52 protein-coding genes and 3 pseudogenes (1 of these 55 running past the window's edge) are annotated in these 56,939 nt (G+C 72.7%); 42 read left to right on the forward strand and 13 right to left on the reverse strand.

Translation table 11 applies throughout. From position 1 onward, the window contains the following. The first annotated feature begins 205 nt into the window (after nt 1-205). On the forward strand, nt 206-754 hold the full coding sequence (locus tag AB0H28_RS16845; protein ID WP_358040298.1) for a hypothetical protein: 549 nt from the start codon (nt 206-208) through the stop codon (nt 752-754). 73 nt (nt 755-827) lie between these two features. Here the strand turns inward: AB0H28_RS16845 and AB0H28_RS16850 are convergent, their stop codons facing one another. Together AB0H28_RS16850 and AB0H28_RS16855 are read right to left on the reverse strand one after the other, a co-directional pair. Further along, nucleotides 828-1,505: a DUF305 domain-containing protein gene (locus tag AB0H28_RS16850; protein WP_358040301.1), complete on the reverse strand. Its 678-nt coding sequence runs from the start codon at nt 1,503-1,505 to the stop codon at nt 828-830. Between the two features lie 10 nt (nt 1,506-1,515). After that, nucleotides 1,516-2,352, reverse strand: coding sequence for a DUF3105 domain-containing protein (locus tag AB0H28_RS16855; protein WP_358040303.1), 837 nt, complete (start codon nt 2,350-2,352; stop codon nt 1,516-1,518). A 98-nt stretch (nt 2,353-2,450) separates the two neighbouring features. Between AB0H28_RS16855 and argS the strand changes: the two genes are divergently transcribed. The 10 genes from argS (at nt 2,451) to prfA (ending at nt 18,081) form a co-directional block, all read left to right on the forward strand. After that, nucleotides 2,451-4,115: an arginine--tRNA ligase gene (gene argS, locus AB0H28_RS16860; protein WP_358040306.1), complete on the forward strand. Its 1,665-nt coding sequence runs from the start codon at nt 2,451-2,453 to the stop codon at nt 4,113-4,115. 6 nt (nt 4,116-4,121) lie between these two features. Further along, the gene (gene lysA, locus AB0H28_RS16865; RefSeq protein WP_358040309.1) at nt 4,122-5,507 is read left to right on the forward strand and encodes a diaminopimelate decarboxylase; all 1,386 of its coding nucleotides are present in this window, start codon (nt 4,122-4,124) and stop codon (nt 5,505-5,507) included. After that, nucleotides 5,504-6,808, forward strand: coding sequence for a homoserine dehydrogenase (locus AB0H28_RS16870; protein ID WP_358040312.1), 1,305 nt, complete (start codon nt 5,504-5,506; stop codon nt 6,806-6,808). The genes lysA and AB0H28_RS16870 overlap by 4 nt, the downstream gene beginning before the upstream one ends. Nucleotides 6,809-6,919: 111 nt before the next feature. Beyond that, entirely contained in the window at nt 6,920-7,969 is a 1,050-nt protein-coding gene (gene thrC, locus AB0H28_RS16875) for a threonine synthase (RefSeq protein WP_358040845.1), read from the forward strand. 229 nt (nt 7,970-8,198) lie between these two features. Continuing rightward, entirely contained in the window at nt 8,199-11,441 is a 3,243-nt protein-coding gene (locus AB0H28_RS16880; protein ID WP_358040314.1) for an efflux RND transporter permease subunit, read from the forward strand. A 38-nt stretch (nt 11,442-11,479) separates the two neighbouring features. After that, nucleotides 11,480-12,724, forward strand: coding sequence for an MFS transporter (locus tag AB0H28_RS16885; protein WP_358040317.1), 1,245 nt, complete (start codon nt 11,480-11,482; stop codon nt 12,722-12,724). Nucleotides 12,725-12,789: 65 nt separating this feature from the next. After that, entirely contained in the window at nt 12,790-13,692 is a 903-nt protein-coding gene (thrB, locus tag AB0H28_RS16890; protein WP_358040319.1) for a homoserine kinase, read from the forward strand. A gap of 339 nt (nt 13,693-14,031) precedes the next feature. Next, nucleotides 14,032-16,185: a transcription termination factor Rho gene (rho, locus tag AB0H28_RS16895; RefSeq protein WP_358040322.1), complete on the forward strand. Its 2,154-nt coding sequence runs from the start codon at nt 14,032-14,034 to the stop codon at nt 16,183-16,185. 494 nt (nt 16,186-16,679) lie between these two features. Beyond that, nucleotides 16,680-16,904 carry a 50S ribosomal protein L31 gene (gene rpmE, locus AB0H28_RS16900; RefSeq protein WP_013288272.1) on the forward strand — a complete coding sequence of 75 codons (225 nt, stop codon included), beginning with the start codon at nt 16,680-16,682 and terminating at the stop codon, nt 16,902-16,904. Nucleotides 16,905-16,992: 88 nt separating this feature from the next. Then, nucleotides 16,993-18,081: a peptide chain release factor 1 gene (prfA, locus tag AB0H28_RS16905; protein WP_358040325.1), complete on the forward strand. Its 1,089-nt coding sequence runs from the start codon at nt 16,993-16,995 to the stop codon at nt 18,079-18,081. 66 nt (nt 18,082-18,147) lie between these two features. Here prfA and AB0H28_RS16910 read toward each other — a convergent pair whose 3' ends face one another. Further along, nucleotides 18,148-19,701: a GGDEF domain-containing protein gene (locus AB0H28_RS16910; RefSeq protein WP_358040328.1), complete on the reverse strand. Its 1,554-nt coding sequence runs from the start codon at nt 19,699-19,701 to the stop codon at nt 18,148-18,150. Nucleotides 19,702-19,831: 130 nt separating this feature from the next. Between AB0H28_RS16910 and prmC the strand changes: the two genes are divergently transcribed. From prmC to AB0H28_RS16930, 4 genes and pseudogenes are all read left to right on the forward strand, one after another. Next, nucleotides 19,832-20,722: a peptide chain release factor N(5)-glutamine methyltransferase gene (prmC, locus tag AB0H28_RS16915; protein ID WP_358040847.1), complete on the forward strand. Its 891-nt coding sequence runs from the start codon at nt 19,832-19,834 to the stop codon at nt 20,720-20,722. Beyond that, a pseudogene (locus AB0H28_RS16920) lies at nt 20,713-21,366 on the forward strand (L-threonylcarbamoyladenylate synthase); the annotation flags it as partial. The gene prmC and the pseudogene AB0H28_RS16920, both read left to right, overlap by 10 nt. Further along, on the forward strand, nt 21,367-21,978 hold the full coding sequence (locus AB0H28_RS16925; protein WP_358040331.1) for a phosphotyrosine protein phosphatase: 612 nt from the start codon (nt 21,367-21,369) through the stop codon (nt 21,976-21,978). Between the two features lie 103 nt (nt 21,979-22,081). Further along, a complete protein-coding gene (locus AB0H28_RS16930) occupies nt 22,082-24,190 on the forward strand; it encodes a transglycosylase domain-containing protein (protein ID WP_358040334.1) in 2,109 nt (702 codons plus the stop codon). A 121-nt stretch (nt 24,191-24,311) separates the two neighbouring features. On the opposite strand, the gene AB0H28_RS16935 is transcribed toward AB0H28_RS16930, so the two are convergent. Beyond that, the gene (locus AB0H28_RS16935; RefSeq protein WP_358040337.1) at nt 24,312-25,778 is read right to left on the reverse strand and encodes an SDR family oxidoreductase; all 1,467 of its coding nucleotides are present in this window, start codon (nt 25,776-25,778) and stop codon (nt 24,312-24,314) included. 35 nt (nt 25,779-25,813) lie between these two features. Here AB0H28_RS16935 and AB0H28_RS16940 point away from each other — a divergent pair, with 35 nt between their 5' ends. From AB0H28_RS16940 to AB0H28_RS17000, 13 genes are all read left to right on the forward strand, one after another. After that, the gene (locus tag AB0H28_RS16940; RefSeq protein WP_358040339.1) at nt 25,814-25,948 is read left to right on the forward strand and encodes a hypothetical protein; all 135 of its coding nucleotides are present in this window, start codon (nt 25,814-25,816) and stop codon (nt 25,946-25,948) included. Continuing rightward, nucleotides 25,941-26,372, forward strand: coding sequence for a hypothetical protein (locus AB0H28_RS16945; protein ID WP_358040342.1), 432 nt, complete (start codon nt 25,941-25,943; stop codon nt 26,370-26,372). The genes AB0H28_RS16940 and AB0H28_RS16945 overlap by 8 nt, the downstream gene beginning before the upstream one ends. Nucleotides 26,373-26,546: 174 nt before the next feature. Further along, nucleotides 26,547-26,783, forward strand: coding sequence for an AtpZ/AtpI family protein (locus AB0H28_RS16950; RefSeq protein WP_181570036.1), 237 nt, complete (start codon nt 26,547-26,549; stop codon nt 26,781-26,783). A gap of 11 nt (nt 26,784-26,794) precedes the next feature. Further along, nucleotides 26,795-27,592, forward strand: coding sequence for a F0F1 ATP synthase subunit A (gene atpB, locus AB0H28_RS16955; protein ID WP_358040345.1), 798 nt, complete (start codon nt 26,795-26,797; stop codon nt 27,590-27,592). Between the two features lie 68 nt (nt 27,593-27,660). Further along, nucleotides 27,661-27,888 carry a F0F1 ATP synthase subunit C gene (locus tag AB0H28_RS16960; RefSeq protein ID WP_091318740.1) on the forward strand — a complete coding sequence of 76 codons (228 nt, stop codon included), beginning with the start codon at nt 27,661-27,663 and terminating at the stop codon, nt 27,886-27,888. Nucleotides 27,889-27,917: 29 nt separating this feature from the next. Further along, on the forward strand, nt 27,918-28,457 hold the full coding sequence (locus tag AB0H28_RS16965; RefSeq protein ID WP_358040348.1) for a F0F1 ATP synthase subunit B: 540 nt from the start codon (nt 27,918-27,920) through the stop codon (nt 28,455-28,457). Beyond that, the gene (locus AB0H28_RS16970; RefSeq protein ID WP_358040351.1) at nt 28,457-29,278 is read left to right on the forward strand and encodes a F0F1 ATP synthase subunit delta; all 822 of its coding nucleotides are present in this window, start codon (nt 28,457-28,459) and stop codon (nt 29,276-29,278) included. The genes AB0H28_RS16965 and AB0H28_RS16970 overlap by 1 nt, the downstream gene beginning before the upstream one ends. An 85-nt stretch (nt 29,279-29,363) precedes the next feature. Further along, nucleotides 29,364-31,016, forward strand: coding sequence for a F0F1 ATP synthase subunit alpha (atpA, locus tag AB0H28_RS16975; protein WP_358040354.1), 1,653 nt, complete (start codon nt 29,364-29,366; stop codon nt 31,014-31,016). A gap of 4 nt (nt 31,017-31,020) precedes the next feature. Beyond that, nucleotides 31,021-31,950, forward strand: coding sequence for a F0F1 ATP synthase subunit gamma (locus tag AB0H28_RS16980; RefSeq protein WP_358040357.1), 930 nt, complete (start codon nt 31,021-31,023; stop codon nt 31,948-31,950). Beyond that, nucleotides 31,950-33,395 (forward strand): F0F1 ATP synthase subunit beta, encoded by a 1,446-nt coding sequence (gene atpD / locus AB0H28_RS16985; protein ID WP_358040360.1) that lies wholly within the window; start codon nt 31,950-31,952, stop codon nt 33,393-33,395. Before AB0H28_RS16980 ends, atpD begins: the two co-directional genes overlap by 1 nt. 214 nt (nt 33,396-33,609) lie before the next feature. Then, a complete protein-coding gene (locus AB0H28_RS16990) occupies nt 33,610-34,752 on the forward strand; it encodes an LCP family protein (protein WP_358040363.1) in 1,143 nt (380 codons plus the stop codon). A gap of 107 nt (nt 34,753-34,859) precedes the next feature. Next, entirely contained in the window at nt 34,860-35,138 is a 279-nt protein-coding gene (locus AB0H28_RS16995; protein WP_358040366.1) for a F0F1 ATP synthase subunit epsilon, read from the forward strand. A gap of 12 nt (nt 35,139-35,150) precedes the next feature. After that, a complete protein-coding gene (locus AB0H28_RS17000; protein WP_358040369.1) occupies nt 35,151-35,606 on the forward strand; it encodes a DUF2550 domain-containing protein in 456 nt (151 codons plus the stop codon). 357 nt (nt 35,607-35,963) lie between these two features. On the opposite strand, the gene AB0H28_RS17005 is transcribed toward AB0H28_RS17000, so the two are convergent. Further along, a complete protein-coding gene (locus AB0H28_RS17005; RefSeq protein ID WP_358040850.1) occupies nt 35,964-36,362 on the reverse strand; it encodes a VOC family protein in 399 nt (132 codons plus the stop codon). After that, the gene (locus AB0H28_RS17010) at nt 36,359-36,931 is read right to left on the reverse strand and encodes a cob(I)yrinic acid a,c-diamide adenosyltransferase (protein WP_358040372.1); all 573 of its coding nucleotides are present in this window, start codon (nt 36,929-36,931) and stop codon (nt 36,359-36,361) included. Before AB0H28_RS17010 ends, AB0H28_RS17005 begins: the two co-directional genes overlap by 4 nt. On the opposite strand from AB0H28_RS17010, the gene murA reads away from it, so the two are divergent. Beyond that, entirely contained in the window at nt 36,930-38,360 is a 1,431-nt protein-coding gene (murA, locus tag AB0H28_RS17015; protein WP_358040375.1) for a UDP-N-acetylglucosamine 1-carboxyvinyltransferase, read from the forward strand. The genes AB0H28_RS17010 and murA overlap by 2 nt on opposite strands. A 65-nt stretch (nt 38,361-38,425) precedes the next feature. Further along, on the forward strand, nt 38,426-39,274 hold the full coding sequence (locus AB0H28_RS17020; protein WP_358040378.1) for a 3-hydroxyacyl-CoA dehydrogenase family protein: 849 nt from the start codon (nt 38,426-38,428) through the stop codon (nt 39,272-39,274). 23 nt (nt 39,275-39,297) lie between these two features. Here the strand turns inward: AB0H28_RS17020 and AB0H28_RS17025 are convergent, their stop codons facing one another. The 3 genes from AB0H28_RS17025 to AB0H28_RS17035 form a co-directional block, all read right to left on the reverse strand. Beyond that, entirely contained in the window at nt 39,298-40,107 is an 810-nt protein-coding gene (locus tag AB0H28_RS17025; RefSeq protein WP_358040382.1) for an alpha/beta hydrolase-fold protein, read from the reverse strand. Nucleotides 40,108-40,187: 80 nt separating this feature from the next. After that, nucleotides 40,188-41,036, reverse strand: coding sequence for an ABC transporter permease (locus tag AB0H28_RS17030; RefSeq protein WP_358040385.1), 849 nt, complete (start codon nt 41,034-41,036; stop codon nt 40,188-40,190). Continuing rightward, nucleotides 41,033-41,881 carry an ABC transporter ATP-binding protein gene (locus AB0H28_RS17035; protein WP_358040388.1) on the reverse strand — a complete coding sequence of 283 codons (849 nt, stop codon included), beginning with the start codon at nt 41,879-41,881 and terminating at the stop codon, nt 41,033-41,035. Before AB0H28_RS17035 ends, AB0H28_RS17030 begins: the two co-directional genes overlap by 4 nt. An 85-nt stretch (nt 41,882-41,966) precedes the next feature. Between AB0H28_RS17035 and AB0H28_RS17040 the strand changes: the two genes are divergently transcribed. From AB0H28_RS17040 to AB0H28_RS17060, 5 genes are all read left to right on the forward strand, one after another. Then, the gene (locus AB0H28_RS17040; protein WP_358040391.1) at nt 41,967-42,491 is read left to right on the forward strand and encodes a PadR family transcriptional regulator; all 525 of its coding nucleotides are present in this window, start codon (nt 41,967-41,969) and stop codon (nt 42,489-42,491) included. Continuing rightward, nucleotides 42,488-43,168: an ABC transporter ATP-binding protein gene (locus tag AB0H28_RS17045; protein ID WP_358040394.1), complete on the forward strand. Its 681-nt coding sequence runs from the start codon at nt 42,488-42,490 to the stop codon at nt 43,166-43,168. Before AB0H28_RS17040 ends, AB0H28_RS17045 begins: the two co-directional genes overlap by 4 nt. Then, nucleotides 43,165-45,318 (forward strand): FtsX-like permease family protein, encoded by a 2,154-nt coding sequence (locus AB0H28_RS17050; protein WP_358040396.1) that lies wholly within the window; start codon nt 43,165-43,167, stop codon nt 45,316-45,318. Before AB0H28_RS17045 ends, AB0H28_RS17050 begins: the two co-directional genes overlap by 4 nt. 115 nt (nt 45,319-45,433) lie before the next feature. Then, the gene (locus AB0H28_RS17055; RefSeq protein WP_358040399.1) at nt 45,434-47,428 is read left to right on the forward strand and encodes a protein meaA; all 1,995 of its coding nucleotides are present in this window, start codon (nt 45,434-45,436) and stop codon (nt 47,426-47,428) included. 70 nt (nt 47,429-47,498) lie between these two features. Then, a complete protein-coding gene (locus tag AB0H28_RS17060; RefSeq protein WP_358040402.1) occupies nt 47,499-47,795 on the forward strand; it encodes a DUF1540 domain-containing protein in 297 nt (98 codons plus the stop codon). Nucleotides 47,796-47,849: 54 nt separating this feature from the next. Here the strand turns inward: AB0H28_RS17060 and AB0H28_RS17065 are convergent, their stop codons facing one another. Continuing rightward, entirely contained in the window at nt 47,850-48,467 is a 618-nt protein-coding gene (locus AB0H28_RS17065) for a DUF4126 domain-containing protein (RefSeq protein WP_358040404.1), read from the reverse strand. 71 nt (nt 48,468-48,538) lie between these two features. Here AB0H28_RS17065 and nucS point away from each other — a divergent pair, with 71 nt between their 5' ends. Further along, nucleotides 48,539-49,198, forward strand: coding sequence for an endonuclease NucS (gene nucS, locus AB0H28_RS17070; protein ID WP_358040407.1), 660 nt, complete (start codon nt 48,539-48,541; stop codon nt 49,196-49,198). Here the strand turns inward: nucS and AB0H28_RS17075 are convergent. Continuing rightward, a complete protein-coding gene (locus AB0H28_RS17075) occupies nt 49,195-50,697 on the reverse strand; it encodes an aldehyde dehydrogenase family protein (RefSeq protein WP_358040410.1) in 1,503 nt (500 codons plus the stop codon). The two genes, nucS and AB0H28_RS17075, sit on opposite strands and share 4 nt — an antisense overlap. 240 nt (nt 50,698-50,937) lie before the next feature. Between AB0H28_RS17075 and AB0H28_RS17080 the strand changes: the two genes are divergently transcribed. The 6 genes and pseudogenes from AB0H28_RS17080 to AB0H28_RS17105 all read left to right on the forward strand — a co-directional run bounded on the left by AB0H28_RS17080 (nt 50,938) and on the right by AB0H28_RS17105 (nt 55,979). Next, nucleotides 50,938-51,384: an FHA domain-containing protein gene (locus tag AB0H28_RS17080; RefSeq protein WP_358040413.1), complete on the forward strand. Its 447-nt coding sequence runs from the start codon at nt 50,938-50,940 to the stop codon at nt 51,382-51,384. A gap of 171 nt (nt 51,385-51,555) precedes the next feature. Next, a complete protein-coding gene (locus tag AB0H28_RS17085; protein ID WP_358040416.1) occupies nt 51,556-52,620 on the forward strand; it encodes an alpha/beta hydrolase in 1,065 nt (354 codons plus the stop codon). Nucleotides 52,621-52,743: 123 nt separating this feature from the next. Next, nucleotides 52,744-54,588: a 3-hydroxybutyryl-CoA dehydrogenase gene (locus AB0H28_RS17090; protein WP_358040419.1), complete on the forward strand. Its 1,845-nt coding sequence runs from the start codon at nt 52,744-52,746 to the stop codon at nt 54,586-54,588. Nucleotides 54,589-54,628: 40 nt separating this feature from the next. Continuing rightward, nucleotides 54,629-54,727: pseudogene (locus AB0H28_RS17095) on the forward strand (SigE family RNA polymerase sigma factor); the annotation flags it as partial. A gap of 46 nt (nt 54,728-54,773) precedes the next feature. Beyond that, a complete protein-coding gene (locus AB0H28_RS17100; RefSeq protein ID WP_358040422.1) occupies nt 54,774-55,103 on the forward strand; it encodes a hypothetical protein in 330 nt (109 codons plus the stop codon). A 66-nt stretch (nt 55,104-55,169) separates the two neighbouring features. Further along, complete coding sequence (locus tag AB0H28_RS17105; protein ID WP_358040424.1) at nt 55,170-55,979, forward strand: alpha/beta hydrolase; 810 nt, start codon at nt 55,170-55,172, stop codon at nt 55,977-55,979. Here AB0H28_RS17105 and AB0H28_RS17110 read toward each other — a convergent pair. Together AB0H28_RS17110 and AB0H28_RS17115 are read right to left on the reverse strand one after the other, a co-directional pair. Then, a pseudogene (locus AB0H28_RS17110) lies at nt 55,900-56,247 on the reverse strand (AI-2E family transporter); the annotation flags it as partial. The gene AB0H28_RS17105 and the pseudogene AB0H28_RS17110 sit on opposite strands and share 80 nt — an antisense overlap. Before the next feature lie 621 nt (nt 56,248-56,868). Then, nucleotides 56,869-56,939: the final stretch of a hypothetical protein gene (locus tag AB0H28_RS17115; protein ID WP_358040427.1), read on the reverse strand. The gene runs 1,906 nt beyond the window's last position; only the last 71 of its 1,977 coding nucleotides appear in the window; the start codon falls outside the window, past its right edge; the stop codon is at nt 56,869-56,871.

Raw genomic sequence — 56,939 nt, forward strand, 5'->3', positions numbered from 1 at the left:
GAATGACGGTGGCCGCCCGGCCGTTACACCCGGTCCCGGCGCCGCGACGAGGCCCCTGCCCCGCGAGCGTCGGACACCCGGCACACCTCGCGTCGCGGACCCCCCGGGCCCTCCGCGACCACGCCGGGCCCCCCGAAGTCTTGTGCGCCTGACGGTGCCCGCGCCCGCCCCCGCGGGTGTGTCGACCCCCGAATGGAGCCCCCTGATGAACACGATCCTGCGTAAGAGCATCCTGGGTGTCGCTGGTCTGGCCTTCACCGGTGGCGTGTTCGCCGGTCCGATCGCCGCGCACGCCGAGCCCGTGCACGCCGCCGGTAAGCCGGTCACGGCCGCCGCGGTGCAGGGCGCGCAGTCGCGCATCGACCTGAACGACGAGCAGACCGCGAACGTCGAGGCGATCATCGCCGCGACGAAGAAGGCCGGCCTGCCCGAGCGGGCCGCGGTCATCTCGATCGCCACCAGCCTGCAGGAGTCGAAGCTGGAGAACCTGGGCCACCTCGGCGACCGCAACGACCACGACTCGCTGGGCCTGTTCCAGCAGCGCCCGTCGAGCGGCTGGGGCACCCCGGAGCAGATCACCGACCCCGAACACTCCACCCTCGCCTTCCTCAAGGGGCTGAAGCAGGTCGACGGCTGGCAGGACATGCCCCTGACCGACGCCGCGCAGACCGTGCAGGTCTCCGCCTACCCCGACGCCTACGCCCAGTGGGAGCAGCAGGCCACCGACCTCGTCCACCAGCACTGGAACAAGTAAGCAGACACACCGAAGGCCGGCACCCCAGCAAAGGGGTGCCGGCCTTCGACGTGTCGGTCGTCCGGCACCCCCGCTACAGGGTGCCGCCCAGGCGCGTCAACGCCGCATTCAGGTTGGTCAGGTCGTTCTGCTGGGTGTTCTTCATGACCTGGGCGACCGCCAGCACGTCGTCGTCGTGCCCTTCGGCCAGGATCCCGTCGATCATGTGCACCCCGCCGATGTGGTGACGGATCATCAACTGGAGGAACAGCACGTCGAAGTCCCGGCCGCTGGCGGCCCGGAGCTTCGCCATCTCGTCGGCGGTGGCCATGCCCGGCATCAGGCCGTCCTTCACCAACTCGGCGCCGCCCGGCATCCACGCCATCGGGGCCCGCTCGCCGGTCGGGTCCAGATTCCAGGAGCGCAGCCAGGTCTGCATGGTGCCGATCTCGCCCTGCTGCCCGGTGGCGATGTCCACGCCGACCTGGCGCACCTCCGCGTCCTGACCCTGGCGGAACGCCATCAGCCCCATGGCCACCGCCTGGTTGTGGTGGGCGGTCATGTCCCGGGCGAACCCGGCCTCGGCCGAGTTGTCGCCCGGACGGGTCAGCGCGGGGGTGAGCAGGCCGCCCGCGTACCCGAGGAGCAGCCCGACCACGACGGCGGCGGCCACGGCCAGCAGGCCGTAGCGGCGCACCGCCGGCCGGCCGCCCCCGTCGGCGGCCGGCGTCTCGTCGGCGGACGCGCTGTCGGTGGTCACCGGAGCGGTCATCGCGGCGTCCTCACTGGGTCGGCTGCTCGGGCATGTTGTTCGCCAGGTTGTCGCGCGGGGTGGTGCCGGTGGCGGTCACGCCCTGGTCGCAGAGCGCGTTCGGGCCCTCGATCGACGCGTTCACCCGCAGCGTCTTGATGAAGTCGTCGATCCGGCCGTCGTCGGCGTCGTCGACCTTGAGCTGGTAGCCCCACGCCTGCAGCGAGATCGGCTTGTCCAGCCCCTCGTACGGGCTGAGCATCAGCTTCTCCTTGCCCTGCACCTTGCTCTTGAGCTTCGCCACCTGGTCGGCGGGCAGGTCGGGTCGGTAGGTGATCCAGACGGTGCCGTGCTCCAGGCTGTGCACCGCGTGCTCGTTGGCGATCGGGGCGTTGTAGACGTCGCCCATGCAGTTCTGCCAGGCCTGGTTGTGCGGGCCGGCGACCGGCGGCAACACGTCGTACTTGATCGTGCCGGGCTGGTGGTTGCCGCCCTTGACCAGGTCCTTGTCCTTCTTGCGGAAGTCGACGATGCCGTTGATCGCGTCCGCCCGCTTCTGCCACGGCTGAGCGCCCTGGTAGACCGACCAGGCGCCAATGCCGATGATGGCGACGGCGAGCACGCCGACCGCGGCGAAGAGCGCGATCGGACCCCACGAGCGACCCTGGCTCACCTTCACCGGGGTCACCGGCTTGCGGCCCTTGCCCCCGGCGCCCGGCCGTGGCGCGCCCTTGCCGCCGGTGGGCTTGCCGGCACCGGCCTTGGCGGCGGGCTTGTCCGCAGCCGCGGGCCGGCCGGCGGCCGGCTTCTTGCCGGTGCTGACCACGGTGGGACGGCGTTCCGGGCCGCCCGGGGTGCTGATGCTCATCGTGCCTCGTCAGGTCGGTCGGTCAGGGGAGCGCGGGTCCCGTTCACATGCTGGGTCGCCGCCGCGGTGCCCGAGTCTACCCCCGATAACATGGTTCGGTGACTCCCGCAGAACTCGCCGAGGTCGTCCTCGCCGCAGCCCACGCCGTCCTCGACGAACGGGGTCTGGACCGCGCCGCGCTGCCCGCGCAGACCACCGTCGAGCGACCCCGCAACCCCGATCACGGCGACTACGCCTCCACGCTGGCGCTCCAGCTCAGCAAGAAGATCGGGGTGCCCCCGCGGGAGCTGGCCGGCGCGCTGGCCGAGCAACTCGGCAAGGCGCCGGGGGTCAAGTCGGTGGAGATCGCCGGCCCGGGCTTCCTGAACATCCGGCTCGACGCCGCCGCCGCCGGTCAGCTCGCCAAGGTCATCGTCGAGGCGGGCCCGGCGTACGGGCGCAGCGACACCCTGGCCGGGCAGCGGATCAACCTGGAGTTCGTCTCGGCGAACCCGACCGGCCCGGTGCACATCGGCGGCGTCCGCTGGGCGGCCGTCGGCGACGCGCTCAGCCGCCTGCTCCGCGCCACCGGGGCCGACGTGGGCACGGAATACTACTTCAACGACGCCGGTTCCCAGATCGACCGGTTCGCCCGCTCCCTGCTGGCCGCCGCGAAGGGCGAGCCCGCGCCGGAGGACGGCTACGGCGGCGCCTACGTCGCGGAGATCGCCACCGAGGTCGTCGCCCGCCGGCCCGAGGTGCGCGAGCTGGACGACGCCGCCGCGCAGGAGGTCTTCCGGGTCGAGGGCGTCCAGCTCATGTTCGCCGAGATCAAGTCATCGCTGCGCGACTTCGGCGTCGAGTTCGACACCTACTTCAACGAGAAGGACCTGCACGACCGGGGCGAGCTGGAGGCGGCGCTGACCCGGCTGCGCGAGCAGGGGCACGTCTTCGAGTCCGAGGACGCGACCTGGCTGCGCACCACCGACTTCGGCGACGACAAGGACCGGGTGCTGCGCAAGTCCAACGGCGAGTGGACCTACTTCGCCGCCGACTGCGCCTACTACCTGGACAAGCGGGAGCGCGGCTTCGAGCGCGTGGTGATCATGCTGGGCGCCGACCACCACGGCTACCTCGGCCGGATGAAGGCGATGGCCGCCTGCTTCGGCGACGACCCGGCGCGCACCCTGGAGATCCTCATCGGCCAGCTGGTCAACCTGGTCCGCGACGGCGCCCCGGTGCGGATGAGCAAGCGGGCCGGCACCGTGGTCACCCTGGAGGACCTGGTCGACGCGATCGGCGTGGACGCCGCCCGCTACGCGTTGGCCCGCTACTCCAGCGACTCGCCGATCGACATCGACGTGGAGCTGTGGACCCGGGCCACCCGCGACAACCCGGTCTACTACGTCCAGTACGTGGCCGCCCGCACCGCGAGCGTCAACCGCAACGCCGCCGAGGTGGGACTGACCCGGGGCGACGCCGCCGACTTCCGCGCCGAGCTGCTCGACCACGAGAAGGAGAACGAGCTGCTCAAGGCGCTGGCCGAGTTCCCCGACGTGGTCGCCTCGGCGGCCGAGCTGCGCGGGCCGCACCACGTCGCCCGCTATCTGGAACGGCTGTCCGCCGCCTACCACCGGTTCTACGACAACTGCCGGATCCTGCCGCGCGGCGACGAGGAGGTCACCGACCGGCACCGGGCCCGGCTCTGGCTCAACGACGCCACCCGGGTCGTCATCGCCAACGGCCTGCGCCTGGTCGGCGTCTCGGCCCCGGAGAGGATGTGACCCCCGATGCGCGCGCATGAGGCCGGCGCCCTGCACGGCGACATCGGCAACCGGGGGCCCGCCTGGCTGCGTACCCCGGTCGACGTCAACTCCCTGGTGCCGCGACTGTGGCCGCGCCACGTGGCACGCGGCCCGGCCGGCGCGCTGACCGTGGCCGGGCTGGACGTCCGCGACCTGGCCGCCGAGTTCGGCACCCCGGCCTACCTGCTGGACGAGGACGACCTGCGCGGCCGTTGCCGCGAGTTCCGGGCCGCCTTTGCAGACGCGGACGTCTACTACGCCGGCAAGGCGTTCCTCTGCCGGGCCGTGGTCCGCATGATCGCCGAGGAGGGCATGTTCCTCGACGTCTGCACCGGCGGTGAGCTGGCCACCGCGCTGTCCGCCGGAATGCCCCCGGAGCGGATCGGCTTCCACGGCAACAACAAGTCGATGGCCGAGCTGACCCGGGCGGTGGACGCCGGGGTGGGCCGGATCATCGTCGACTCGTCCACCGAGATCGACCAGCTCACCGCGCTGGCCCGGGAGCGGGGGGTACGCCCCCGGGTGCTGCTCCGGGTCACCGTCGGGGTGGAGGCGCACACCCACGAGTTCATCGCCACCGCCCACGAGGACCAGAAGTTCGGCTTCTCGCTGGCCGGCGGCACGGCCGCCGCGGCGGCGTTCCGGATCCTCGACGAGGACGTGCTGGAGCTGCGCGGGCTGCACTCGCACATCGGCTCGCAGATCTTCGACGCCAGCGGCTTCGAGGTCTCCGCCCGCCGGGTGCTCGCCCTGCAGGCGCAGATCCGTGACGCCCGCGGCGTGGAGCTGCCCGAGCTGGACCTGGGCGGCGGCTTCGGCATCGCGTACACCACCCAGGACGACCCGGCCTCGCCGCACGACCTGGCCAAGCGACTCCGCAGGATCGTCGACGGCGAGTGCGCGGCGGAGAACCTGGCCGTGCCGCACCTCTCCGTCGAGCCCGGCCGGGCGATCGTCGGCCCGGCCGTGTTCACGCTCTACCAGGTCGGCACCGTCAAGGACCTGGACGGCCTGCGGACCTACGTGAGCGTCGACGGCGGGATGAGTGACAACATCCGCACCGCGCTCTACGACGCCTCCTACTCGGCCACCGTGGCCAACCGCTCGTCCGCGGCCCCGCCGTTGCTCGCCCGGGTGGTGGGAAAGCACTGTGAGTCCGGGGACATCGTGGTGAAGGATGAATTCCTGCCCGCCGACGTGCAGCCCGGAGATCTTGTCGCGGTGCCCGGCACCGGGGCCTACTGCCGGAGCATGGCCAGCAACTACAACCATGTGCCGCGCCCCCCGGTCGTCGCCGTCCGTGACGGTTCGGCCCGGGTGATCGTTCGTCGGGAGACGGAAGACGACCTGCTCGCATTGGATGTCGGATGACCTCACCTGTTCGCTTGGCGTTGCTCGGCTGCGGCACGGTCGGCGGCGACGTGGTGCGCCTGCTGCACGAGCAGTCGGCCGACCTCGCCGCCCGGATCGGCGCGCCACTGGAGATCGCCGGCATCGCCGTTCGCCGGCTCGGCCGGGACCGCGGCGACCTGCCGGTCGACGAGAGCCTGTTCACCACCGACCCGCTGGGGCTGATCAAGCGGGACGACGTGGACGTGGTGGTGGAGGTGGTCGGCGGCATCGAGCCGGCCCGCGGCTGGCTGGTCGAGGCGCTGCGCGCCGGCAAGAGCGTGGTCACCGCCAACAAGGCGCTGCTCGCCGAGGACGGCGCCGCGCTGCACGACGCCGCCGCCGAGGGCGGCGCCGACCTCTACTACGAGGCGAGCGTCGCCGGGGCCATCCCGCTGCTGCGCCCGCTGCGCGAGTCGCTGCACGGCGACCGGATCACCCGGGTCACCGGCATCGTCAACGGCACCACCAACTTCATCCTCTCCGCCATGGACGCGACGGGCGCCGGCTTCGCCGAGGCGCTGGAGGAGGCCACCGAGCTGGGCTACGCGGAGGCCGACCCGACGGCCGACGTGGAGGGTTTCGACGCCGCCGCCAAGGCGGCCATCCTCGCCTCGCTGGCGTTCCACACCCGGGTCACCGCCGCCGACGTGCACCGCGAGGGCATCACCGAGGTGACCGCCGCCGACGTGGCCAGCGCCAAGGCGATGGGCTGCACGATCAAGCTGCTCTGCATCGCCGCCCGGGGCGTCGACGCGGCCGGGCACGAGACCGTCAACGTGCGGGTGCACCCCGCGATGATCCCGCTGACCCACCCGCTCGCCCGCGTCGGCGACGCGTTCAACGCGGTCTTCGTCGAGGCCGACGCCGCCGGGCAGCTCATGTTCTACGGCCGGGGCGCGGGCGGCGCGCCCACCGCCAGCGCCGTCCTCGGCGACGTGGTCGCGGTCGCCCGCAACCGCATCGCCGGGGTGCGTCAGGCCAGCGAGTCGGCGTACGCGGACCTGCCGGTGCGGCCGATGGGGGAGGCGCTCACCCGCTACCACATCAGCCTCGACGTGGCCGACCGGCCGGGCGTGCTGGCATCGGTGGCCGGGGTGTTCGCCCGGCACGAGGTCTCCATCGCCACCGTGCGACAGGGCCCCGCGGGCGGCGACGCCGAGCTGGTCATCGTCACCCACGTCGCGCCGGACGCCGCGCTCGCGGCCACCGTGCGGGAGCTGCGCGGGCTGGACACCGTCCGCTCGGTCACCAGCGTGTTGCGGGTCGAGGGCGGCGCGTAACCCCGCCGTCCCGCCTGATGGTTAGGGCAGGGTGTGGCGCAGGCCGTCGGGGCAGGCTGGGCCACGCTGGTGGCAGGACCCGTGACCGGGACGACGGAGGCGAGGCGCGACATGTGGCGAGGGCTGATCGAGGCGTACCGGGACCGGCTGCCGATCACCGCCGCCACTCCCGTCGTGACCCTGCACGAGGGGAACACGCCGCTGCTGCCGGCGCCGGTGCTCTCCGCCCGGGTCGGCGCCGACGTGTGGCTCAAGGTCGAGGGCGCGAACCCGACCGGCTCGTTCAAGGACCGGGGCATGACGGTCGCCGTCTCGAAGGCCGTCGAGGGCGGGGACAAGGCGATCATCTGTGCCTCCACCGGCAACACCAGCGCCTCGGCCGCCGCGTACGCGGCCCGCGCCGGGATCACCTGCGCGGTGCTCGTGCCGCAGGGCAAGATCGCGTTGGGCAAGTTGGCCCAGGCGCTCGTGCACGGCGCGAAGCTGCTCCAGGTGCAGGGCAACTTCGACGACTGTCTGGCACTGGCCGGCAAGCTCGCCCAGGACTTCCCGGTCGCGCTGGTCAACTCCGTCAACATCTACCGGCTGCACGGGCAGAAGACGGCGGCCTTCGAGATCGTCGAGGCGCTCGGCGACGCGCCCGACATCCACTGCCTGCCGGTCGGCAACGCCGGCAACATCTCCGCCTACTGGATGGGCTACTGCGAGGACCTGGGTGACGGCAACACCACGAAGACCCCCCGGATGTACGGCTTCCAGGCGGCCGGCGCGGCCCCGATCGTCACCGGCCAGATGGTGCCCGAGCCGTCCACCATCGCCACCGCCATCCGGATCGGCAACCCGGCGAGCTGGACCAAGGCCATCGACGCGCGGGACGCCTCCGAGGGGCTGATCTCCGCGGTCACCGACCGGGAGATCCTGTCCGCCTACCGGCTGCTGGCCCGCGAGGTCGGGGTCTTCGTCGAGCTGGGCAGCGCGGCCAGCGTGGCCGGCCTGCTCCAACAAGCCGACCAGGGTAGGGTGCCGGCCGGGTCGCGGGTGGTGTGCACCGTCACCGGGCACGGCCTGAAGGACCCGGAGTGGGCGATCTCGACGGCTCCCGCACCGCTCACCATCGCCAACGACGCGATCGCCGCGGCGCGCGCCCTCGACCTGGCCTGACCGGTCCCGGTCCCGGCCTGGCGCGGGCGGCCGGGCCGGCAGTGGCGGCCCGGGGCGCGCGGTGCGGGCCGGGACCGGCAGGGGCGGCCGGGGACAGCCGGGGCTCGGGTTCTTGTCGAGGTCCTGGCGACAGGGAGGGCGGGAAGCCCGGGGCGGCTGCGGGGCGCGTGGACAGGTGCGGCAGACTCAGGACACCCCGCAGACCCCTCGTCAGGAGTGACCAACGCCCATGTCGTTGCTCGCCAGATTCAGCCTTGCCAATCGGGGCCTGATCGCCCTGATCGCGTTGGTGACCGCGGCGTTCGGCGCGTTCGCCGTGCCGTCGCTCAAGCAGCAACTGCTGCCGTCGCTGGAGTTCCCCGCCGCGTTCATCGTGGCGCCCTATCCGGGCGCCGCACCGGAGATCGTCGAGTCGCAGGTCGCCGAGCCGATCGAAAACAGCCTCCAGGGCATCCCCGGGCTGGAGAAGGTCACCTCCACCTCCCGTGAGGGAGCGGTCACCGTCCAGGTGCAGTACGAGTTCGGCACCGACCTGGACGACGTGGTCAACAAGATGGAGACCGCGCTCAACCGCGCCCAGCTCCCCGAGGGCGTCGACCCGCAGGTGATTGCCGGCAGCACGGACGACCTGCCCGCCGTGGTGGTGGCCGCGACCGGCGACGGCGACGAGCGGGCGCTGGCCGAGAAGCTGCGCGCCACTGTGGTGCCGGAGCTGGAGGGGCTGGACGGGGTCCGCTCGGTGGACGTCACCGGTGCCCGCGACCAGGTGGTGGCGATCACGCCGGACCCGGCGAAGCTGGCCGCCGCCCGGGTGGCGCCGACCGCCATCGCGCAGGCGCTGAAGACGAACGGGGTGGCGGTGCCGGCGGGCGCGCTGGCCGACGGCGACCGGTCCCTGCCGGTGCAGGTCGGCACTGCGATCCGCACCGTGGACGACCTGCGCGGCATCGTGCTCACCACGGCGCCCGCCACGCCGGTGCGCCTCGGTGACGTGGCCCGGGTGGAGCAACAGCTCGCCCCCGCGACGTCGTTCACCCGCACCAACGGCAAGCCGAGCCTCGGCATCGCGGTCACCGCGAGCCCGGACGGCAACGCGGTCGGCATCTCGCACGACATCCGGGACCGGCTGGACGACCTGGAGGCCGCCTCCGGCGCGGAGCTGACCGTGGTCTTCGACCAGGCCCCGTTCGTCGAGCGGTCCATCGAGAGCCTCACCACCGAGGGCCTGCTCGGCCTGCTGATGGCGGTGGTGGTGATCCTGGTGTTCCTGCTCTCGGTCCGTTCGACGGTGGTCACCGCGGTCTCCATCCCGCTGTCGGTGCTGGTCGCGTTGATCGTGCTCTGGGCCGGCGACTACTCGCTGAACCTGCTCACGCTCGGCGCGCTGACCATCGCGGTCGGCCGGGTGGTCGACGACTCGATCGTGGTGCTGGAGAACATCAAACGGCACCTGGAGTACGGCGAGCCGAAGGGCGAGGCGATCCTGACCGCGGTCCGTGAGGTGGCCGGCGCGGTGACCGCCTCCACCCTCACCACGGTCGCCGTGTTCGCGCCGATCGCCCTGGTGGGCGGCTTCGTCGGGCAGCTCTTCGCGCCGTTCGCGATCACCGTGACGGTGGCCCTGCTGGCCTCGCTGCTGGTGTCGCTGACCGTCATCCCGGTGCTGGCCTACTGGTTCTTGCGGCCCCGGCGGCGCGCGGACGACGACGCCGCCCGCCACGCGGCCGAGAAGAAGGAACTGCGCAGCCCGTTGCAGCGGGCGTACCTGCCGGTGATCGGGTTCGCCACCCGGTCGCGCCGGAGCCGGTGGGCCACCGTGGCGCTCGGCCTGGTGGTGCTGCTGGGCACGTTCGGCCTGGCCCAGAAGCTGGAGACGAACTTCCTGGACGACTCCGGCCAGGACACGCTCGCCATCCGTCAGGAGATGCCGGCCGGCACCGGGCTCGCCGGCACCGACCGGGCCGCCGCCCGGGTCGAGGAGATCCTGCGGCGTACGCCGGGGGTCGAGACCTATCAGGTCAGCGCCGGTGGCGGGGACACCCCGTGGGACGGGGGCGGCGGCAGCAACAGCGCCTCCTGGTCGCTGGCGCTCTCCGACGACACCGACGCCGCCGCCGTGCGGCAGGAACTGCGCAAGGAGTTCGACGCGCTCGGCACGGAGGTCGGCGAGCTGACCTTCGGCGGCGGGCAGAACGCCTCCGCCAACCAGGTCGAGGTGGTGGTGCAGGCCGCCGACCAGGACACCCTGGCCCGGGCGGCGGAGGAGGTCCGGGCCGCGATGGCGGGCACGGCGGGCGTCGAGGACGTCACCTCCAGCCTGGCCACCCGGGTGCCCCGGGTGGAGGTGACGGTGGATCGGGTCGCCGCGGCTCGTGCCGGCCTCACCGAGGCGGCCGTCGGGCAACTCGTGGCGCAGACGTACCGTGGGGTGCCGCTCGGCCAGGTCACCCTGGACGGGACCGCGCAGGACGTGGTGCTGAGCACCGGGGCCCGGCCGCCGGCGACGGTGGCCGAGCTGCGGGCGCTGCGGGTGGGGCCGGTGACGCTGGACGCGATCGCCGACGTGGAACAGGTCGACGGCCCGCAGCAGGTGACCCGGATCGACGGTGCGCGCAGCGTCTCGGTGACCGGCACGGCGACCGGCTCGAACCTCGGCGCCACCACCCAGCAGCTCCAGCAGAAGCTCGACGCGTTGGACGTGCCGGGCGCCACGTACGTCATCGGCGGGGTGAGCGCCGACCAGGCGGACGCGTTCGCGGATCTCGGCCTGGCCGTGCTGGCCGCCATCGCGATCGTCTTCCTGATCATGGTGGCCACGTTCCGCAGCCTGACCCAGGCGCTGATCCTGCTGATCTCGGTGCCCTTCGCGGCGACCGGCGCGATCGCGCTGCTGCTGGCCACCGGGACGCCGTTGGGCGTACCGGCGCTGATCGGCGTGCTCATGCTGGTCGGCATCGTGGTGACAAACGCGATCGTGCTGCTCGATCTGATCAACCAGTACCGGGCGCGGGGCATGGGTGTCACCGAGGCGGTGGTCGAGGGCGGCCGGCGGCGGTTGCGGCCGATCCTGATGACCGCGGTCGCCACCGTGTTCGCGCTGCTGCCGATGGCGTTCGGCCTGACCGGTGAGGGTGGTTTCATCTCGAAGCCGCTGGCCGTCGTGGTGATCGGTGGTCTGCTCAGCTCGACGCTGCTGACGCTGGTCCTGGTGCCGACGCTCTACACGATGGTGGAGCACACCAAGGGGTCGCTGCGGGCCCGCCGGGACCGCCGCCGCGGCGCCCCGGCGCCCGTCGAGGCGACCGAGCCGGTCGAGCCGGTCGAGGCTTCGACGCCGGTGCCGGTCGGCGGCGGGGACGGCCCGGCCACGCCGCCGGCCCGCCCCTCCGGGGCGTTGATCGACGGCACGGACCAGTTCGAGGTGCTCCGCCTGCCGAAGAGCCGCCGTTCCCCCCTGCCCCCGACGGAGTGAAAGGAGTGGCCCCCGCAGCGGGCCGGTAGGGTGCCGGCGTGTCACCCACCTTCTCGGTCCTCGTCCGCAACCGCGACTTCCGGCACCTGTTCCTCGCCGAGCTGGTCGTCTTCGGCGCCGACTGGTTCGTCATGGTGCCGCTGCTGGTGCTCCTGCCGGACCTGACCGGCAGCGGGGTCTGGGGTGCGCTGGTGCTCGCCGTGGACACCGGCACCACCGCGCTGCTGTTGCCGTACGCCGGCACCATCGCCGACCGGTTCGACCGCCGCCGGGTCATGATGACGGCCAACGTGGCCGCGCTCGCCGGCGTCCTGCTGCTGCTCGGCGTCCGCTCCGGTCGTACGGCGTGGCTGGCGCTGGTAGCCATCGCGGTCGTGGCGGTGGCGAAGGCGTTCTACTCGCCGGCCGCCCAGGCCGCACTGCCCAATGTGGTCGACCCGGCGGACCTGGCGGCGGCCAACGCGGTCGCCGGCTCGGCCTGGGGCACGATGACCGTGGTCGGCGCCTCGCTGGGCGGCATCCTCAGCGCCGCTTCCGGGCCGTACGCCAGTTTCTGGGTGGCCGCCGCGGGGCTGGCCGGGGCGGCGGTGCTGGCCGCGCTGATCCGCCGGCCCCTCCAGGCGCCCCGCGATCCGGCGGCGGCCGTGCCGCGCACGCTGGCGGCGATCCGCGAGGCGCTCGGCTACATCGTCCACCGGCCGCGGGTGCTGGCGTTGGTCACGGTGAAGTCGGCGGTCGGCCTGGGCAACGGCGTGTTGACCGTCTTCCCGCTGCTCGCCGGCGTCTACGGCGTCGGCGCGGCCGGCGCCGGCCTGCTCTTCGCGGCCCGGGGCGCGGGGGCGCTGGTCGGCCCGATCCTGATGCGGCGGGTGCTCAGCAACCGGGCCTGGCTGCTCACCGGCCTCGCGCTGTCCATGTCGCTGTACGGCCTGGCGTACCTCGGCGCCTCGGCGGTGTCCTGGTTCCCGCTGGTGCTGGTCCTGGTGTTCCTGGCTCACCTGGGCGGCGGCAGCAACTGGGTGCTGTCCAACTACGCCCTGCAGGGCGAGGTGCCGGACCGGCTGCGCGGGCGGGTCTTCGCCACCGACATGATGTTGGCCACGCTGGCCATCGCGGTCAGCCAACTGGTGGTGGCGCTGGTGGTGGACCGGGTGGACGAGCGCAGCGTGCTGGCCGGGTGCGGCCTGGTCACCGTCGTCTACGCGATCGGCTGGCGCTTCGCCACCCGGCGTCTCTCCCTGACCGACCCGGCCGGTGCGCCGGCTCCCGGAGGGGCGGGCTGACCGGTGGGTTCCCAGGCTGCGGGCAGGTCCGGTGGGTGGTCGTAGCCAGGCCATAGCATGGGCCGGTGCCGACCACTCTCGCCTCCGCACCGGTCCGGGTCCGGGTGCCCGCGACCAGCGCCAACCTCGGCCCCGGCTTCGACGCACTCGGGCTGGCCCTCGGCCGGCACGACGATGTCACCGCCGAGGTGACCGACGGCGGCGTCCGGGTGGCGGTGACCGGCGAGGGTGCCGGTGAGCTGCCGTCGGACGACCGACACCTGGTGGTTACCGCCATGCGGGCCGCGTTCGACGTGCTCGGCGCGCAGCCCGCCGGCCTGGCACTGGAGTGCGTCAACCGGATCCCGCAGGCCCGCGGGCTCGGCTCGTCCTCGGCGGCGATCGTGGCCGGGGTGCTGGCGGCCCGCGCGCTGGTGGCCGACGGCGAGCAGCTGCTGGACGACGACGCGGCGCTGCGGCTGGCGGCGGAGCTGGAGGGGCATCCGGACAACGTGGCCCCCTGCCTGCTCGGCGGCTTCACCATCGCCTGGACGGAGCCGACCGGCGCTCGGGCGGTGTCGCTGCCGGTGGCGCCGGCCGTCCGTCCCACCGTCTTCGTGCCGGCCGAGCGGGGTCTGACCTCGGTGGCCCGGGCCGCGTTGCCGGCGACCGTGCCGCACGCCGACGCGGCGTCCAACGCCGGGCGGGCCGCCCTGCTGGTGCACGCGCTGACCGCCGACCCGGGCCTGTTGCTGCCGGCGACCGTCGATCGCCTGCACCAGGAGCAGCGGGCCCCGGGGATGCCCGGCACCACCAGACTGGTCGCTGAGCTGCGTGCGGTTGGTGTGGCCGCAGTGGTCAGCGGGGCGGGGCCGACGGTGCTGGCGCTCTCCGACGTGCCGGCCGGGTTCGAGGCGGGAACAGATTGGCACCGGTGGGAGTTGCCGACAGATGTCAGCGGAGCCCGGGTTTTCCGGGGTAGACTTTGACACGCCGAGCGGGACCCTGTTGCCGCAGGTCGGAAGAGTTGATTACGCTCTAGACCGAGCACAGCCGCGAAGCATGCGATCTTCCTGCGGTTCGGCGCACCCCCGAAGCTCTCGGCGGTCAGCCCGTCACCCCTGCCCAAGGCCCACGCCGCACCGCAGTTTCCACAGGTCGCCGCAGACGGCGAGACCTGCTCACCGATGGTGGTGAGTCGGGAGACCGCCGGGCTGCTGTGTCACAGACTCCCGCGACGCGTCCATGCGAGGCGGGTGCACCGAGGCCGCCCGGCCACCTGGTTCCACGACTCCGGGCAGTCCCGGCCTATCGAGGGAAGGAATCCATTGAGCGACACCACCGACGTGACGTCGGATGTTTCCAACGTCGCTGGCGATGCCACCACCGCGGCCCCCACGCGCCGTCGGCGTAGCGGTACCGGCCTGTCGGCGATGCTGCTGCCGGAGCTCCAGAGCCTGGCCGCGTCGCTCGGCATCTCCGGTACGGCTCGCATGCGCAAGGGCGAGCTGATCAGTGCGATCACCGAGCGGCAGGGCGGCGCCGCCGCCGGCACCCCTCGACCGCGGGCCGAGGTCGCGGCCGCGGCCGCTCCCGCCCGCGAGGAGGTGCACGCCGAGGTCCACCAGGAGCGGGCCGAGGGCGAGCGTCGCACCGCCGAGCCGGCGCCGGCCGCCGAGGTGACCGAGGGTCGTACCCGCAGCCGCCGCAGCCGGGCCACCGCCGCGACCGGAGAGGCGCGTCCGGCCGAGGCACGCGTCGAGGAGGCTCCCGCCGAGGCCGGCGACCGGGCCGAGCGCGGCGGCGGCGACCGGGCCGAGCGCGCCGACGACCGGGGCCGTGAGCGCGCCGATCGTGGCGAGCGTGCCGAGCGGGGCGACCGCAACGACCGTGGCGACCGCAACGACCGTGGCGACCGCAACGACCGTGGCGACCGCAACGACCGTGGCGACCGCAACGACCGTGGCGACCGTAACGACCGGGGCGAGCGTGCCGAGCGTAACGATCGGGGCGACCGCAACGATCGGGGCGACCGCAACGATCGGGGCGACCGTAACGAGCGTGCCGAGCGGGGCGACCGCAACGATCGCGGTGACCGCAACGATCGTGGCGAGCGTGCCGATCGGGGTGACCGCAACGACCGGGGCGACCGCAACGACCGGGGCGACCGCAACGACCGGGGTGACCGCAACGACCGTGGTCCGCGCGCCGATCGGGACAACGACGACGATGACGAGGGCGGCGGCCGGCGGGGCCGGCGCAGCCGGTTCCGGGACCGTCGGCGCGGGCGTGGCGAGCGCGGCGAGGGCGGCGACGGCGGCGGTGGCCGCGAGCCGCAGGTCGGCGACGACGACGTGCTCGTCCCGGTCGCCGGCATCATCGACGTGCTCGACAACTACGCATTCGTCCGGACCACCGGCTACCTGGCCGGGCCGAACGACGTGTACGTCTCGATGTCGCAGATCAAAAAGTACGGCCTGCGCCGCGGTGACGCCATCACCGGCGCCGTCCGTGCGGCCCGGGACGGCGAGCAGCGGCGCGACAAGTACAACCCGCTGGTCCGGCTGGACACCATCAACGGCATGGAGCCGGAGGAGGCGCGGCGCCGGCCGGAGTTCTACAAGCTCACCCCGCTCTACCCGCAGGAGCGGCTGCGGCTGGAGACCGAGCCGCACATCCTGACCACCCGGGTGATCGACCTGGTGATGCCGATCGGCAAGGGGCAGCGCGCCCTGATCGTGTCGCCGCCGAAGGCCGGCAAGACCATGGTGTTGCAGGCGATCGCGAACGCGATCACCCGCAACAACCCGGAGTGCCACCTGATGGTGGTGCTTGTCGACGAGCGGCCGGAAGAGGTCACCGACATGCAGCGGTCGGTGAAGGGCGAGGTCATCGCGGCCACGTTCGACCGTCCGCCGCAGGACCACACCACGATCGCCGAGCTGGCGATCGAGCGGGCGAAGCGTCTGGTCGAGTTGGGCCACGACGTGGTCGTGCTGCTCGACTCGGTGACCCGGCTCGGCCGGTCGTACAACCTGGCGGCGCCGGCCTCGGGCCGGATCATGTCGGGTGGTATCGACTCCACCGCGCTCTACCCGCCGAAGCGCTTCCTCGGCGCCGCCCGCAACATCGAGAACGGCGGCTCCCTGACCATCCTCGCCACCGCCCTGGTGGAAACCGGGTCCATGGCGGACACGGTCATCTTCGAGGAGTTCAAGGGCACCGGCAACGCCGAGCTGAAGCTGGACCGGAAGATCGCCGACAAGCGGGTCTTCCCGGCGATCGACATCAACCCCTCCGGTACGCGCAAGGAGGAGGTGCTGTTCGCGCCGGAGGAGCTGGCGATCATCCACAAGCTCCGCAAGGTGCTGCACTCGCTGGACTCGCAGGCGGCGCTCGACCTCCTGCTGGACCGGCTCAAGCAGTCCCGCACCAACATCGAGTTCCTGATGCAGATCGCGAAGTCCACTCCGGGCGAGTGAGCTGACGGATCGACGAGGGGCACGGCCGCCGGCCGTGCCCCTCGTTCGCGTACCGGGCTGCCGGCGGGGGTGACGTTTTTTAACTCATGACCGGGTGGACTGTCGTTCACGCGAATCCGCAGTCGATCCGCACGTCTCGCCGGTGTCCTGCTGCTGACGCCGCCCCCGCCTCCCGCCTCGTTGATCATGAAGTTTGGCTGCGACAAAACGGACAGGCATCCCCGTCAACCTCATGATCAACGGGCCGGGAGGCGCGGGTCCGGGCCGGTGGGGCCGGGGCCCGGGTTGGGGGAGGGGTGAGGAGTGGTGGGGCGGGGGGTGGGAATGCGGGGAGGTGGCCGGGCGTTGTGGCGGGCGGACCTGCTGTGCCGGCCGGTCGAAGCCCATGGCACACTGGTCAGTCGGCCACCGGTTCCGGTTCACGCCCGAACCCGTCGCGACGACGGGAGCACCGAGGGCGACCCGGCGACCACCCACGAAAGGACCGAGGCGACATGAAGCCCAACATCCACCCGGAGTACGTGACCACCGAGGTCCGCTGCTCCTGCGGCAACACGTTCACGACCCGCAGCACCGCCAAGGGCGGCGCCATCAGCGTCGAGACCTGCAGCGCCTGCCACCCGTTCTACACCGGTAAGCAGCGCGTGCTGGACACCGCCGGCCGGGTCGCGAAGTTCCAGCAGAAGTACGCCAAGGTTCAGGCCAAGAAGGCCAAGTAGCTCCGTCGACGACGCCCGTGTCCGGCTCCGTGCCGGGCGCGGGCGTTCGTCCATTTCCGCCGGTTTCATCCGAAGGAGCACCCGCAGCATGAGCAGTGAGCGCCTGGCCGCCCTCCTCGACGAGTACGCCGAACTGGAGAAGCGACTGGCCGACCCGGCCATCCACGCCGACCAGGGCACCGCCCGGCGGGTCGGTCGGCGGTATGCCGAGCTGGTCCCGCTGCACAAGGCGGCCGGCGAGCTGGAGCAGGCCCGGGCCGACCTGGTCGCCGCCCGCGAGCTGGCCGCCGAGGACGCCTCGTTCGCCGCCGAGGCGGACACCCTCGCGGCTGCCCTGCCGGCGTTGGAGGAGCGGCTCGCGGAGCTGCTCATCCCGCGTGACCCGCACGACGCCAAGGACGTGATCGTCGAGATCAAGGCCGGCGAGGGCGGCGAGGAGTCGGCATTGTTCGCCGGTGACCTGCTGCGGATGTACACCCGGTACGCGGAGCGTCGGGGCTGGCTCACCGAGGTGATCGACGCCCAGGACTCCGACCTCGGCGGCGTGAAGGACGTCTCGCTGGCGATCAAGACCAAGGGCGTGCCCGACGGCGGCAACGGGGTCTGGTCGCGGCTCAAGTGGGAGGGCGGCGTGCACCGGGTGCAGCGTGTGCCGGTGACCGAGTCGCAGGGCCGGATCCACACCAGCGCGGCCGGTGTGCTGGTGCTGCCCGAGGCGGAGGACGTGGACGTCACCGTCGACCCGAACGAGCTGCGGATCGACGTGTTCCGCTCGTCCGGGCCGGGTGGCCAGTCGGTCAACACCACCGACTCGGCGGTCCGGATCACCCACGTACCGACCGGCATCGTGGTCTCCTGCCAGAACGAGAAGTCGCAGTTGCAGAACCGCGAGCAGGCGATGCGGATCCTGCGCGCCCGGCTGCTCGCCGTGGCACAGGAGCAGGCCGACGCGGCCGCCTCGGACGCCCGCAAGGCGCAGGTGCGCACCGTGGACCGCTCCGAGCGGATCCGCACCTACAACTTCCCGCAGAACCGGATCACCGACCACCGGATCGGCTACACCGCGTACAACCTGGACCTGGCCCTGGCCGGCGAGTTGGACGGGGTGCTCGACGCGCTGGCCGAGGCGGACCGCGCGGCCCGACTGGCCGGCGGGACCGAGCTGTCCCGCCGCTGACGGCCGGGTGTCAACAAGGGGCCCCGCCTCTACCGGAGGCGTTAACAGGGGGCCCCTCCTTACACTTCAGCTGGCGCGGAGGCGGTCCTTGGCGCGCAGCATCTCCCGGTCGGCCAGCTCGAACGCGGCGCCGAGCGCCTCCCGGACGCTGATCGTGGTGCTGCCGTCGACCTCGGCGAAGCCGATGGTCACCCCGACCGGGGTGCCCGGGACCAGAGTGTCCCAGTCCTCGGTGCGTACCGCCGCCTCGATCCGCCGGGCCACCTCGACCGCCTCCGGCATGACGGTGTCCGGCAGCACCACGACGAACTCGTCGCCGCCGTAGCGGGCCACGAAGTCACCCCGCCGCATCACCCGGTTGATCACGCCGGCCACCCGTTGCAGCACCAGGTCGCCCGAGTGGTGGCCGTGGCGGGTGTTGACCGCCTTGAACCCGTCGAGGTCGCACACGCCGATGACCACCCGCTCGCCCCGGGACACCACCGCGCCGAGGTAGCGCTCCAGCCGGCGCCGGTTGGGCAGCCCGGTGAGCGGGTCGGTGAGCGCCTCGCCCTCGTACCGGGCGGCCTCGCGGCGCATCTCCTCGTGGTCGATCCGGGCGGCGATGCCGTCGATGTAGACGTCGCGCAGGCGGTCGCTGCGGCGCGCGGCCAGCCGGAACGCGTGCCGGTCCGCGCGGTGCGCGCCGGCGTGGTCGCCGGCCCGGGCCAGCGCGATGCTGCGCAGCCGGGGCGGCTCGGCCGCGCCCAGCGTCTCGTCGGAGACCCGGGCCGCGTCCAGCCGGGTGACCGCCTCGATCGGCCGGCCGGCCGCGACCGCCAGGCAGACCTGGCCGAGCTGGCGCAGGTCGCGGGCGCGGGCGCTGTCCCCACCGTGACCGAGCAGCCGGTTCGGGTCGGCGTCCCCGGCGGACTCCACCCGGTCGCCGAGCGCGGCCCGCCGGGCGGCGGCGTACCCGTAGGCGGCCAGGCTGCTCGGGCGCAGGTTGCCGGCCCGCCCGCCGCGCAGGAACCGGGCCAGGTCGCCGGCGACGTCCCGGAGCACCCGCAGGCAGCCGTCGCTGTCGCCGTTGTGGTCCAGCGCCACGGCGTTGCGCAGCCGGATGCCCGGCGCGGCGAACGTCTCCTCGGGGATGCCGGCGCTCAACCCGACCTCGCGGGCCCGTTCGATCGCGCCGAGCGCGTGGCCGTGGAAGCTGAGGTAGGAATAGGCCATCGCCAGGTCGTGCCAGCCCCAGGCGGTGTCCCGGTCCGGGGTGTCGTCGGCGCCCAGCGCGCGGGCCGCCCGGACCAGGTGCATCACGCACCGGTCGAGCGCGCCCTGGTGGTGGGCGGCGAGCGCGGCGAGCGCGTTGAGGTGCCCGTGCAGGTAGGGCTCGGCCAGGTCACGCACGGCGGCGGAGGCGTCCTCGACCGCCCGGGTGAACTCGGCCGTCCGACCGAGATTGATCAGCGCGGACAGCCGCTGGACCAGCGCGTCGGCCCGGGCGTACGGATCGCCGGTGGTGCGGATCACGCGATCCAGCAGGACGCAGGCTTCGGCGGAACGGCTGACCTCCTGCAACGCGCGCGCGTTCCGGAGGGCGTCAACCTGGTCCTCGACCTGGTCGAGCCAGCCCACTCGCGACCTCCCTGCCGTGTGCGCCCGGACGCACCCGCTCGTGTGGCGACCCGCGACGCTTCATGATTATTGCGTGTGCACACTCCCGCAACACCCGTCCGAAGGGACAGAACGCGAACGAGCCTCGGTGGTGGTCGCCCGGGCGGCCCGGGTGCTGGCCTCCGCCGGCGTCGAGTCGCCCCGGGCGGAGGCCGAGCAGTTGGCCGCGTACGTGCTCCAGGTGCCGCGCGGCCGGTTGGCGCTGGCCGACGGGTTCAGCCCGGACCAGCGCGAACGCCTCGGCGCGCTGGTCGACCGGCGGGTGGCCCGGGAGCCGTTGCAGCATCTCACCGGCGCAGCCGGGTTCCGGCACCTGGAGCTGGCGGTCGGCCCGGGCGTGTTCGTGCCCCGGCCGGAGACCGAGCTGCTGGCCGGCTGGGGGATCGAGGTGGCCGGGCGGCTCACCGGGCCGCTCGTGGTCGACCTGTGCAGCGGCTCCGGCGCGATCGCGCTCGCGGTGGCGCAGGAGGTGCCGTCGGCCCGGGTGGTGGCGGTGGAGCGGTCCCCGGCCGCGTTGGCCTGGCTGCGCCGCAACGCCGCCGCCCGGGTCGGCGCGGGGGACCGGCCGGTCGAGGTGGTGGCCGCCGATGTCACCGACCCGGAGCTGCTGAGGGAGCTGGTCGGCCGGGTCGACGTGCTGCTCTGCAACCCCCCGTACGTGCCCCGGTCGGTGCCGGTGCCGCCGGAGGTGGCCGGTCATGATCCCGACGAGGCGGTCTTCGGCGGCGCGGACGGGTTGGCCGTGATCCGCCCGGTGGTGGCGCGGGCCGCGGCGCTGCTGCGCCCGGGCGGCGTGATCGGCGTCGAGCACGACGACACGCACGCCGCGGCCGTGCCGGCGGTGTTCTCCGGCGACGGCCGGTACGAGCGGATCGAGGAGCACCGGGACCTGACCGGGCGGCCCCGGTGGGCGACCGCGTCCCGGCGGGCGGACGGCCGGCACGCCGCCCCCGACCCGGCGTGGCAGACTGACTTCTCGTGATGCTCTACGACTGTCGGTCGCCCGCCGACCGGGACCGCGGCATCGCCGCTGCCATCGAGGCGGTCAAGAACGGGGAACTCGTCGTCCTGCCGACCGACACGGTCTACGGCATCGGGGCGGACGCGTTCACGCCGTACGCGGTGAAGGCCCTGGCGGACACCAAGGGTGGCGCCCGGCAAGCGCCCCCGGTGCTGATCGGTTCCCGGCACACGCTCGACGGCCTGGTCTTCTCGCTGCCGCAGGCGGCCCGCGACCTGGTCGAGGCGTTCTGGCCGGGCGCGCTGACGATCGTGGTGGAGCACTCGCCGAGCCTGGCCTGGGATCTGGGCGACACCAGTGGCACGGTGGCGGTGCGGATGCCGTTGCACCCGGTGGCGCTGGAGGTGCTGCGGGAGACCGGGCCGATGGCGGTGGCCTCGGCCAACAAGATCGGCCAGCCGGCCGCGCTCACCGCCGAGGAGGCGCGCGACCAGCTCGGTTACGGCGTCCGGGCCTATCTGGAGGCCGGGCCGGCGGTGGACCCGGTGCCGAGCACCATCGTCGACGTGACCGGCGAGGTGCCGCGGGTGCTGCGGCAGGGTGCGGTGACGCTGGCGAAGTTGCGCGAGGTGGCGCCGGGCGTCCTCGACGAGCGGGGGTTCTGAGTGCCGCCGTTCACCGTCCTGCACGTCTGCATGGGCAACATCTGCCGGTCGCCGATGGCCGAGCGGCTGCTGCTGCTCGCCGTCCGGGAGCGGCTGGCCCGGCTCGACGTCGACCCGGCCGGCTCGGACGCGCTGGTGCACAGCCACAGCGCCGGCACCGGCGGGTGGCACGCCGGTGAGGAGATGAACCCGCCGGCCGCCCGCCAGGTGATCTCGCGCGGCGGTGACACCGAGGGGTTCGCGGCCCGGCGGCTGCGCTCCGACCTGATCGACGCCGCCGACCTGGTGCTCACCGCCACCGCCGACCAGCAGGAGTACGTGGTGGCGCTGCGACCGGACGCCGCGGGTCGCACGTTCGTGCTGGGTGAGTTCGGTCGGCTGCTCGGTGCGCTGGACCGGTCGGCCCTGCCGCCGGCGGAGGCGACACCGGAGGCGGTGCACGCCCGGGGGGTGGCGCTGGTGGCGGCCGTCGAGGCGGCTCGGCAGGGCGCTTCCGCGCTACCCACCGACGACCTCGATGACCCCTGGGGCCGGGGCGACCAGTGCTTCAGCCGGGTGGCCGACGAGATCGAGGAGACGGTTCAGCCGTTGGCCGCCGCGTTGCTGCCCTGAGGTTCATCCTTTCTCGCGAACTTCCTGCGCATTTCGCCGGACAAAGCGGTTGATCCGGTCATGCTGGGCGGGTCCATACGGCCGGCTCCTGCGGGGAGAGCTGATGAACCGCGCCCATCTCGACAAGGTGTTCACCGTTCTGCTCGCCGGCGTGCTCGCCGGCCTGGCGCTGGCCGCCGCGGCGTTGCCGGCCGCGCTGGTCTTCGGGCTGGGCGTGCGGAACCTGATGCCGTACACCGAGCTGCCGGAGGCCCTCAAGGCGCCGCAACCGGCGCAGCGCTCCAACCTCTACGCCGACGACGGCCATACGCTGATCACCTCGTTCTACGTGGAGGACCGGGTGGACGTGCCGGTCGGCGAGGTGGCGCCGGTGATGCGGGACGCCATCGTGGCCGCCGAGGACGCGCGCTTCTACGAGCACCACGGCGTCGACGTGCGCGGCGTGGCGCGGGCGCTGACGGCCAACCGCAAGGAGGGCACCCGGCAGGGCGCCTCCACGCTGACCATGCAGTACGTGCGCAACGCGCTGGCCGGTGACCCCCGGCTGACCGAGCAGCAGCGGGCCGCCGCCACCGAGATCACCGCCGGGCGCAAGATCCGCGAGATGCGGTACGCGCTGACGCTGGAACGCCGGATCGGCAAGGACGAGATCCTCGGCCGCTACCTGAACATCGCCTACTTCGGCGCCGGGGCCTACGGCATCGCCGCGGCCAGCAAACGCTACTTCTCCACCACGCCGGACCGGCTCACGCTCGGCCAAGCGGCCATGCTCGCCGGGCTGGTGCGGGCGCCGGACCACGACGACCCGATCAACGGCGACTCCGGCGCGGCGCTGGACCGCCGGGCGTACGTGCTGGACCGGATGGCCGAGACCGGCCGGGTGAGCCCGGCGGACGCGGCGGCGGCCAAGGCGACCCCGCTGAACCTGAAGCCCAACGCCACCCCGAACGACTGCGCCGCGGTGCCCGCCGGCCACAACGACTGGGGCTTCTTCTGCGACTGGTTCACCCAGTGGTGGAACGCCCAGCCGGCGTTCGGCAAGTCGGTCGACGAGCGGCAGCGCACGCTGCGCCGTGGCGGCTGGTCGATCGTCTCCTCGCTGAACCCGGACGTGCAGGCAAAGGCGAGCGAGCAGGTGCGGACCATCTATCCGGAGACGATCGCCCGCGCCGCGCCGACCGCCGTGGTGCAGCCGGGCAGCGGGCGGGTGCTGGCCATGGCCGTGAACCGCGGCTACGGCTCCGACAACCCGGACGGGCAGCAGAACTACCCGAACACGGTTAACCAGCTCGTGGCCGGGGGCGGCGGCATCGTCGGTTACCAGGCCGGCTCGACGTTCAAGCTGTTCGCCCTGCTGGCGGCGCTGGAGGCCGGGATGCCGCTGGACACCGAGTTCGACGCGCCCCGGGTCTACGTCACCAAGTACCCGATCGACGGCGGCCCGGCCAGTTGCGGCGGCCGATGGTGCCCGGCGAACGCCAACACCTACTGGATGGACGGCGACCGCGACATGTGGGACGCGTTCGGCCGCTCGGTGAACACCTACTTCGCCTGGCTGACCGAGCGGGTCGGCGCGGACAAGGTGGTCGAGATGGCCGAACGGCTGGGCATCGTGTTCCGCGCGCCGCAGGACGCCGGGATGGCCCGCGACGGGGCGGCCAACTGGGGCCCGTTCACCCTCGGGGTCTCCGCCACCACGCCGCTCGACCTGGCCAACGCGTACGCCACGGTGGCCGCCGAGGGCACCTGGTGCCGGCCCACCCCGGTCACCTCGATCCGGGATGCGGCCGGCCGCCGGGTGGCCGCCGGTGACACCGACTGCCGGCAGGTGCTCGACACCGAGGTGGCCCGCGCGGCGGCCGACGCCAGCCGTTGCCCGGTGGGTGACCAGTCGATGTACCGGCGCTGCGCCGGCGGCACGGCCGAGGAGCTGGCTCCCGGCCTGCGCCGGCCGCTGGGCGGCAAGACCGGCAGCTCGGAGCGGAACGCCACCGAGACCGTGGTGGCGTTTACCCCGCAGCTCGCCGTGGCGACCATCGCGGCGAACCCGGACGACCCGCGCGACGCGGTCGGCGGAGGCGTGCAGAAGCGGCAGATCCCCGCCGTCGGGCGCATCCTCGCCTGGGCGCTGCGCGACCAGCCGGTCCGCGACTTCGTTCCCCCCGGCGAGGCCGTGGCCTTCCACCACACCACCCCCCGCACCACCGACTGACGCCCCCGCCGCCCGCCGCCCGCCCCGCTGTTTCACGGAAAGAGTGGCCATTCCCGGCGCCAGGGCCACTCTTTCCGTGAAACAGGGCGGGGTGGGGGTGGGGGTGGGGTGGGGTGGGGTGTCAGGGGGTGGGGTGGGCGGCGTTGCGGGCGATGTTGCGGGCCATGCCGCCGAAGACGACGGCGTGGAACGGGGCGACCGAGGCCCAGTAGAGGTGGCCGGGCAGGCCGTGGGGCAGGAAGACGGCGCGCTGGACGTAGCGGCTGCCGCCGCCGTCGGCCGGCTCGGCGCGCATCTCCAGCCAGGCCCGGCCGGGGACCCGCATCTCGGCGCGCAACCGCAGCAGCTCGCCCGGGACGATCTCCTCGACCCGCCAGAAGTCCAGCGCCTCGCCGATCTGGAGCCGGTGCGGGTCGCGGCGGCCCCGGCGCAGCCCCACGCCGCCGACCAGCCGGTCCAGCCAGCCGCGCACCGACCAGGCCAGCGGGAACGAATACCAGCCGTGCTCGCCGCCGACGCCCTCGATGACCCGCCACAACGCGGCCGGCGGCGCGTCGACCGCCTGCTCCCGCAGGTCGGTGTAGGCGGTGCCGCCGGACCAGTCCGGGTCCGACGGCAGTGGCTCGGCCGGCGCGTCCGGCCCGCTCGCGTTCGACCAGCGCGTCTCCACCTGGGCGTCGCGCACCTTGGCCAGCGCCAGGCCGACCGCCTCGTCGAAGCCGGTCAGCCCGCCCGGCGGGTCCGGCACGTATCGGGCGATGTCGTGCTCGTGCGCCACCGCCTCGTGGATCAGGCTCTCCACCAGCGGCCGGGCGATCGCGTTCGGCACCGGGGTGACCAGGCCGACCCAGTGCGAGGAGAGCCCCGGGGTCAGCGGGCGCACCGGCAGGATGAGCCGGGGCCGCAGCCCGGCGACCCGGGCGTAGCGCTGCATCATCTGCGCGAACGTCAGCACGTCCGGGCCGGCGACGTCGAAACCGCGGTTCACCTCGGTCGGCAGGTGCGCGCAGCCGGCCAGGTAGCGCAGCACGTCGCGGACCGCGATCGGCTGGATCCGGTTGCGGACCCAGCGCGGGGTGACCATCGCCGGCAACCGCTCGGTCAGGTAGCGCAGCATCTCGAACGAGGCCGAGCCGGAGCCGATGATCACCGCGGCCCGCAGCACCGCGGTCGGCACGCCGCTGTCGAGCAGGATCCGGGCCACCTCCGCGCGGGAGCGCAGGTGCGCCGAGGGCAGGGCATCCCGGTCCGCCGGCTCCGGCCCGCCCAGGTAGACGATCCGGCGTACGCCCGCGGCGCGGGCCGCCTCGGCGAAGTTCGTCGCCGCCTCCCGGTCGGCCGCCTCGAAGCCGCGCTGACCCAGCGAGTGGACCAGGTAGTAGGCGACGTCCACGCCCTCGAACGCGGCCGGCAGCGTTTCCGGGCGGCGCAGGTCGCCCTCGACGATCTCCGCCTTCGCGGCCCACGGCACGTCGCGCAGCCGCCCGGCCTTGCGGGCCAGGCAGCGCACGTCGTGCCCCTCGGTCAGGAGCCGGGGCGCGAGGCGCCCGCCGATGTAGCCGGTGGCGCCGGTGACGAGGCATCTCACGGGCTCCAGTGTGCGGCTCCGTAGACTCCTTCGCTGTGGAGAACGCGAGGGACACCTGCCGGGGGCCGGACTTCGAGCAGCTCAGCACCGTGGGTCCGGAAATCGCCGGGCGGCCGACCGCCGACCTGACCGGGCTGGTCGCCGCGTTCCTGGCGTACCCCCGTGGCTGAGCCGGGGACGCGCGCGGCGGAGGCGGTCGCGGACCGGGGGTGGCGACTGCGTCACCTCCCGGTGCTGCTGGCGGCGGTGGCGGTCATGGCCGCGGTGGCCGCGGTGGCCGGCGGGGTGTGGCGGGGCGCGGACGGCGCGTTCGGCGCGGCGGCCGGGGTGGCCGTCACGGCGGCCAGCTACACGCTCACCACAGTGGTGCTGGCCTGGGCCGACGCCCGGGACCCGCAGTTGGTGCTGCCGTTCGGGCTGGGCCTCTACATTGCCAAGATCACCGCGCTGGGCGGGGTGATGGTGCTCGTCGCCTCGACCGGTTGGCCGGGGTTGATCCCGTTCTGCCTGGGCATCGCCGCCGGCGTGGTGGTCTGGACCGGCGTGCACGTCTGGTGGCTGGTCACCGTCCACGCGCGACGGGCGGCGGGCTGAGGCGTCCCACCCTTCGGACGACGCGCCGCAGTGTCTGCGATCGGTCATTCTCTCAGTGGCGGGGGAGGAGTACCGTGCCTCCAGACGACTTCGCCCGCCCGTGTCCCACACAACCAGGTTGTGCGGGGGGTGAGGCACAACCTCTTCTGCTCGACTGATATCGTTCGCCCCGTCATGGCCGGTGACCAGAAACCCCCCAACACTGGCGGCCCGGGCGACGTTCCGTCCGGTGCCGGTCAGGGTTGGACCGCGCTCTCATACCTCATCGGAGGCATGCTCGTCTGGGGTTTCATCGGCTGGTTGGTCGACCGTTGGCTCGATACCGGCGGCGTCGCCACCGGCATCGGGGTCGTGCTCGGCATGGCCGGGGGCATCATCCTGGTCGTCCGCCGGCTGGGCACGCCTACTTAGGAAGGGACGCGGTGTTCGGACAGGCGAACGTCCTGGCTCAGGGCCAGGCGGAATTCCCACCGAGCGTGGGGGACTTCTACCTGCCCAGCATCCTGCCCTGGGGTGCGGAGAACTCGTACTGGTTCACCAAGATCACGGCGATGGTGTGGGTCGCCGTCGGCATCTTGATCATTTTCTTCCTGGCCAGCTACCGCAACCCGCAGCTGGTCCCCACCAAGAAGCAGTGGTTCGCCGAGTCCATCTACGGCTTCGTGCGCAACAACATCGCGGTGGACATGATCGGGCACGCGGGGGTGCGGTTCGCGCCCTACTTCACCACGCTCTTCTGCTTCATCCTGCTGACCAACTTCTTCGCGATCCTGCCGTTCTTCCAGATCTCGCCGAACTCGCACATCGCCTTCCCGGCCTTCCTCGCCGTGATCAGCTACGTGATGTTCAACTACGTCGGCATCAAGCACCACGGCTTCGCGAAGTACTTCAAGAACTCGCTGGTCCCGCCGGCGCCCTGGTACATCCTGCCGCTGCTGATCCCGATCGAGCTCTTCTCGACCTTCATCGTCCGGCCGTTCTCGCTGGCCGTCCGTCTTTTCGCGAACATGTTCGCCGGCCACATGCTCCTGCTGGTCTTCACGCTCGGCGGGTTCGCCATGCTCAGCGCCAACGTCTGGCTGGCGCCGGTCTCGGTGCTGTCCTGGGTGATGACGATCGCGCTGACCTTCCTCGAGTTCCTGGTGATCTGTCTGCAGGCGTACGTCTTCACGGTGCTGACCGCCAGCTACGTGCAGGGCGCGCTCGCCGACGAGCACTGATCCGTTCTTTCGCACCAACCGTTGTCGTCCCGCGTGAGAGTCACGCGTGATAACCAGGAGGAACCGCAATGAGCATCCTTGCCGAGGTAACGGGCAGCACCGCTGCCATCGGTTACGGCCTGGCCGCCATCGGCCCGGGCATCGGCGTGGGCCTGGTGTTCTCGGCCTACATCCAGTCGACCGCCCGCCAGCCGGAGTCGTCCCGGATGACCCTCCCGTACGTCTGGATCGGCTTCGCCGTCATCGAGGCCCTGGCGCTGCTGGGCATCGCGTTCGGCTTCATCTGGGCCGGCTGACCCAACCCCTGTCGACCGGGAGGTCTTCCATGTTCTTCCTCGCCGCTGAGGGTGGTGAGACGACCCACAACCCGATCATCCCTGTCTGGCAGGAGATCGTGGTCGGGCTGGTCGCCTTCGGTGTCCTCTGCTTCGTGCTGATGAAGTTCGTCTTCCCGCGCATGGAGCAGACGTTCCAGGCCCGGGTCGACGCGATCGAGGGCGGCATCAAGCGCGCCGAGGCCGCCCAGGCCGAGGCGAACCAGCTCCTCGAGCAGTACCGGGCCCAGCTCGCCGAGGCGCGCACTGACGCCGCCAAGATCCGCGACGACGCCCGGGCCGACGCCGAGGGCATCCGCCAGGACATCCTCGCCAAGGCGCGCGAGGAGTCCGACCGGGTCATCGCCGCCGGCAAGGAGCAGCTCCAGGCCGAGCGGGCCACCATCGTGCGCGAGCTGCGCACCGAGATGGGCACCATCGCGGTGGACCTGGCCAGCAAGATCGTCGGTGAGTCGCTGGCCGACGAGGCGCGGCGCAAGGGCACCGTCGACCGGTTCCTCAACGGTCTCGAGAGCACGGGGGCCCGCTGATGCAGGCCGCCAGCCGGGAGTCGTACGCCGCCGGGGCCGAGCGCCTCGACGCGTACGTCCGCGGCGCGGAGCCGTCGGCGGTGGCCGCCACCGCCGACGACGTCCTCTCCGTCGCCGACCTGCTGCGGCGCGAGCCGCGGCTGCGCCGGGCGCTCTCCGACCCGGCGCGCTCGGGTGCGGACCGGTCCGCGCTGCTCACCGGGATCCTGGGCGGCAAGATCGGCGCGGACGCGCTCGACCTGCTCGCCGCGCTGGCCTCCGGCCGGTGGTCGGCCCCGTCCGAGCTGCTCGACGGCGTCGAGCGCCTCGGTGTGGAGGCGCTGCTGGCGAGCGCCGACTCGGCCGGCGAGCTGGGCGAGGTCGAGGACGAGCTGTTCCGCTTCGGGCAGGTCGTCTCCGGCTCCACCGAGCTGTCCAACGCGCTCTCCGACCCGATGGCCCCGACCGAGCGGCGGGCCGGCCTGGCCGGCCAACTGCTCGACGGCAAGGCCCGCCCGGTCACCGTCCGACTCGTCGAGGCCGCGCTCGCCGGCTTCGGGGGGCGCTCCTTCGTCGGGGCGCTCACCCGGCTGGTCGAGCTGGCCGCCGACCGGCGGGACCGTCAGGTCGCGTACGTGACCGTGGCGGCTCCGCTGACCGAGGAGGAGGAGCGACGCCTCGGTGCCCGCCTCACCGAGATGTACGGTCGGGAGGTGTCCGTCAAGCAGACGGTCGACCCCGACGTGCTCGGCGGGGTGCGCGTGCGGGTCGGCTCCGACCTGTACGACGGCACCGTCCTGCGCCGCCTCAACGAGACCCGCAACGCGCTCGCGAAGCGCTGACCAGCGTCTTAGCAGCCCTGATTCGACGCCATCGGACCGGTCGGTACTAGGTATCCCCGGGCCCCTGAACTTAAGGAAGCAGAGGATGGCCGAGCTGACCATCTCGACGGAGGAGATCCGCGGCGCCCTGGAGCGCTACGTCTCCTCCTACACGGCCGACGTCTCCCGCGAGGAGGTCGGCACCGTCGCCGACGCCGGCGACGGCATCGCCCACGTCGAGGGTCTCCCCTCGACCATGACCAACGAGCTCCTGGAGTTCGAGGACGGCACGCTCGGCGTGGCGCTGAACCTCGACGTGCGGGAGATCGGTGTCGTCGTCCTCGGTGACTTCGGCGGGATCGAGGAGGGTCAGCGCGTCAAGCGCACCGGCCGGGTGCTCTCCGTGCCGGTCGGTGACGCCTTCCTCGGCCGCGTGGTCAACGCGCTCGGCGAGCCGATCGACGGCATCGGCGAGATCGCCAACGAGGGCTACCGCGAGCTGGAACTGCAGGCCCCGAACGTGATGGCCCGGCAGTCCGTGGACGAGCCGCTGCAGACCGGCATCAAGGCCGTCGACGCGATGACCCCGATCGGCCGTGGCCAGCGCCAGCTGATCATCGGGGACCGGAAGACGGGCAAGACCACCGTCGCCCTGGACACCATCCTCAACCAGCGCGACAACTGGCGTTCCGGCGACCCGAAGAAGCAGGTCCGCTGCATCTACGTCGCGATCGGTCAGAAGGCCTCCACCATCGCCTCGATCAAGGGCATCCTGGAGGAGGCGGGCGCGATGGAATACACCACCATCGTCGCCTCCCCGGCGTCGGACCCGGCCGGCTTCAAGTACCTCGCGCCCTACACCGGCTCGTCCATCGGGCAGCACTGGATGTACGGCGGCAAGCACGTCCTGATCGTCTTCGACGACCTCAGCAAGCAGGCCGAGGCGTACCGGGCCGTGTCCCTGCTGCTGCGCCGCCCGCCGGGCCGCGAGGCGTACCCCGGTGACGTCTTCTACCTGCACTCCCGCCTGCTGGAGCGCTGCGCCAAGCTCTCCGACGAGCTGGGCGGCGGGTCGATGACCGGTCTGCCGATCATCGAGACCAAGGCGAACGACATCTCGGCGTTCATCCCGACCAACGTCATCTCGATCACCGACGGTCAGATCTTCCTCGAGACCGACCTGTTCAACCAGGGTGTCCGGCCGGCCATCAACGTCGGCACCTCGGTCTCCCGGGTCGGTGGCGCCGCGCAGGTCAAGCCGATGAAGAAGGTCGCCGGCTCGCTGCGGCTGAACCTGGCCCAGTTCCGCGAGCTGGAGGCGTTCGCCGCCTTCGCCTCCGACCTGGACAAGGCCTCGCAGGCCCAGCTCAACCGCGGTTCGCGCCTGGTCGAGCTGCTCAAGCAGCCGAACTACTCGCCCTACCCGGTGCAGGAGCAGGTCGTCTCCGTCTGGGCCGGCACCGAGGGCAAGCTGGACGACGTCCCGGTCGGCGAGATCCGCCGCTTCGAGTCGGAGTTCCTGCAATACCTCCGGCACAAGCACGAGGGCGTGCTGGCGTCGATCGCGGACAACAAGTGGGGTGACGACATCATCGCCTCGCTGGACTCGGCCATCTCCGAGTTCAAGCAGGTCTTCCTGGGCAAGGAGGACGAGGTCCGGGTCAACGACGCGCCGGCCGAGCCGCTGGAGGGCGAGCAGACCCGCGAGACGGTGACCCGCTTCCGCGACGGCAGCACCGACCGCCCGGCCGAGAGCTGATCCGATGGCCGCCCAGGTACGCGTTCTCCGGCAGCGGATCCGCTCCGCCAAGGGGATGAAGAAGATCACCAAGGCGATGGAGCTCGTCGCGACGAGCCGCATCGCCAAGGCCCAGGCCAAGGTGGCGGCGTCGCTGCCGTACGCCGAGGCGATCACCGGCGTGCTGACGGCGCTGGCCTCGAACGCGCGGATCGACCACCCGCTGCTCACCCCGCGGGAGCGGGTGCGGCGGGCGGGCGTCCTGCTGGTCACGGCCGACCGTGGTCTGGCCGGCGGGTACAGCTCGAACGCGATCCGGACCGCCGAGTCGCTGATCGCCCGGCTCCGCGCCGACGGCAAGGAGCCGGTGCTCTACGTCATCGGCCGCAAGGGCGTGGCGTTCTACCGGTTCCGGAACCGGGAGATCGCCGCGAGCTGGACCGGCTTCTCCGAGCAGCCGTCGTTCGACGACGCCCGCGAGGTCGGTGACACGCTGATCAAGGCGTTCACCGCCGGCGCGGACGACACCGACGGTGACGCGGGCGCGGACGGGATCCTCGGAGTCGACGAGCTGCACATCGTCTACACCGAGTTCAAGTCCCTGATGACGCAGAACCCGGTGACCCGGATCGTCGGCCCGATGCAGGTCGAGGAGCGGCCCCGCTCGGAGGGTCTGCTGCCGGCGTACGAGTTCGAGCCGGAGCCGGAGTCGCTGCTCGACGCGCTGCTGCCGAAGTACATCAACACGCGGATCTACGCGGCGTTGCTGGAGTCGGCGGCGAGCGAGTCGGCCGCCCGGCGGCGGGCGATGAAGAGCGCCACCGACAACGCCGAAGAGATGATCGAGAAGTACACGCGCGAGATGAACTCGGCCCGTCAGGCCGGGATCACCCAGGAGATCAGTGAGATCGTCGGCGGCGCGAACGCGCTTGCCGCGTCGGGAAGTGAAGTGTGATGACTGTTACCGCAGTTGAGACCAAGACGGCCACGGGTCGCGTGGTCCGGGTCATCGGCCCGGTCGTCGACGCCGAGTTCCCGCGCGACGCGATGCCGGAGCTGTTCAACGCCCTGCACGTCGACGTGACGCTCTCCGGCGGCGAGAAGACGCTGACCCTGGAGGTCGCCCAGCACCTGGGTGACAACCTGGTCCGCGCCATCTCGATGCAGCCGACCGACGGTCTGGTCCGCGGTGCCGACGTGCGGGACACCGGCGCGCCGATCAGCGTGCCGGTCGGCGACGCGGTCAAGGGCCACGTGTTCAACGCGATCGGCGAGTGCCTCAACCTCACCGAGGGCGAGACCATCAACGCCGACGACCACTGGGGCATCCACCGCAAGGCTCCGGCCTTCGCGGACCTGGAGCCGAAGACCGAGATGCTGGAGACCGGCATCAAGGTCATCGACCTGCTCGCCCCGTACGTCAAGGGCGGCAAGATCGGCCTGTTCGGCGGCGCGGGCGTGGGCAAGACGGTGCTCATCCAGGAGATGATCACCCGGGTGGCCCGGAACTTCGGTGGCACCTCGGTCTTCGCCGGCGTGGGTGAGCGCACCCGCGAGGGCAACGACCTGATCGCCGAGATGACCGAGTCCGGCGTCATCGACAAGACCGCGCTGGTCTACGGCCAGATGGACGAGCCGCCGGGCACCCGGCTGCGGGTCGCGCTCTCCGCGCTCACCATGGCGGAATACTTCCGCGACGTGAAGAAGCAGGAGGTGCTGCTCTTCATCGACAACATCTTCCGCTTCACCCAGGCCGGTTCCGAGGTCTCCACGCTGCTCGGCCGCATGCCGAGCGCGGTGGGTTACCAGCCGACCCTGGCCGACGAGATGGGCGAGCTCCAGGAGCGGATCACCTCCGTCCGGGGCCAGGCCATCACCTCGATGCAGGCGATCTACGTGCCCGCCGACGACTACACCGACCCGGCGCCGGCCACCACGTTCGCCCACCTCGACGCGACCACCAACCTGGAGCGGTCGATCTCCGACAAGGGCATCTACCCGGCGGTGGACCCGCTGGCGTCCTCGTCCCGGATCCTCGCGCCGGAGTTCGTCGGCGAGGAGCACTTCGCCGTCGCCACCGAGGTGAAGCGGATCCTGCAGCGCTACAAGGACCTGCAGGACATCATCGCCATCCTGGGCATCGAGGAGCTCTCCGAGGAGGACAAGCTCACCGTCGGCCGCGCCCGCCGGATCGAGCGGTTCCTCTCGCAGAACACCTACGCGGCCGAGCAGTTCACCGGCGTCCCCGGTTCGACGGTCCCGATCGAGGAGACCATCGACGCCTTCCGCCGGATCAGCGAGGGGGAGTTTGACCACTTCCCGGAGCAGGCGTTCTTCATGTGCGGTGGCCTGGAGGACCTCAAGGCCAAGGCCAAGGAGCTGATGGGCGAGGAGGGCTGAGAGCCCGCTCACACCCACGAAGGCCGCCCCGACGGATGTCGGGGCGGCCTTCGCCTGTTCCGGGCCGGCGATTACCAGATGCCCGGTTGGCCGGCAAGCGGTTCGCGGAAGCGCGCGGTACCGTTCGTGACACGGATTCGCGTCACGGTCGTTGATCTCTGCAACGAAACGGACCCCCGCGCCCGTCTCCACGTCAAGGGCGCGACGATTGGAGATGCTCGTGGGTAAGGGCGGCACGGGGCGCGGCAAGCGGTCCATGTGGCGTGGCGTGCCCCGGTGGGCCCGCGTCTGCACGATCCTCGGCATCGTCATGGTGGTGCTGAGCGGCTCGGTGCTGGTGGGCTACCAGGCGTTGGTGGCCCGCTACGAGGGCGCGGTCGGCAAGGGTGACCTCTTCGGCGACCAGGCCGCCGGGGCCACCGAGAAGAAGAGCGACATCAAGGGCCCGCTCAACATCCTGCTCGTCGGCATCGACCCCCGTAACCCGAGGACCCGGCCGCTCTCCGACTCGATCATGATTCTGCACGTGCCGGCCAGCATGGACCGGGGCTACCTCTTCTCACTCCCGCGCGACCTGCGGGTGGACATCCCGGCCTTCCCGAAGGCCGAATACTCCGGCGGCAACGAGCGGATCAACGCCGCCATGTCGCACGGCAGCAACGTGCCCGGCAAGGATCCGAGCGCCGCGCAGGGCTTCGAGCTGCTCGCCAGGACGGTCCAGGGGGTCACCGGCATCAAGCGGTTCGACGCCGGCGCGATCATCAACTTCAGCGGGTTCAAGAAGATCGTCGACGCCATGGGCGGCGTCGACATGTACATCGAGCGCGACGTGAAGTCCGAGCATCTCCAGCCGGACGGCACCCCCCGGCAGCTCCGCCCGGGCGGCGGGGGCTACCTCGGCCCGCAGGCGCGCTACGAGAAGGGCAACGCCCACCTCAACGGCTGGCAGGCGCTCGACTACGTGCGGCAGCGCTACCCGAAGAACGGCGTGCCGGACGCGGACTACGGCCGGCAGCGGCACCAGCAGCAGTTCATCAAGGCGATGGCGAGCCAGGCGTTCAGCGCCGACGTCGTGGCCAACCCGATCAAGCTGGACCGGGTGCTGCGCGCGGCCGGGCAGTCACTGATCTTCAACGGCCGGGGCAACAGCGTCCTCGACTTCGGGATCGCGCTGAAGGACATCCGCCCCGACGCGATCGAGACGATCAAGCTCCCGGGCGCCCCGATCGGCAGCGGCAGCTCCTACCGGGGCGAGCAACTGCTCGACCCGGCCGACGACTTCTTCGCCGCGCTGCGCGACGAGCAGTTGGACGCGTTCCTGCTGGAGCACCCCGACTTCAAGCAGAAGAGCAAGTAGCCTGGGCGGGTGCGGGGCATCGTGGTCCGGCTCTCACCACCCGCGTTGGGTGGGCGACGAGCGCGCGACTAGACTTTGGCAATCCGCCGCCGCAGCAAGGAGACAGCGTGGCACAGCAGCTTCACGTCGAGCTCGTAGCCGTCGAGGAGAAGGTCTGGACCGGTGAGGCCGAGATGGTCGTCGCCCGCACGACCGAGGGTGAGCTCGGTGTGCTGCCGGGGCACGCGCCGTTGCTCGGCCAGCTCGCGGAGCCCAGCCAGGTCCGCATCAAGCAGGCCGGCGGCCAGCAGGTCGCCTACGACGTCGCCGGCGGCTTCCTGTCGGTGACCGGTGAGGGCGTGACCGTCCTGGCCGAGAGCGCCACCCTGGCCACCCCGGCCCGCTGAGCCGACCCGCCGATGGAGATCGTGGAAGGGATCGGAATCGGCGTCGCGGTCGTCGTCGTCGCGCTCCTGATCCTCTTCATCCGGCGGGCCCTGTTCACCCGTAGCGGCGGCATCATCCGGCTGAGCGTCCGGGTGACCACCATGCTCGACGGCCGCGGCTGGTCGCCCGGCTTCGGCCGATTCGTTGGCGACCAGCTCCGCTGGTATCGCATGTTCAGCTTCGCGTTGCGCCCGAAGCGGGTGCTCTCCCGCAAGGGGCTGGCGGTGGAGCGGCGCCGGCTCCCGGAGGGGCAGGAGCGCCTCTCCATGCCGGCCGACTGGGTGATCCTGCGCTGTACCAGTCACCACGCTCCGGTCGAGATCGCCATGGCGCGATCCACGGTCACCGGTTTTCTCTCCTGGATCGAGGCCGCCCCTCCGGGGGCGGTCTCGCCGCGTATGGCCTCCCAGGACTGGCCCGCCGCCTGACACTCGGCCGCCCGACCACCGCCGCGGTGCGGGCCGGCGGGTGTTGCGGTGGGCTGTGGGCTCCCGCGTGGGCGGGAGGCACCCATGGTGTTCCACCCGCCCCGACGAACGGCCGCGAGTGGAACGCGGTGGGTGTCTGGGCGGCCCCGTGACACCCATGGTGTTCCACTCGGGTGCTCGACGGGCGGTGGGTGGAACGTGGTGGGGGTCTGGCTACCCGGCACGGTGCTGGTCGCCTCGCGGCCGGTGGTCCGCCGCCGGACTGGCCGCCGACGACCCGGCGCGGGCCGGACCGCGCCCGTCCGGCGGGGCGCGGTCGACCGGTGCTGACACCGGCCGGTCGACCGGCGTCGTCGGTCAGCCGGTGTCGGCGACCAGCTCGACCTCGTACCCCTGGTTGTCGGTGAGGTAGGCGGCGTAGCTGTCCGGGCCGCCCGCGTGCGGGTGCCGGTCCGGGAACAGCAGCGCCCACCCGTGCTCGGCGGCGGCGGCGACCAGGCGGTCCACGGCGGCCGGCGGGCCGGCGTGGAAGGCCAGGTGGTTGAGGCCCGGCGCGCACCGGTCGTGGGTCCGGCCGGTGAGCGCCGGGGACTCCTCCAGCACCAGGTAGGTGGGCCCGTACCGCCAGGAGGCGCCGGCCGGCCAGTCCTGGTAGGGCGTCCAGCCCAGCTCGCCGAGAAGCCAGCCCCAGGCACGTCTGGCCGCCGCCAGGTCGGGTACCCACACCTCCACGTGGTGCAGGCCGCCGACGGTCAGCGCTTACCGCCCGGCACCCATAGCACATCGCCGCCCGGATTGGCCGTTCTTGACAGGATGAACAGCAGGTCGGAGAGCCGGTTGAGATACTTCGCCGGGAGGGTGCTGGTCCGGTCGGGGTCGTGGGTGACCAGCGCCCATGCCGCACGCTCGGCGCGCCGGGCGGTCGTCCGTGCCACGTGCAGCAGTGCCGCGCCCGCGGTGCCGCCGGGGAGGATGAAGGAGTCGAGCTTGCTCAGGCGCGCGTTGTACTCGTCGCACCAACCTTCGAGGCGCTCGACGTACTCCTCGGTGACCCGCAGCGGCGGGTACGCCGGGTCCGGCTCCACCGGCGTCGCGAGGTCCGCGCCGACGTCGAACATGTCGTTCTGCACGGATTCCAGCACGCTTCGCAGTTCGTCCGGGAGTTGCCCGAGGGCGAGCGCGACACCGATCGAGGCGTTGCACTCGTCCACGTCCGCGTACGCGGTGATCCGCGGATCGGTCTTCGGCACCTGCTCGTTGTTGCTCAGCCTGGTCATGCCGGCGTCGCCGGCCTTGGTGTAGATGCGCGTGAGGTGGACGGCCATGACGCACAGCCTACGGATACCGGACCTGACCGTCCCGGTGCGGCCGGACCGGCCGACCGCGGTGGGGCCGGGTGACGCCGGCGACCCGGCGCTCAGCGACGTCGACGTCATCCGGGTGAGCGGGAACGCCCGGTTGGCCGGCACCGTGCACGTGGTGGGCGCGAAGAACTCGGCGTTGAAGCTGATGGCCGCCGCGCTGCTCGCGCCCGGCCGCAGCGTGATCACCAATGTGCCGCGGATCACCGACATCGCGATCATGGGCGAGGTCCTGCGGCGGCTCGGTTGCGGCGTACGCTTCGGCCCCGACGACCCGGTCGACCCGATGGTGGCCGGGGGCGGCCGGGAGCGGTCCCGTTCGGTCGTCATCGACGTGCCGGACCGGCCCGGCGCGGAGGCCGACTACGACCTGGTTCGCCGGCTGCGGGCGTCGATCTGCGTGCTCGGGCCGCTGCTGGCCCGCCGCGGTCACGTGCGGGTGGCCCACCCGGGCGGCGACGCCATCGGCTCGCGCGGCCTGGACATGCACATCGCCGGGCTGGCCCGGATGGGCGCGGAGATCTCCGGCGAGCACGGCTTCGTCATCGCCGAGACGCCGGACGGCCTACACGGCGCGGACATCGTGCTGGACTTCCCGAGTGTCGGCGCGACCGAGAACCTGGTGATGGCGGCGGTGCTGGCCCGGGGCGCCACGACGATCGACAACGCGGCCCGGGAGCCGGAGATCGTCGACATCTGCACCATGCTGAGCGGGATGGGCGCGCGGATCTCCGGCGCCGGCACGTCGACGCTGCACATCGTCGGCGTACCCGACCTGCGCCCGGTCCGGCACGCCACGGTGGGCGACCGGATCGTCGCCGGCACGTGGGCGTTCGCCGCGGCGATGACCCGGGGCGACGTCACCGTGACCGGGCTCGACCCGGCCTACCTGGAGGTCGCGCTGGACAAGCTGGTCTCGGCCGGCGGCCTGGTGGAGACCCGCGGCGACGCCTTCCGGGTACGGATGGACGACCGGCCGGCGGCCGTCGACGTGGTCACGCTGCCCTACCCGGGCTTCGCCACCGACCTGCTGCCGATGGCGATCGGGCTGGCCGCGGTCAGCGACGGCGGCTCGCTGATCACGGAGAACATCTTCGACGGCCGGTTCATGTTCGCCAACGAGATGATGCGGCTCGGCGCGGAGATCCGCACCGACGGCCACCACGCCCTGGTCTGCGGCCGGGAGCGGCTTTCCGGCGCCCCGGTGCGCGCCACCGACATCCGGGCCGGCGCCGGCCTGATCATCGCCGGGCTCTGCGCCGACGGGGTGACCGAGGTCTCGCACGTGCACCACGTCGACCGGGGCTATCCGGACTTCGTGGCGGACCTGCGGGCGCTCGGCGTCGAGGTGGAGCGCGGCACCGCGCCGGAGGAACCGGACCTGGCCATCTGACGGCCCTTACCCCTCGTTAAGTAATGTTCTCCGGGACAGTCGAGAAACGGGCGAGGGAGAAGCAGATGGCGGGTCGACTCGCGGTCGTCGGTGCCGGGTTGATGGGCTCGGGCATCGCCCAGGTGGCGGCGCAGGCGGGCTGGCAGGTGACGCTGCGCGACGTCGACGACGCGGCCACGAAGCGGGGCGTCGACGGCATCCGGAAGTCGCTGGCGAAGTTCGCCGAGAAGGGGAAGATCGAGGCGTCCGACGTCGAGGCGGCGCTGGGTCGGATCACCCCGACCACCGACCTGGAGGCGGCGGCCGACGCGGACATCGTGGTCGAGGCGGTCTTCGAGAAGATCGAGATCAAGCACGAGGTGTTCCGCGCGCTCGACAAGATCTGCAAGGCGGACGCGGTGCTGGCCACCAACACCTCGGCCATCCCGGTCACCCAGATCGCCACCGCCACGCAGCGCCCGGAGTCGGTGGTCGGCACCCACTTCTTCTCGCCGGTGCCGATGATGAAGCTCTGCGAGCTGGTCCGGGGCTACAAGACCAGCGACGCGACCATGGACACCGCCCGGTCGTTCGCCGAGGAGATCGGCAAGACCGTGGTGGTGGTCAACCGGGACATCGCCGGTTTCGTCACCACCCGGCTGATCTGCGCGCTGGCGATGGAGGCGGTCAAGCTGGTCGAGTCCGGCGTGATCTCCGCCGAGGATCTGGACACGGCCTGCAAGCTGGGTTTCGGGCACGCCATGGGCCCGCTGGCCACCGTCGACCTGACCGGCGTCGACGTGCTGCTCAACGCCACCCGCAACATCTACACCGACACCGCCGACGAGAAGTTCTTCCCGCCGGAGCTGCTCCAGCGCATGGCCACCGCCGGTGACCTGGGCCGCAAGACCGGGCAGGGCTTCTACCCGTACTGAGCACGGCTACCGCCCCGGACGACTCACGTCCGGGGCGGGGTGAGCGCGGCGCCGAGCAGCGCGAACGCGTCCGGGATGACGGTGCCCCAGTAGCCGAAGTTGTGCCGCCCGTCGGCCCAGGCGGCGCGCACCGGGCGTTCCGGCAGCGCCCGGGCCAGCGCGCGGACGTCGCGAAGGAAGTTGTCCTGTCGGCCGCACCACAGCCCGACCGGGGTGCCACGGAGCTTGTCCGCCCCGGTGAAGACCGCGTCGCCGGGGCGCACCGCGGGGGAGAAGGCCGCGGCCATCCGCAGCCATTCCGGGTACGTCTCGGCGAGCAGCAGCGCCCCGAAGCCTCCCATCGACCAGCCCCACACGGCGACCCGGCTGCTGTCGAAACCACGCCGGGCACACCAGGCGGGCACCTCCTCGCGCACCATCCGCTGCGGGTCGTCGTCGCCGGACGGTCGCCAGGAGAGCCGGCCGCCGGTGGCGCCGGCGAGCGCGAACGGCGGGGCGCCACGGCGTACCCCGTCGGTGAGGAAGCGGGCCAGCCCGAACCGGCCGTAGTCGCGCGGGGTGGCCGAGGCGCCGTGCAGGACCAGGCAGATGGGTAGGCCCCGGCCGTCGCCGTAGCCGTCGGGCACGGCGGTCCAGAAGTCCACCTCCCGGCCGCGGGCGGCGGAGGCGATGCGGATCAGCCGCTCGTCTCCGGCCGGCGCGTCCGGCAGGGCCGGGGCCGGCCCGGGTCGAGGCGCGGACAGTTGCCGGGCGGCCAGACCGCCGACCAGCGCACCGCCGGCGATCCCCCCTGCGGCGGTCAGCAGCGTCCGCCGGCTCAACGTGCGTGCCATGCCGGCGAGTGTGCCACCTGAGTGTGAGAAGGGGCCCCTTCTATACGCCAGGCGTTAACAAGGGGCCCCTCCTTTCACCCTCAGCCGTCGCGGCGGGTGGTCCAGCGGAAGGTGGTGAGGCAGAGGATCAGGCCGATCACGCACCACAGGCCGAGCACCAGCGCCACCTTGCCCAGCTCGAACGAGCCGCCCGGCTCCTGGGCGCCGAAGCTGTCCGGCAGGAAGACCGAGCGCAGCCCCTGGCACATCCACTTGAGCGGGAAGAGCGCGGCGACCTGCTGCATCCAGGTGGGCAGGCTGGTGAAGACGAAGAACACGCCGGAGATGAACTGGAGGACCAGCGCGACCGGGGTGACCACGGCCGAGCCGCTGCGCGCGGTGCGGGCCAGCGACGAGATGGCGATACCGCAGAGCGTGCAGGCGGTGACGCCGAGGACGGCGACCCAGCCGAACGTCAGCCACGTGGCGGCGGTCTGCGGCAGGTCCAGGTCGAACAGCGCGACCGAGACGGCGAGCAGCAGCGCGGTCTCGGCGATGCCGATGACCACCACCATGATCACCTTGCCGGCGAACCAGACCCACTTCGGCATCGGCGTGCCCCGGTAGCGCTTGAGCACGCCCCGGTCCCGCTCGATCGGGATCCAGATGCCGAGGTTCTGAAAGCTCACCGTCATCAGGCCGGTCGCGATCATGCCGGTGATGAAGTATTGCGTGTAGCTGACGCCGGGGGCGATCTCGTCGCTGAAGATCGCCGCGAAGATCAGGATCATGATGATCGGGAAGCCCATCGTGAACACGACGGACTCCCGGCTGCGCAGAAACTGGGTGATCTCCAGTCGACCCTGGCGCAGCGCCAACGCGCCCGGGCCGGGCCGCCGGGCCGACGCGGCGGCGGCGACCGGGGCCGCCGGCTTCGTGGTGGTGGTCATGGGTGTCCGATCATCCGCAGGTAGACGTCTTCCAGGGTCGGCCGGGTCACCGCCAGGCCGGGGACCTCGCCGCCGAAGCGCGCGGCCAGCTCGGCCACCAGCGCCGTCGGCGTCGCGGTCTGTGCCGACTCGGCCACCCCGTCCGGGGTACGCCAGGAGACGGTCGCCAGCGACTCCTGCCGGTTGCCGAGCCGGTTTGGTGGCGCGACCTCCACCACCCGACCGGCGGCGATCACGCCGACCCGGTCGGCGAGCGCCTCGGCCTCGTCCAGGTAGTGGGTGGTGAGCACGATCGTGGTGCCGGCGGCGGAGAGGTCCCGGATCAGCTCCCAGAACTCGCGCCGGGCCTCCGGGTCGAAGCCGGTGGTCGGCTCGTCGAGGAAGAGCAGCTCGGGGCGGCCGATGATGCCCAGCGCCACGTCCAGGCGGCGCTTCTGCCCGCCGGAGAGCGTGTGCGTGCGCGCCCTGGCCTTGGCACCCAGCCCGACCCGCTCGATCACCTTGGCCGGGTCGTCGGCGTCGGGGTAGAAGCCGGAGAAGTGCCGGACCACCTCGCCGACGGTCAGCTCGTCGAACTCGCCGGTGCCCTGGAGCACGATGCCGACCCTTGAGCGCCAGTCGGCGTCGGGACGGGCCGGGTCGACGCCCAGCACCCGGACCTCGCCGGCGTCGCGGTGCCGGTAGCCCTCCAGGATCTCGACCGTGGTGGTCTTGCCCGCGCCGTTCGGGCCGAGCAGGGCGAACACCTCGCCCCGGTGGACGTCCAGGTCCACCCCGGCCACCGCGACGTTGTCGCCGTACGTCTTACGCAGTCCCCGGACGGAGATCGCGAGCTGCTGGTCCATGCCTTAAGTGTGCGTCCTGCCGTCGGCCGCCGCGGTCCCGGGTTCGCTATATACGCGAGGTATACACCCGGTGTATTGTCGCTGCATGACGGTTCCCCTGACCCTGCTCGGCCTGCTCGAACGCGAGCCGAGCCACGGCTACGACCTGAAGCGTGACTACGACGCCTTCTTCGGGCGCGGCAAACCGCTGCCCTACGGGCAGGTCTACTCGACGCTCAGCCGGCTGGCCCGCGACGGCAAGGTGGTGATCAGCGAGGTCGAGCCCGGCGCCGGCCCCGACCGCAAGCGCTACGTCATCACCGACCGGGGCGCCACCGAGGTCGAGCACTGGCTGACCGAGCCGGTCGAGCCGGAACCGCACCTGCAGACCGTGCTGTTCGCCAAGGTCGTGCTCGCCCTGATGCTCGGCCGCCCGGCCGAGGAATACCTGGACACCCAGCGCGCCGCGCACCTGCGCCGGATGCGCGAGCTGACCGAGGTGAAGCGGGCCGGCGGCCTCGTCGACCTGATGCTCGCCGACCACGGCCTCTACCACCTGGAGGCCGACCTGCGCTGGATCGAGATGGCCGGCGCCCGACTGGACGCGCTACGGAAGGCGGTGCGGCGATGACCGTGACCATCGAGGCCCGGGACGTCACGTTCGCGTTCGGCGAGACCCCGGCCCTGCGCGGCGCAAGCCTGGCTGTGGAGGCCGGTGAGGTCGTCGCGGTGATGGGCCCCAGCGGCTCCGGCAAGTCGACGCTGCTGCACTGCCTGGCCGGCATCCTGGTGCCCGATTCCGGCGAGGTTCGCTTCGGTGACGTGCGGCTCGACGCGCTCGGCGAGGCGGAGCGCAGCGCGCTGCGCCGCGACCGCTTCGGGTTCGTCTTCCAGTTCGGCCAGCTCGTCCCGGAACTCACCGCGGCGGAGAACGTCGCGCTGCCGCTGCTGCTCGGCGGCGTCCGGCGCGCCCCGGCGCTGCGGTCCGCCCGCGCCTGGTTCGAGCGGCTCGGGCTGGGCGGCCTGGAGCACCGCCGCTCCGGGGAACTCTCCGGCGGGCAGGCCCAGCGGGTGGCGCTGGCCCGGGGCCTGGTCGCCCGGCCGCAGGTGCTCTTCGCCGACGAGCCGACCGGCGCGCTCGACTCGCTCACCGGCGAGGAGGTGATGGACCTGCTCGTCGACACCGCCCGGGAGCAGGGCACCACCGTCGTCCTGGTCACCCACGAACCGCGCGTCGCCGCGTACGCCGACCGCGAGGTCGTGGTGCGCGACGGCCGGATCAACGCGCCGGCCGGGGTCGCCTCGTGATCGCGCTCGCGCTGCGCCTGGCCGTCGCGGGCGGGCGGGAGGCGCTCGTGCGGCTGGCCGCCATCGCCGCCGCCGTCGCGATCGGCACCGGGCTGCTGCTCACCACCGTGGCCGGCGTGCACGCCACCAACGCCCAACTCGGCCGGTACGCCTCGATGTATCCGCAGGAGACGGCGGGCGGCGCCGCCGACCCGCTGCTCTGGTCGACCCGGTTCGACTACTTCCACGGCACCCAGATCCAGCGCGTCGACGTCGCCGCCACCGGGCCGACCGCGCCCACCCCGGTCGGCGTGCCGCGGACGCCCGGCCCCGGCGAGTGGTACGCCTCCCCGGCGCTGCGGAAGCTGTTGGCAACCACCCCGGCCGACCAGCTCGCCGACCGCTATCCCGGCCGCGACCTCGGCCCCGTCGGCCCGGCGGCGCTCACCTCGCCGGAGAGCCTGCTCATCCTGGTCGGCGGCACTCCGGAGCAGGTGGGGGCGCTGGACCGGGTCCGGAAGGTGACCCGGGTGGCCGGCAACGAGGCGCCGCTACCGGAGACCGCGATCGACCTGATCCTCGGCGTGGTGGCCGGCGGGCTGCTCTTCCCGGTGCTCATCTTCATCGGCACCGCGACCCGGCTCGGCGCCGCCCGCCGGGAGCAACGCTTCGCCGCGATGCGCCTGGTCGGGGCCACCCCACGACAGATCTCGGTGGTCGCGGCCGTGGAGGCGACACTCGCCGCGGCGGCCGGCGCGGCGGTCGGCTTCGCGCTGTTCCTCGCGTTCCGCCGCCAGCTCGCCGCGATCCCGTTCACCGGCCTGCCGTACTTCCCCGGTGACCTCACCCTCGGCGTGCCGGACGTGTTGGTGGTGGCGCTCGGCGTGCCGGCGGGCGCGGCGGTCGCCGCTCGGATCGCGTTGCGCCGGGTGCGGATCTCCCCGCTCGGTGTCACCCGGCGGGTGACACCGAGGCCGCCGCGGGCGTACCGGCTGCTCCCGCTCGTGCTCGGTTTCGCCGGGCTGGGCCTCGGCCTGCTCTACCGCCCCGACACCGGCGACGGCCAGACCGCGCTCTTCCTGCCCGCCCTGCTGCTGGTGATGACCGGGCTGGTCACCGGCGGACCCTGGCTGACCATGGTCGCGGCGCGGGCGATGGCCGCCCGCGCCGGGCGGCCGGCCACGCTGATCGCCGCCCGCCGGCTCGCCGACAACCCGGCCGCCGGCTTCCGGGCGGTCAGCGGCGTGATGCTCGCGTTGTTCGTCACCACCGTGGCGGTCGGCATCATGGGCACGATCGCCGCCGAGCGCGGTCCCGCCCCCCGGGGTTCGCTGGAAGCCGGCCGGCTGTCCTTCTGGCTGGGGGAGGACGCGCAGGTGCCCGCCACGCTGCCGGCCGACCTGGCCGCGGTCCCCGGCGTGCGCAACGTCGTGGTCATCCGGGAGAACCCGGTGCCGGGCGCGGGCCACGACTACGGGGTGATCGCCTGCGCCGACATCCCGGCCGCCTACGGGCGGTGCGCCGACGGGGCGAGCGTCGCCGAGGTGGCGGAGGACCTGATCCCCTGGCGGGAGTCCGCCTCGGCGGACCGGGTCTGGCCCGCCTCCGAGGTCGCCCCGGCGGCCCTCCCGCGGCTGCCGGCGGGTTCGCTGGCGGTCGACGCGGACGGTCCGGTCGCGATCGAGCGGGCCCGAACGATCATGGAGGCCGCGTTCCCCGCCTACCGGGTGGCTCCGAACGTGCCCGGTGAGTTCGAGGCCGACTTCGCCAACACGATGCGGGGCTGGCAGCGGTTGGCAGACGTGGTGGTGGTGTCCAGCCTCGCGCTCGCCGGGTGCAGCCTGGCGGTCGCCGTGGCGGCCGGCCTCAGCGAGCGGAAGCGTCCGTTCAGCCTGCTGCGGCTCAGCGGCGCGCCGGTGCGGCTGCTGCGCCGGGTGGTGGCGCTGGAGAGCGTGGTGCCGATGCTGACCGTCGCCGCGGTCGCGGTCGGGATGGGGCTGGTCGCCGCGCACCTGTTCCTGCGCGCGCAGATGCACTACGACCTGCGGCTGCCCGGGCTCGGGTTCGCCGCCGTGGTGGCCGTCGGGCTGCTCGGCTGCCTCGCCGTCATCGCCGCCACGCTGCCGCTGCTGGAGCGCGTCACCGGTCCGCAGACCGCGCGCAGCGAATGAGCGCGCGCCAGGTGGGCCGGCCACACCCGGAGCCCCGGCCGGCCCACCGGCGCAGCCATCCAACTGTGCGGTTTTGCACAGCCGCTTTTACTGAACGGTAACTTAGACTCCGGCCATGGACGACGCGATGCCGGGACGCCTGCCGGAGCGGGACCGCCCGTGGGTGATGCGCACGTACGCCGGGCACTCCTCCGCCGCGGCCTCCAATGCGCTCTACCGCCGCAACCTGGCCAAGGGGCAGACCGGGCTGTCGGTCGCGTTCGACCTGCCCACCCAGACCGGGTACGACCCGGACCACGAGCTGGCCGCCGGCGAGGTGGGCCGGGTCGGGGTGCCGGTGGCCCACCTCGGCGACATGCGCGCGCTCGTCGACGGCATCCCGCTGGCCGAGATGAACACCTCGATGACGATCAACGCGCCGGCCATGTGGATGCTGGCGCTCTACGGCACGGTCGCCATGGAGCAGGGCTGGACCGCCGACAGGCTCTCCGGCACCACGCAGAACGACATCATCAAGGAGTACCTGTCCCGGGGGACGTACATCTTTCCCCCGGCGGCTTCCCTGCGGCTCACCGCCGACGTCGTCGCGCACACGCTGAAGACGATGCCGAGGTGGAATCCGGTGAACATCTGCTCCTACCACCTCCAGGAGGCCGGCGCCACGCCGGTGCAGGAGGTCGGGTTCGCGCTGGCCACCGCCGTCGCCGTGCTCGACACGGTGCGCGACTCCGGGCAGGTGCCGGCCGAGCGGATGGGCGACGTGGTCCAGCGGATCTCCTTCTTCGTCAACGCCGGGGTGCGCTTCGTCGAGGAGATCGCCAAGATGCGCGCGTTCGGCGCGCTCTGGGACGAGATCACCCGCGAGCGGTACGGCGTGACCGAGGCCAAGCAGCGCCGGTTCCGCTACGGCGTGCAGGTCAACTCGCTGGGCCTGACCGAGGCGCAGCCGGAGAACAACATCCAGCGGATCGTGCTGGAGATGCTCGGCGTCACGCTCTCCCGGGACGCCCGGGCCCGGGCCGTGCAGCTGCCCGCCTGGAACGAGGCGCTCGGCCTGCCCCGCCCGTGGGACCAGCAGTGGTCGCTGCGCATGCAGCAGGTGCTGGCGTACGAGTCGGACCTGCTCGAATATCCGGACCTGTTCGACGGCTCGCACGTGATGACCGCGCTCGTCGACGACATCGTCACCGGGGCCCGGGTCGAGCTGGACAAGGTGCTGGAGATGGGCGGCGTGGTGACCGCCGTGGAGTCCGGCTACCTCAAGAGCGCGCTGGTCGCCTCGCTCGCCGACCGGCGCCGGCGGATGGAGTCCGGCGCCGACGTGGTGATCGGCGTCAACCGGTTCACCGAGACCGAGCCGTCTCCGCTGACCGCGGCCGGCGCCGAGGCGATCGAGCAGGTGGACCCGGCCGTCGAGGCGACCGCCGTGGACGGCGTACGCGCATGGCGGGCCGGGCGGGACGCGGCGGCCGTGGACGCGGCGCTGGACCGGCTGCGCGCGGACGCCGCGACCACCACGAACCTGATGCCGGCGACGCTCGCCTGCGTGGCTGCGGGCGTGACCACGGGGGAGTGGGCGGGCGCGCTGCGTCAGGTCTTCGGCGAGTACCGGGCGCCGACCGGGCTGTCCGGGGCGGCCGGGGCCGGCGGCGACGCGGGCCTCGCGGCGGTCCGCGAACGGGTCGCCGCCACCGCCCGGGAGCTGGGCAGCGGCCGGCTGCGCCTGCTGGTCGGCAAGCCGGGGCTGGACGGGCACTCCAACGGCGCCGAGCAGATCGCGGTGCGCGCCCGCGACGCCGGCTTCGAGGTGATCTACCAGGGCATCCGGCTGACCGCCGGGCAGATCGTGGCCGCCGCGGTGGAGGAGGACGTCGACCTGGTCGGCCTCTCCGTGCTCTCCGGCTCGCATCTGGCCGCCGTGCCGGCGGTGCTGGACGGGCTGCGCGCCGCCGGGCGGGGTGACCTGCCGGTGGTGGTGGGCGGCATCATCCCGCCGGCCGACGCGGAGGCATTGCGGGCCGCCGGGGTGGCCCGGGTGTTCACGCCGAAGGACTTCGCGCTCACCGGCATCATCGACGAGCTGGTCACCGTCATCCGCGAGCGCATGTAGGGCGGGATCCGGCCCGGGACGGCGAGGAAAAGCCTAAAGTCGGGGCAAGACACCACGGAAGGGCGGAAAAATGACCGCGTCTTTGGAGATGCCCCGGGTCCAGGAGTGTGCCGTCCGGTCCTGCGCCTACAACCACACGAACGACTGCCACGCGTTCGCCATCACGATCGGCAGCAGCGACCACGCGCACTGCCACACCTACGTGGACATGCCGGTGCGCGGCGGCATCGCGCAGTCGACCGCCCAGGTGGGCGCCTGCACGCGCTCCGACTGCCAGCACAACTCCGACCTGGAGTGCCACGCCCCGGCCATCACCGTCGGCCCGGACATGGACCTGGCCGACTGCATGACCTACCGCAGCCGCTGAGCGGTCCCCGGCAACGGGTAAGCGGCGGGTGACGCGGGCCGGGCGCGGCCCCGGTCAGACGCGGAAGCCGGCCGCCCGGGCGGCGGCGCGTTCCCGGCGGCGTTCCCCGCGTCGGCGGAACAACCAGACGACGAACGCCACCAGGCCGACCGCGAACACCAGCACCAGCACCGGCAGCAGGATCGCCACCACCGACATGATCACGCTGGTGGCGTCCTCGGCGGTGCTCGCCACCGGTGCGCCGAAGCCGGCAGTGGTCGCGTTGACCACCGGCCGGGCGGCGGCCTTGAGCAGGTGCACGCCGAGCGCGATGAGCACGCCGACCACCACCGGCACCCACTGGTGGGTGGAGAAGAACGTGTCCGGGTCGCTCACCGTCACCGTCTCCGACCCGGACCCCGCGCCGAAGGCCAGACCACCCGCGGTCGGCCGGACCACCGTCTGCACCATGTCGTTGACGTGGTCGACCACCGGCACCTTGTCGGCCACCACCTCGACCGCCAGCAGCACGGCGAGGATCAGCAGCACCCAGCCGTTGCCCAGCCACTGCCAGCCGCTCGGCAGCTCGATCAGGTCGGTGTAGCGGGCCAGCAGGCCCATCAGCATCAGCGGGATGTAGGCGTTGAGGCCCGCCGAGGCGGCGAGACCGGAACCGGTGAGGACTTCGAGCACGATCTCAATATGGCACCGGTGCGCCAGTGGCGCTCGTCGGCGCCGGCCGGGGCCTCGGCTACCCTCGTCGGGTGCGGTTGGTCATTGCGAAGTGCTCGGTGGACTACGTCGGACGACTCTCGGCTCACCTGCCGCCGGCCACCCGGCTGCTCATGGTGAAGGCGGACGGCTCGGTCTCGATCCATGCGGACGACCGGGCCTACAAGCCGTTGAACTGGATGAGCCCGCCGTGCCGGCTGGAGGAGGCGCCCGGCGTGTGGCGGGTGGTCAACAAGGCCGGCGAGGAGCTGCGCATCACCCTGGAGGAGATCTTCCAGGACACCTCCTACGAGCTGGGCATCGACCCCGGCCTGCGCAAGGACGGCGTCGAGGCGCACCTGCAGGAGTTGCTCGCCGCCAACCCGGGGACGCTGGGCGAGGGCTACACGCTGGTCCGCCGGGAGTACATGACCGCGATCGGTCCGGTCGACCTGCTCTGCCGCGACGCCGACGCCGGCGCGGTCGCGGTCGAGGTGAAGCGGCGCGGCGAGATCGACGGGGTGGAGCAGCTCACCCGCTACCTGGAGCTGATGAACCGCGACCCGCTGCTCGCGCCGGTCACCGGCGTCTTCGCGGCGCAGGAGATCAAGCCGCAGGCGCGGGTGCTCGCCACCGACCGGGGCATCCGCTGCGTGGTCGTCGACTACGACAAGCTGCGCGGCATCGAGCGCGACGAGCTGACGCTGTTCTAGCGCTTCCGGCCGTACATCAGCTTGGCCACCCTGACCAGGCGGGCGACGTCGGCCGGGGTGCGTTCGAACGTCATCGACGGCAGCAGCGAGCGGGCCCGGCGGCGGGTGACCGCCTTGGGGCGGCCGAACTCGCGCAGCCCGTCCTCGCCGTGGATGCGCCCGAAGCCGGAGTCGCCGGTGCCGCCGAACGGCAGCGTCGACATGCCGGCGAACGTCAGCGCCGAGTTGACCGAGGCCATCCCGGAGCGCAGCCGCCGCGCCACGGCCACCGCCCGCGCCCGGCCGAAGACCGAACCCCCGAGGCCGTACGGCAGCGCGTTGGCCCGCTCGACGGCCTCGTCGACGTCGCGGACCCGGCCGACGGTCAGCGTCGGGCCGAACGTCTCCTCGCGTACGGCGGCGGAGTCCTCCGGCACGTCGACCAGCACGGTCGGGTGCACGTACGGCGGCTGGACCGCCTCCGGGCCGCCGAGCACCGCGCGGCCACCCCGGGCGACCGCGTCGTCGATGTGGCGGCGGATGACGTCGATCTGGGACGGCATGGTGATCGGGCCGAGGTCGGCCCCCTCGGCGCCCACGGTGAGCCGGCCGGCCTTCGCCACCACCTTGTCGACGAACGCGTCGAAGACCTCGTCGACCGCGTAGACCCGTTCGATGCCGATGCAGGTCTGGCCGGCGTTGGTCAGGCCGCCCCACACGGCCGCCTCGGCGGCGGCGTCCAGGTCGGCGTCCGAGTCGACGATCATCGCGTCCTTGCCGCCGGCCTCCAGCAGCACCGGGGTGAGCGTCTCGGCGCAGGCCGCCATCACCTTCTTGGCGGTGGCGGTCGAGCCGGTGAAGGCCACCTTCGCCACCCCGGAGCGGCACAGCGCCGCGCCGACGTCGCCCAGGCCGTGCACCGCCTGGAACACCTGCTGCTCCGGCACCACCTCGGCGAACCGGTCGACCAGCCACTGGCCCACGGCCGGGGTGTACTCGCTGGGCTTGAAGACCACCGCGTTGCCGGCGGCCAGCGCGTAGGCGACGGAGCCGATCGGGGTGAAGACCGGGTAGTTCCACGGACCGATCACGCCGACCACGCCGTAGGGCTGGTATTCCAGGTGCCCGGTGAACTCGGCGAGGATCAGCCGGGAGCGGACCCGCCGGGGGCCGAGCACCCGGCGGGCGTTGCGCGCGGCCCAGTCGATGTGCTCCAGCGCGGTGAGGATCTCGACCACGGCGTCAGCGACCGGCTTGCCGCCCTCGGTGTGCATCAGCTCGGCCAACTCCTCGATGCGCCGGGCGAGCACGCCGCGCCAGCGCTGGAGCCGGTCCCGCCGGCCGGCGAAACCGAGCCCCGCCCACCAGTCGGCGGCGGTGCGGGCCGACTCGACGGCGGCGCGCACGTCCGTCTCGGTGGACACCGGAAGCCGGCCCGCCTCCGCGCCGGTCGCCGGGCTGGTCGACACCAGCCGGCCGTCGGAGATGAGCGGGGCCCCGGGGACATGCACGGCGGTCATGACCGCAGTCTAGACCCGAACATTACTCGCCGGTAGGTGTCGTGGGCCCGCACGCTGCGCGTACCGATCATTGTCGCATTGACGATGATTAATGGCCGATCGCGCCCTTCCCGCCCGTCCGAACGGCGAACAGGAGGTGACCGCCCGGGGTCACGGGGGTGACCGCGCGGCGGTGGGAGCCACTACGGTGAGGTGGCAGGCTGACGCCGCGGGGCGATGTGGGGTGGAGGTCGACTGTCCATGGAGGAGCATCCTGAGCTGATGCCGTTGCTGACGGTGTCCGGCGGGGCGATGCGCGGGCTCAGTTTCCGGGTCGGACGCGGCGTGCAGGTGATCGGCCGGGCGCCGAACGCCGACGTGGTGCTCGCCGACCCGCACCTGAGCCGCCGGCACGCCAGCGTCCAGGCCACCGGTGAGGGGGTGGTGCTCACCGATCTCGGCTCCACCAACGGGACCTGGCTCAACGACCGGCGGATCACCGGCAGCGTGCCGATCTCCGACGGCGACGTGGTCCGGCTCGGTCGCACCGACCTGCGCCTCTACGACCCGGGTGTGGCCCGCACCGATCCGGTCGGGATGAGCTTCGGTCGCCCGCGCCGCGATCAGCGGCCCACCCTGCCGCTGCCCGTCCCGGCGCCGCGGCAGCCGATCGAATCGCGCGAGCCACACCCCGTCGACGCCGGCTGACCCACCCCCACTCCCTCACCCCCCTCACCCCCCTCGCCCCTCATTCACGGAAAGAGTGGCCATCCGGGCTCGAATGCCCACTTTTTCCGTGAAACAGCGGCGGGGCGGGCGGGTGGGGGTGTGGGGGGTGGGCACATGGGTTTTGGGGGCGGGGCGTGGAAGCATGCGCTGATGCGAAGCGCGCGGCACACGATCCAGGCGAACGGCGTCACCCAGGCGGTCCGGGTGGCCGGACCGCCCGACGGCGTGCCGGTGCTGCTGGTGCACGGCAACGTCTCGTCGTCGGCGTTCTGGGAGCCGTTGCTGCCCCGGCTGCCGGAGACGCTCCGGGTGGTCGCGCCCGACCTGCGCGGATACGGCGAGACCGACACCGCGCCGGTCGACGCCACCCGGGGCCTCGGTGACTTCGCCGACGACGTGTCCGCCCTGCTCGACGCCCCCGGGCTGTTCGCGCCCGGCGCCCGGCCGGTGGTGGTCGGGCACTCGCTCGGTGGCGGGGTGGCGATGCGGCTGCTGGTCGACCACCCGGAGCGGGTGGCCGGGCTGCTGCTGGCGGCGCCCGTGTCGCCGTACGGCTTCGGCGGCACCCGGGACCTCGACGGCACCCCCACCACACCCGACTTCGCCGGCACCGGCGCGGGCGGGGCCAACCCGGACTTCGTGGCCCGGCTCGCCGCCGGTGACCGGGGCGCCGACGGCCCCACCAGCCCGCGCAACGTGCTGCGCGCCGCGTACGTGGCCGACCCGGCGTCGCTCGGCGACCACGAGGACCTGCTGCTGGAGAGCATGCTCACCACCGCCACCGGGGACGACAACTACCCCGGCACCGCGGTCGGCTCGGCCGCCTGGCCGGGGACCGCCGCCGGGCGGCGCGGCGTGCTCAACGCGCTCGCCCCGGCCCACTTCCGGCTCGCCGACGAGCTGGTCGCCGCGCCGGTCAAGCCGCCGGTGACCTGGGTACGCGGCGACGCCGACGTGATCGTCTCGGACACCTCGCTGTTCGACCTGGCGTACCTCGGTCAGCTCGGGATCGTGCCCGGCTGGCCCGGCGCGGACGAGTGCCCGCCGCAGCCGATGGTCGGCCAGACCCGCGCGGTGCTGGACCGGTACGCGGCGGCCGGGGGAGCGTACCGGGAGGTGGTGCTGCCGGGCTGCGGGCACAGCCCGCACCTGGAGCGGCCGGCCGAGTTCGTCGCCGAGCTGCTGGCGCTGGCCGGGGTGGCCGCGCCCGCCTGAGGTGGGGGTGCGTGAAATATCCCACGGCGTCTCGACAACACAGCGTCACGTGGCAGACTCCGGCGCATAACCTTAGCGGCCGTTCATGTCGGCAACGGCGGAGTCAACCGAGGGAGGCCGGGCGTGGCGCGCGAGTTCACCAGGGTGGGTGTGGTGGGGCTGGGCACCATGGGTGCCGGCATCGTCGAGGTGTTCGCCCGCAACGGCCTCGACGTGACCGCGGTGGAGATCTCCGACGCCGCGCTGGAGCGGGGCCGGGCCACGTTGACCGGCTCCACCGACCGCGCCGTGGCCAAGGGCAAGCTCGCCGAGGCCGACCGGGACGCGCTGTTGTCGCGGGTCGACTTCCGGGTCGGGCTGGAGGCTCTGCACGACGTGGACCTGGTGATCGAGGCGGTGCCCGAGCACCTGGACCTGAAGCAGCGGATCTTCGCCGAGCTGGACCGGGTCTGCAAGCCCGAGGCCATCCTGGCCACCAACACGTCGTCGCTGAGCGTCACCGAGATCTCCGTCGCGACCACCCGGCCGAACCAGGTCATCGGCATCCACTTCTTCAACCCCGCCCCGGTGATGAAGCTGGTCGAGGTCGTGCGCACGGTGGTCACCTCGGCCGAGGTGGTGGCCGACGTGGAGGCGCTCTGCGAGCGGCTCGGCAAGGTCGACGTGACCATCAGCGACCGGGCCGGGTTCATCGCCAACGCGCTGCTCTTCGGCTACCTCAACCACGCGGTCGGCATGTTCGAGGCCCGTTACGCCACCCGTGAGGACATCGACGCCGCGATGAAGCTCGGCTGCGGCCTGCCGATGGGCCCGCTGGCGCTGATGGACCTGATCGGCCTGGACACCGCGTACGAGATCCTCGACACGATGTACCGGCGCGGCGGCCGGGACCGCCGGCACGCCCCGGCGCCGCTGCTCAAGCAGATGGTCACCGCCGGGCTGCTCGGCCGGAAGTCCGGGCGCGGCTTCTACACCTACGAGCGGCCGGGCTCGCCCAGGGTCGTACCCGACGAGCACACGCCGGTCGCCGCGGAGGTCGCGGCTGCCGACGGCGCCCGGGTCGTGGCCAAGGTCGGCATCGGCCACGCGAGGAGTGAGCTTGCGAGCCCCGCAGTCGTGGCCAAAGTCGGGGTCGTCGGGTCGGGAACCATGGCCACCGGCATCATCGAGGTCTTCGCCAAGGCCGGCTACGAGGTCATCTCGGTGACCCGGGGCGCGGAGAAGTCCGCGAAGGTCTGCGAGGCGCTCAAGACCTCGCTCAACAAGGGCGTGGTCCGGGGCAAGCTCGCCGAGACCGACCGCGACGCCGCGCTGGGTCGGATCACCTGGTCCGCCACGCTCGAGCACCTCGCCGACGTCGACCTGGTGGTCGAGGCCGTGGTCGAGGAGCTGAGCGTCAAGAAGGCGCTGTTCGCGAGCCTGGACGAGATCTGCAAGCCGGGCGTGGTGCTCGCCACCACCACCTCCTCGCTGCCGGTGATCGACGTGGCGATGGCCACCCAGCGACCGGCCGACGTGATCGGCCTGCACTTCTTCAACCCGGCGCCGATCATGCCGCTGGTCGAGATCGTCCGCACCATCCGCACCTCCGCCGAGACGTCGGCCACCGCCCGCACGGTCTGCGCGGCGGTGGGCAAGACCGGCGTGGTGTGCGGCGACCGCTCCGGCTTCATCGTCAACGCGCTGCTCTTCCCGTACCTGAACGACGCGGTGAAGATGCTGGAGGCCAACTATTCCACGGCCGACGACATCGACTACGCGATGAAGCTCGGCTGTGGCTACCCGATGGGCCCGTTCGAGCTGCTCGACGTGGTCGGCCTGGACGTCTCGCTGGCCATCCAGCGGGAGCTCTACCTGGAGCTGCGCGAGCCCGGCTTCGCCCCCGCGCCGCTGCTGGAGCACCTGGTCACCGCCGGCTACCTGGGCCGCAAGAGCGGCCGGGGCTTCCGCGATCACACCAACCGCTGACCGGGTCGACGACCCGCGCCGGTGACGGCGTCATGAGGGTGTGACCTTCGAGGAGTACGTCGGCAGCCGGGGCCCGGCCCTGTTGCGCCTGGCCCGGCTGCTGACCGGCGACGCGCACCGCGCCGACGACCTGACCCAGGCGTGCCCGTGCCAAGATCGCCGGGGGCGGCCGTAGGCTGGTAATCGTGAGTCCCCGTCGTAATCGGCCCCGCCGGGAAGAAGAAGGCGCCGGGCTGGACACCGAGCGTGCCCGGCACGGCGTGCCGACCGTGCAGCGGTGGCGCGACGGCGACTGGCAAATACGCGGGATCAGCGGCGGCGCGTCCACCAAGACGTACCGCTGTCCCGGCTGCGACCAGGAGATCCGGCCGGGCGTGCCGCACCTGGTGGCCTGGCCGGCCGACGACCGGGGCGACCTGACCGACCGCCGGCACTGGCACAGCGGGTGCTGGCGGGCCCGGGACCGGCGCGGACCGAACCTCCAGCGCGGCCGGGGTGCGCCCCGCCACGGCTGAGCGATCTGGATCACCAGGTTCCCGCCCCAGCGGGCGGCGCGGCGCGCCACGCGGGAGACTGGCACGGTGAGCACTGCGATTCGCGCGTCGTCGGTCCTGCCCGGTCGCCGGGAGGACATCGAGCTGCACACCGCCGACGGGCTGACCCTCGTCGGTGAGCTGGCCCGGCCGCTGGAGCGTGCGCCCGCCGCCACCCTGGTCTGCCTGCACCCCCTGCCCACGCACGGCGGGATGATGGACAGCCACGTGTTCCGCAAGGCGGCGTGGCGGTTGCCCGCGCTGGCCGACCTGGCCGTGCTCCGGTTCAACACCCGGGGCACCAGCAGTGTCCGCGGCACCAGCGAGGGGGCGTTCGACAACGCCGTCGGCGAGCGGTTCGACGTGGCCGCCGCGATCGAGTACGCCGAGTTCCACGAGTTGCCGAACGTCTGGCTCGTCGGGTGGTCGTTCGGCACCGACCTGGCGCTCAAGTACGGCTGCGACCCGGCGGTGGCCGGCGCGATCCTGCTCTCCCCGCCGCTGCGCTTCTCCGCACCGGCGGACCTGACCGTCTGGGCCGAGTCGGGCAAGCCGCTCACCGCCCTCGTCCCCGAGTTCGACGACTACCTGCGCCCGGCGGAGGCCCGCGAGCGGTTCGCCGCCGTGCCGCAGGCCGAGGTGGTCGGCGTGGACGGCGCCAAGCACCTCTGGGTCGGTGACGCCGAGCGGGTGCTCGACGAGATCGTCCGGCGGACGGCCCCCGGCGTGCCCCTGCCGCTGCCGACCACCTGGGACGGCCCGATGGAGACCGGCGACGTCAGCGCGTACGCCGACCGCACGGTCGCCGCGTTCGCCGACACCCCGGTCCCCGGCCCGGCCCAGCGCCGCGCCGAGTAGTGCCTGAGCGCGCGTCCTGTCGGGGCAGCACCACCTCGCGCAGGATCAACTGCAACGCGGCCACCTCGTTGACTGACACCGCCCGACGCATGATCTTCGGGTAGCGCAGGTAGTTCTCCACCTGCTGGTGGACCAGGAAGAACACCAGGCAGGCGACGCCCACCGGCAGGTCGGTGGCGAGGCCGACCAGGGTCATCACCACCGCGCCCAGGGTTGCGCCGATCTGCGGGATCAGCTCGGTCACCGCCACCACCACGGCCAGGGCGAACCGATGCCCTCCCGGCTCCCGGTCGGCCGGTCCGAGCGACTCGCGGCGGGTCGGTCGGCGTGTCCGAGCGGCTAGCGGCGGGTCGGTCGGCGTGTCCGAGCGGCTAGCGGCGGGTCGGTCGGCCGGTCCGAGCGACTCGCGGCGGGCCGCATGTCGCCGACGCCATGGCCCGCTGCCCGCAGACTAGCCGCCGTCGTCCGCCCCGACCATCCCTGCGCCACCTCGCGCTGTCGCCCCGGATGCCGTCACCCGTTCCCGGTCGTGCCAGCAGCGCCCGGCGGAGGGGCCGCCGGATGGCGCCGTTCCGGCGAGCCGGTGTGGATCTCGTCTCGCCGGGCACGACCGAACCCAGATCGCGGGACAGGCGGCTCGGATGCAGCCGTACCGTTCCACTCGCGGCCGTGCTGGCGCGCGGGTGGAACGCCATGGTTGTCTCAAGCGCCTGGAGACAGCCGTGCTGTTCCACTGGTGGGCTCGCTGGCGTGCTGGTGGAACGCCATGGTTGTCTCAAGCGCCAAGGGGCAGCCGTGGTGCTTCATTCGGAGGCGAGGCGGTCGCCGCCGGCCCGCCGAGTGGGGTGGACACCGCGGGCGCCGAGGGCCGGTCACCCGCGCTGGCGGGTCAGTCCTTGTCGACGGTGACCGCGCTGGGCTTGGCGCTGCGCTCGTCGGTGGTGGGCTTGGTCGGGCGCT

It is taken from the genome of Micromonospora sp. NPDC050980 (assembly GCF_040653835.1).
Lineage (GTDB): Bacteria > Actinomycetota > Actinomycetes > Mycobacteriales > Micromonosporaceae > Micromonospora.

Excerpts from the sequence above, each read along its gene's own strand:
- AB0H28_RS16845 (WP_358040298.1), top strand. The coding sequence starts at position 206 with ATGAACACGATCCTGCGTAAGAGCATCCTGGGTGTCGCTGGTCTGGCC.
- AB0H28_RS16850 (WP_358040301.1), bottom strand. The coding sequence starts at position 1,505 with ATGACCGCTCCGGTGACCACCGACAGCGCGTCCGCCGACGAGACGCCG.
- AB0H28_RS16855 (WP_358040303.1), bottom strand. The coding sequence starts at position 2,352 with ATGAGCATCAGCACCCCGGGCGGCCCGGAACGCCGTCCCACCGTGGTC.
- lysA (WP_358040309.1), top strand. The coding sequence starts at position 4,122 with ATGCGCGCGCATGAGGCCGGCGCCCTGCACGGCGACATCGGCAACCGG.
- AB0H28_RS16870 (WP_358040312.1), top strand. The coding sequence starts at position 5,504 with ATGACCTCACCTGTTCGCTTGGCGTTGCTCGGCTGCGGCACGGTCGGC.
- thrC (WP_358040845.1), top strand. The coding sequence starts at position 6,920 with ATGTGGCGAGGGCTGATCGAGGCGTACCGGGACCGGCTGCCGATCACC.
- AB0H28_RS16880 (WP_358040314.1), top strand. The coding sequence starts at position 8,199 with ATGTCGTTGCTCGCCAGATTCAGCCTTGCCAATCGGGGCCTGATCGCC.
- rpmE (WP_013288272.1), top strand. The coding sequence starts at position 16,680 with ATGAAGCCCAACATCCACCCGGAGTACGTGACCACCGAGGTCCGCTGC.
- prfA (WP_358040325.1), top strand. The coding sequence starts at position 16,993 with ATGAGCAGTGAGCGCCTGGCCGCCCTCCTCGACGAGTACGCCGAACTG.
- AB0H28_RS16930 (WP_358040334.1), top strand. The coding sequence starts at position 22,082 with ATGAACCGCGCCCATCTCGACAAGGTGTTCACCGTTCTGCTCGCCGGC.
- AB0H28_RS16950 (WP_181570036.1), top strand. The coding sequence starts at position 26,547 with ATGGCCGGTGACCAGAAACCCCCCAACACTGGCGGCCCGGGCGACGTT.
- AB0H28_RS16960 (WP_091318740.1), top strand. The coding sequence starts at position 27,661 with ATGAGCATCCTTGCCGAGGTAACGGGCAGCACCGCTGCCATCGGTTAC.
- AB0H28_RS16965 (WP_358040348.1), top strand. The coding sequence starts at position 27,918 with ATGTTCTTCCTCGCCGCTGAGGGTGGTGAGACGACCCACAACCCGATC.
- AB0H28_RS16970 (WP_358040351.1), top strand. The coding sequence starts at position 28,457 with ATGCAGGCCGCCAGCCGGGAGTCGTACGCCGCCGGGGCCGAGCGCCTC.
- atpA (WP_358040354.1), top strand. The coding sequence starts at position 29,364 with ATGGCCGAGCTGACCATCTCGACGGAGGAGATCCGCGGCGCCCTGGAG.
- AB0H28_RS16980 (WP_358040357.1), top strand. The coding sequence starts at position 31,021 with ATGGCCGCCCAGGTACGCGTTCTCCGGCAGCGGATCCGCTCCGCCAAG.
- atpD (WP_358040360.1), top strand. The coding sequence starts at position 31,950 with ATGACTGTTACCGCAGTTGAGACCAAGACGGCCACGGGTCGCGTGGTC.
- AB0H28_RS16990 (WP_358040363.1), top strand. The coding sequence starts at position 33,610 with ATGCTCGTGGGTAAGGGCGGCACGGGGCGCGGCAAGCGGTCCATGTGG.
- AB0H28_RS17000 (WP_358040369.1), top strand. The coding sequence starts at position 35,151 with ATGGAGATCGTGGAAGGGATCGGAATCGGCGTCGCGGTCGTCGTCGTC.
- murA (WP_358040375.1), top strand. The coding sequence starts at position 36,930 with ATGACGCACAGCCTACGGATACCGGACCTGACCGTCCCGGTGCGGCCG.
- AB0H28_RS17010 (WP_358040372.1), bottom strand. The coding sequence starts at position 36,931 with ATGGCCGTCCACCTCACGCGCATCTACACCAAGGCCGGCGACGCCGGC.
- AB0H28_RS17020 (WP_358040378.1), top strand. The coding sequence starts at position 38,426 with ATGGCGGGTCGACTCGCGGTCGTCGGTGCCGGGTTGATGGGCTCGGGC.
- AB0H28_RS17025 (WP_358040382.1), bottom strand. The coding sequence starts at position 40,107 with ATGGCACGCACGTTGAGCCGGCGGACGCTGCTGACCGCCGCAGGGGGG.
- AB0H28_RS17030 (WP_358040385.1), bottom strand. The coding sequence starts at position 41,036 with ATGACCACCACCACGAAGCCGGCGGCCCCGGTCGCCGCCGCCGCGTCG.
- AB0H28_RS17035 (WP_358040388.1), bottom strand. The coding sequence starts at position 41,881 with ATGGACCAGCAGCTCGCGATCTCCGTCCGGGGACTGCGTAAGACGTAC.
- AB0H28_RS17040 (WP_358040391.1), top strand. The coding sequence starts at position 41,967 with ATGACGGTTCCCCTGACCCTGCTCGGCCTGCTCGAACGCGAGCCGAGC.
- AB0H28_RS17045 (WP_358040394.1), top strand. The coding sequence starts at position 42,488 with ATGACCGTGACCATCGAGGCCCGGGACGTCACGTTCGCGTTCGGCGAG.
- AB0H28_RS17055 (WP_358040399.1), top strand. The coding sequence starts at position 45,434 with ATGGACGACGCGATGCCGGGACGCCTGCCGGAGCGGGACCGCCCGTGG.
- AB0H28_RS17060 (WP_358040402.1), top strand. The coding sequence starts at position 47,499 with ATGACCGCGTCTTTGGAGATGCCCCGGGTCCAGGAGTGTGCCGTCCGG.
- AB0H28_RS17075 (WP_358040410.1), bottom strand. The coding sequence starts at position 50,697 with ATGACCGCCGTGCATGTCCCCGGGGCCCCGCTCATCTCCGACGGCCGG.
- AB0H28_RS17080 (WP_358040413.1), top strand. The coding sequence starts at position 50,938 with ATGGAGGAGCATCCTGAGCTGATGCCGTTGCTGACGGTGTCCGGCGGG.
- AB0H28_RS17085 (WP_358040416.1), top strand. The coding sequence starts at position 51,556 with ATGCGAAGCGCGCGGCACACGATCCAGGCGAACGGCGTCACCCAGGCG.